The sequence below is a fragment of the Nocardioides sp. QY071 genome, from assembly GCF_029961765.1.
Taxonomy (GTDB): Bacteria; Actinomycetota; Actinomycetes; order Propionibacteriales; family Nocardioidaceae; genus Nocardioides.
On sequence record NZ_CP124681.1, the window covers coordinates 2,663,419 to 2,717,954 of the forward strand.

The following is a 54,536-nucleotide window of genomic DNA, read 5'->3' on the forward strand; positions in this document are numbered from 1 at the left end:
GGCCGATCCGCAGCAGGGTGCGGTCCTCGCCGTCGACGCCGGTGTCGAGGCCGTGCAGCCGGTAGGCGGTGTGGAGCAGGTCGGCCAGCACGGGCATGCCGACGTCCTCGAGCAGCCGGAGGTACGTCGTGCGGAACTCCGGCCCGTGCCCGACGGCCCCGGCCAGGTGGTGGGCGACCTCGTGGAGCACCACGGCGGCACGCAACGACCAAGCCCCGCCGACCTCGCGCGGCGGGATCGCCATCACGCCGCGGGCGGGAAGCTCGTCGTACTCGTAGTGCGCCTTGGCGTGACCCCGGCGTGGGCGGACCACGACCGGCACCCCCGCGCGGTCGTGACCCGTGCCGTCGTCATAGGCGCTCCCGGTCGCGACGAGGTGGGCGAGCACCTTGTCGACGAACGCCTGGACGTGGGCCGGGTCGGTGAACCGCGGCTCGGTCTCGGGCTCGAACGCCTGCAGCGTCTCGCCGACCCTGATCCGCAGCGGCTCGCCCGGGGTGCGCGCGGCCTCGTCGAGCCAGCCGGCGAACAGGTCCTCGGCGGCATAGACCTCGCGGGTGTCGGGCATGCGCCCAGCCTTTCAGGCGGCCCCGACAGTTCCGTCGTCGGCGCTGGCCAGCTCGCCCCGGAGCCGGTCGCGCAGGTCGACGAGCTCGGTGATCGCCTCGACGAAGCGCACCGTGCTGTCGCCGACGCCGTTGTCGTCGAAGTAGTGGTGGCGCATCGCGGCCCGGGCGATCCGGTGCTCGTCGTGCGCGAGCCGGTCGGTGAGCAGCTCGGTCAGGCCGGGCAGGTCCTCGGTGTCGATGACGTCGGCGCACCGGCTCACCGGCACCTCCTGGCGCAGCCGCTCGGCGTCGTGGTGCCGGTCGGTGATCAGGATCGGCTTGTCGGTCTGCAGGTAGAGCCAGTCCAGCCCCACCGAGGAGACGTCGGTGACCATCGCGTCGCAGCCGGGGAACACCGCGAGGATGTCGCCCTGCCAGATCGCGGCGTGCCCGGCCTCGGGCTCGCGCTCGGCGGCCCGCTCGACCAGCTCGAGGATGGCCTGGTGCGCCTCGCGGATCGCCGGTGTGAGGCTGGTGGTGACCTTCGGGTGCGGCTTGTAGACGAGTCGCACGTCCGGCACGGCGAGGATCGAGCGTGCGATGTCGACGCCGAACACGTCGACCGAGGTGTAGTCGTTGTAGCCCGCATCGCCTTCCCAGGTGGGCGCGTAGAGCACGGTACGGCGCTCGCTCGCCGGCAGCAGGGGAGCGGGACGCAGGTCCAGCTGCGGCCGGCCGACCCGGACCAGTCGGTGCTCGTCGAGCTCCATCAGCGCGGCCCGGTGCCGCTGGACGGCCGCCTCGCCGGCGACGAAGACGCGGTCGTAGGCCTTCGCGTTGTTGGAGATCATCGACTGCTTGTCACTCTCGCCGTGGTTGATGTGCACGTGCAGCATCCGGCCGTCGAGCAGCGAGTTGAAGTTGAGCATGGAGTTGTTGCAGTAGACGACGACCTTGGCGTCCAGCTCGTCGTACGTCGCCGCGAGGTCGGCGAAGCCCGGGGCGAGGAGCACGGGAAGCGAGGTGCGCTCCTCGACGATCGCGCGGGTCTGCGGGTCCCGGGTCAGGATGCCCACGGGGTGGGTGTCATCGAGCCGTTCCAGCACCGGGATCCACTGCAGGAGCTGGTAGACCCGGGTCGGGTCGTCGGCGAAGTAGGCGATGACGTGGGGCTTCTGCACCGACGGATGATACGGCCACGAATGATGGCCCGCCCAACCAGCGGAGCCGCGTGAACGTTGCATTTCGGTAACCTTCGCCGGTGCTCGATCTCCGGCGCCCGCTCCGCCGTCTTCTCAACCGCTCCGTCCACGCCGCCTGGCGGTGGGTCGAGCACGTCGGGGACGTCTCCCCGGACAGCTCCCTGGCCGTCACCTTCGGCACCTTCGGCCCCGGCGCCTGCCTGGCGTTCCCCCTGTCCGACGTGGTCAACGCGAGCGCGATCCACATCGGTCGCGACACCCTGATCGGCAAGTACGCGACCCTCTCGGTCGGCTACGGCCCGACCCAGGAGGTGCTGCCCGAGCGCGGCCTGCGCGTCGGCGAGCGCTGCGTCCTCGGTGCCCGGATCACCATCACCGCCCACGAGTCGATCGAGATCGGCGACGACGTCTGGTTCGGCCAGGACGTGTTCGTCTCCGACGCCAGCCACGGCTACACGAACCCCGAGATCCCCGTCGGTCTCCAGTTCGGCACCCACCAGCCGGTCTCGATCGGCTCCGGCACCTGGGTCGGGCACGGCGCGATGATCCTGCCCGGCACGTCGATCGGCCGGAACGTCGTGGTCGCGGCCGGCTCCGTCGTCCGCGGCGACGTGCCGGACCACGCGGTCGTCGGCGGCGTCCCGGCCCGGCTGATCCGGCGCCTCGACCCCGACGGAAGCTGGGCCAGGGTCGTCGCCGACGCGCCTACGCTGACCCCGTGAGGACCTCATGAGCCGCATCGAGGACCTGGCACGGTCGGTCGGGGTCACGGGCGGCTACGACGACCTGTGGGCCTGGTCGGTCCGCGACCTCGACGGGTTCTGGTCGGGCGTGGCCCGGCACCTCGACCTCGACCTGCCCGGCCCGGTGCTCGCCGAGGAGCGGATGCCCGGCGCGGTCTGGTTCCCCGAGGCCCGGGTCAACTACGCCGCGGCGGTCCTCGACGGGTGCCCCGAGGACGAGGTCGCCGTCGTCGGCGTCACCGAGGACCCGGCCGCGACCGTCGAGCTGACCTGGGGCGAGCTGCGGCGTCGTACGGCGAGCCTGGCGGCGACACTGCGCGGCCTGGGCGTGGGGGAGGGCGACCGCGTGGTCGGCTTCCTCCCCAACACGCCTGACGCGGTCGTGGCCTTCCTCGCCACCGCCAGCCTCGGCGCGGTCTGGTCGGTGTGCGGCATGGACTACGCCGCCTCGGCCGCCCGCTCGCGCTTCGAGCAGCTCGAGCCGGTGGTGCTGGTGCACGCGTCGTCCTACGTCCACGCTCAGTCGGTCCACGACCGCAGCGATGTCGTCGCCGAGCTCACCGGCGCGCTGCCCACGCTGCGCGCGGTGCTCGAGGTCGGCACGCCCGCCTGGGACGAGGCGCTGGCCGCCGACGTGCCGTTCGAGCCGGTGGCCGTCGCGTTCGACCACCCGCTGTGGGTGCTGTTCTCCTCGGGCACGACCGGCCGCCCGAAGGGCATCGTCCACGGCCACGGTGGCGCGCTGCTCGAGCAGGCCAAGGTGGCGGCGTACCACTTCGACCTGGGGCCCGGCGAGCGGCTCCTCTGGTTCACCACCCCGTCGTGGATGATGTGGAACTTCGTCGTCGGCGCCCTGCTGACCGGCGCGTCCGTGGTGACGTACGACGGCAGCCCGGCCCACCCCGCGACCGACGGCCTGTGGGCGCTGGCCGCCCGGCTCGGCGTGACCGTGGTGGGGATGAGCCCCGGCTACGTGGCCGCCTGCCAGAAGGCCGGCGTCGGTCCCGCGGGGCACGACCTCTCGCGGCTGCGCCGGGTCGGGATCTCCGGGTCGACCTTCCCCGCGACCAGCCAGGAGGAGCTGCAGGCCGACCTCGGTCCGGACGTGCAGATCTGCTCGATCAGCGGCGGGACCGACGTGGTCAGCGCCTTCGTCGGTCCGGCGCCGACGGTGCCGGTGTGGCCCGGCGAGCTGTCCCGGCCGTGCCTCGGCGTGGCCCTCGACGCGTTCGACGCCGACGGACGCTCCGTGCGCGGCGAGGTCGGCGAGCTGGTCGTCACCCGACCGATGCCGTCCATGCCGCTGTACTTCTGGGGCGACGACGACGGCAGCCGCTACCACGAGGCCTACTTCGACACCTTCCCCGGCGTGTGGCGCCACGGCGACTGGATCACCGTGACCGACCACGGCTCGGTCGTCATCCACGGCCGCTCGGACGCGACGCTCAACCGGAACGGGATCCGGATGGGCAGCGGCGACATCTACGAGCCGGTCGAGGCGCTGCCCGAGGTGCGCGAGGCGCTGGTCATCGGGTTGGAGGAGCCGGACGGCGGCTACTGGATGCCGCTGTTCGTGGTCCTCGCCGAGGGCGTCGAGCTCGACGCGGCGCTCGACGCCCGGATCCGCGACGCCGTACGCACCCACGCCTCGCCGCGGCACGTCCCGGACGTCGTGATCGCCGCTCCGGGCGTCCCGCACACCCGCACCGGGAAGAAGCTCGAGGTGCCCGTGAAGAGGGTGCTCGCGGGCCAGGACCTCGGTCGCTCCTACGACCCCGGTAGTGTGGACGCCCCAGAGCTGATCGACTGGTACCGAACCGTGGGCAGGAGCCGCAGAACCCGATGACCGCCTGGCTACTGCTGGGACTCGCCATCCTCCTGGTGCTCGCGTGCGGCCTGTTCGTCGCGGCCGAGTTCGCCTTCGTCACCGTCGACCGCGGCCAGGTCGACCGGGCCGCCGCCGACGGCGACGCGGCGGCGATCGGGCTGCAGAAGGCGCTGCGCTCCCTGTCGACCCAGCTCTCCGGGGCCCAGGTCGGCATCACCATCACCAACCTGGCCATCGGCTTCCTCGCCGAGCCCGCGATAGCGGAGCTGCTGCGCGACCCGCTGGGGGCGGCCGGCGTGGCGGAGAGCGCGGTGCGCCCGGTCGGCGTCGCCCTCGGCCTGACGCTCAGCACCCTGCTCACCATGCTGATCGGGGAGCTGGTCCCCAAGAACGTCGCCATCGCCCTGCCGATGACGACCGCCCGGCTGACCCAGCGACCGATGCGCTTCTTCACCGCTGCCGCCCGCGGCCCGATCAAGGTGCTCAACGGCAGCGCCAACGCGATCGTGCGGCGCCTCGGTGTCGAGCCGCAGGAGGAGCTGCGCTCGGCGCGCAGCTCCACCGAGCTCGCCTCGCTGATCCAGCACTCGGCCGACGAGGGCACCCTCGACGCCGACACCGCCGAGCTGATGGAGCGCTCCGTCGAGTTCGGCACCCGCACCGCCGGCGAGATCATGACGCCCCGGGTGCGCACCCGCTCGCTCGACGCCAACGACCGCGCCAGTGCGGTGATCGCGCTGGCCCGCGAGTCCGGCAACTCCCGCTTCCCGGTCCTCGACGACACCGACGCCGTCGTCGGCACCGTCCACGTCAAGAACGCCGTCGCGCTCCCGCTCCACGAGCGGGCCACCACCAAGGTCAAGCACCTGATGGCCAAGCCGATCCTGGTGCCCGACTCGCTGCGCCTCGACCCGCTGCTCGCGCTGCTGCGCGCCGACGGCTTCCAGATGGCCATCGTCCTCGACGAGTACGGCGACCACGCCGGCATCGTCACGCTCGAGGACGTGATCGAGGAGATCGTCGGCGACATCGCCGACGAGCACGACCGGCTCGGCAGCCGCGGGCGGCTGCGTCGCGACGGCACCTGGTCGCTGTCCGGCCTGTTGCGCCCCGACGAGGTCGAGGACCTCACCGAGATCGAGCTCCCCGAGAGCGAGGACTACGACACGGTGGCGGGTCTCGTGCTCAAGGTGCTCGGCCGGATCCCGCAGACCGGCGACGTGGCCGTCGTACCCCTCCCGTCGACGGGGGAGGACGACGAGGAGCCCGCCCGCCGGGCGGTGCTGAGCGTCGACCACATGGACGGACTGCGGATCGACCGGATCTCGCTGCGGGTCGAGGAGGTCGAGCAGCATGGGTGACCTCGGCGGCGTGCTGCTCGCGGTGGTCCTGCTGGCCGCCAACGCCTTCTTCGTCGGCGCGGAGTTCGCGCTGATCTCCGCGCGACGCAGCCAGATCGAGCCCCGTGCGCAGTCCGGCTCCCGGATGGCCCGGATCACCCTGGCGGCGATGGAGCGGGTCTCGGAGATGATGGCCGGCGCCCAGCTCGGCATCACCATCTGCTCGCTCGGCCTCGGTGCCGTCGGCGAGCCCGCGCTCGCCCACTTGATCGAGCCGGTGTTCCACGAGCTGCACGTGCCCGAGGAGTGGCTGCACCCGGTGGCCTTCGTGATCGCGATGACCATCGTCGTCTTCCTCCACGTCGTGCTCGGCGAGATGGTCCCCAAGAACATCGCCATCGCCGGGCCGGACCGCGCCGCCCTCATCCTCGGCCCGCCGATGCTCGGCATCGTCACCGTGCTGCGCCCGCTCATCGCCACGATCAACGCGATCGCCAACGCCATCCTGCGGCTGCTGCGGATCGAGCCGAAGGACGAGATCGGCAGCACCTTCACCCGTGAGGAGGTCGCGGCGCTGGTCGAGGAGTCCCACGGTGAGGGCCTGCTCGCCGAGGACGAGTACGACCGGCTCTCCGGCGCGCTCGGCTTCACCGAGAAGACCGTCGCCGAGGTGATGATGCGGCCCGAGTCGCTAGCCACCGTGGTCCGCGGCTCCACCGGCGCCGAGGTCGAGGCGCTGTGCGCCGCCACCGGGTTCAGCCGGTTCCCGGTCGTCGCCGCCGACCAGGAGCCGGTCGACCTGCTCGGCTACCTCCACATCAAGGACGTCCTCGAGCCCGACGAGGAGCGCCGCGAGCGCCCGGTCGCCGACCGGTGGATCCGCCCGTTCGCGACCGTCACCGACGACACGTTGCTGCACGACGCGCTCGAGGTCCTCCAGCGTCGCGGCGCGCACATGGCCCGCGTCGTGGACCCGCGCGGTACGACGCTCGGCGTCGCCGCGCTCGAGGACGTCATCGAGGAGCTCGTCGGAGAGATCCGCGATGCCGCCCACTCCGAGGAATCGTCGGCCCCGTGAGCACGCCGACGCCCACCCCCGCCACTACAGTGTCGTCCGTGGCTGCTCGACGGGTGCTGACGCTGCCCAACCTGATCAGCTTCCTGCGGCTGCTCGGCGTCCCGCTGTTCCTCTACCTGGTGCTCGGCCCCGAGGCCGACGTGCTCGCGCTTGTCGTGCTGATGGCCTCCGGCGTCACCGACTTCCTCGACGGCTGGCTGGCCCGCAAGCTCGACCAGACCTCCGAGCTCGGCCAGCTGCTCGACCCGATCGCCGACCGCCTCTACATCCTCGCCGTCGTCGTCGGCCTCGCGATGCGCGACATCATCCCGTGGTGGGTCGCCCTGTGCCTGCCGTTGCGCGACCTGCTGCTGTGGGGACTGGTGCCGCTGCTGCGCACCCGCGGCTACAGCGCGCTGCCGGTCCACTTCCTCGGCAAGGCCGCGACCTTCAACCTGCTCTACGCCTTCCCACTGCTGCTGCTCGGCGACGGCGACGGACGGGTCGCCGTGCTGGCGCAGGTGTTCGGCTGGGCGTTCGCGCTGTGGGGGATCGGCCTGTACTGGTGGGCCGGCGTGCTCTACGCCTGGCAGGTGCGCAAGCTGCTCGCGACCACCGAGCGACGTACCCATGCCTGAGACCCTCGACCGGTCCCGCACCCCCCTGCTGACGCTGATCACGCAGGAGGCGCTCGATCGCGACTACCAGGTCGCGGCCTCCCGCGCCGCGGCGACGGCCGCGACGGCGACCGGAGTGGAGGGGGAGCGCGGTCCACGCCACGGCTACCGGGTCGGCGTGGTCGTGGTGGTGGGCCTGTTCGCGATGCTGGTCACCGTGGCCGGCGTCCAGACCTCGCAGAACGCCGACGTCGACGACGCGAGCCGGGCCAGCCTGATCGACCGGATCGAGGCCCGCCGCGCCACCGTGCGCCGGCTGCAGAACGAGCTCGCCGCGCTGCGGGCCGCCAACGCCGACGCCGAGGACCGGCTGCGCTCGCTCGGCAACCGGGTCGGCGACCTCCAGGCGCGCCGCTCCCGGCTCGGTGCGCTCACCGGCTTCAGCCCGGTGACCGGCTCCGGGGTCCGGGTCAGGGTCGACAACCCGCCGTACGCCGGGCCGAACGAGCAGCTGCGCGACTCCGACCTCGCCCTCCTCGTCGACGGCCTGTGGGCGGCCGGCGCCGAGGCGATCTCGATCAACGGCCAGCGCGTCAACGCCCACGGCGGCATCACCAACGTGGGCGAGGCGATCGAGGTCAACGGCTTCGGCATCGCGCCCCCGTTCACGGTCCTGGCGATCGGCGACCGCAGGACGCTGGCGTCGAGGTTCGCCGAGACCCAGGCCGGGCTGCGCTTCCTGGCCCTGGCCCGGCAGTACGGCTTCGAGCAGAAGATGGACAATGTGGACGACCTCCACCTGCCTGCCGCGCCCGGCGCGCTGCTGCGGCTACGGTCGGCTGAGCAGGAGAAGACCAAGCCCCAGGGGCAGCAGGGAGGTGACGGGCCGTGATCGCGGTTCTCGGACTCGTCGTGGGCGTCGTCCTCGGCTTCGTGTTCCAGCCCGACGTGCCGCGTTCGGTCGAGCCCTACCTCCCGATCGCCGTCGTCGCCGCGCTCGACGCCGTCTTCGGCGCCCTGCGCGCCTATCTCGACGGGATCTTCGACGACAAGGTCTTCGTCGTCTCCTTCCTCAGCAACGTGGTGATCGCGGCCGGCATCGTCTACCTCGGCGACCGCCTCGGCGTCGGCGGCCAGCTCTCGACCGGCGTCATCGTCGTCCTCGGGATCCGGATCTTCACCAACGTCGCGGCGATCCGGAGACACATCTTCCATGCCTGAGCCGGAGCCCGAGGAGCAGGCGAGCGAGCAGAGCCCCGTCGACCGGCTCAAGGTGGCGCTGCTGCGGCCCTCGCGCAAGCAGCTGGTCGCCGCCGCGCTGCTGGCCCTGCTCGGCTTCGGCGCGGTGACGCAGGTGCGCACCGCCGGCACCGACGACACCTACGCCGGACTGCGCGAGCAGGAGCTGATCGACCTCCTCAACGGTCTCGCCGGCACCCGTCAGCGCACCGAGACCGAGATCGACCGGCTCGAGGAGGTCGCGGGCGGGCTGCGCGACGACTCGTCCAAGCGGCAGACCGCCATCGACCAGGCCGACGCCGAGGTCGACGACCTCAACATCCTCGCGGGGCTGGTGCCGGTCACCGGCCCGGGCCTGCGGGTCACGATCGAGGAGGAGGAGGGCCGGGTCCGGCTCGGCTCCCTGCTCGACACGATCCAGGAGCTGCGGACCGTCGGGGCCGAGGCGATCGAGATCAACGGCAAGGTGCGGGTCGTGGCGCAGACGTCGTTCACCGAGGCCGACGGCGGGTTCCTCGTCGACGGCGAGCGGATCGAGGCGCCGTACGTCATCGTCGCGATCGGCGAGCCCGGAGCGCTCGCGAACGCGATGACCTTCGCCCTCGGGCCCAAGAAGCAGCTCGAGGAGGACGGCGCCACCGTGGGCGTCCAGCAGCTGCGCACCGTCGACATCGAATCCGTGGTGCGACGCGACCGGCCTTCGTATGCCGTTCCGGACCAGGGGCAGTAGCCTTCGGGCCATGACGAACCCCGCGGACCTGAAGTACACCGTCGAGCACGAGTGGCTGCGGCAGCCCGGCGAGACCGCCGGCTCGGTGCGGGTCGGGATCACCGACTACGCCCAGGACGCCCTCGGCGACATCGTCTACGTCTCCCTCCCCGAGGTCGGCGCGAGCGTCACCGCCGGCGACTCGTGCGGCGAGCTGGAGTCGACCAAGTCGGTCAGTGACGTCTACGCCCCGGTCACCGGCGAGGTCGTCGCGGTCAACGAGACGCTCGACGCCACCCCCGAGCTGGTCAACAACGACCCCTACGGCGCCGGCTGGCTCTTCGAGGTCGTGCCCCAGAACGCCGCGGACCTCGACGCACTGCTGGACGCCGCCGCATATGAGGCCCAGCTCGACAACTGATCCGGTAGGTTCGTAAGAGATCCACCGTGAGGAGCAACTGATGCCGTTCTGCACCGCCTGTGGTCGGCAGAACCCCGATGACGCCCGCTTCTGCTCGCAGTGCGGGACCCGCCTCGTCGCGCCCGAGCCGGCGCCCGTGAGCGATGCCACCGCGACCATCCAGTTCGGCGGTGGCGCGACCGGCACCGCCGGCGTCGAGACCTCCGACCGTGCGCTGAGCCCCGTCGACGCCGCGGCCGTCGACGCGCTGCCGGTCGGCCATGCCCTGCTGGTCGTCCAGAAGGGGCCGGGCTCGGGAAGCCGGTTCCTGCTCGACGCCGACGAGGTCAGCGCCGGGCGGCACCCGGAGAGCGGGATCTTCCTCGACGACGTCACCGTCTCGCGTCGCCACGCCGTGTTCCGTCGTGACGGAGACACGTTCACCGTGGAGGACGCCGGCAGCCTCAACGGCACCTACGTCAACCGCGACCGGATCGAGAAGGTCCAGCTCAAGGACAGCGACGAGGTCCAGGTCGGCAAGTACCGCCTGGTCTTCTTCGCGGGCCACGAGAGCGTCTGAGGGCGGTCGCAGGATGACTGCTGCCGTCGCTCGGGGGGAGCGGGAGCCACGGCTCAACATCGGCCAGGTCCTCGACCGGCTGCGCGCCGACTTCGAGGACATCAGCATCCCCAAGATCCGATTCCTCGAGTCCGAGGGGCTGGTGAAGCCGGAGCGCACGCCGGCCGGCTACCGGAAGTTCTCCGAGGCCGACATCGAGCGGCTGCGCTACATCCTGCGGATGCAGCGCGACCACTACCTGCCGCTCAAGGTGATCGGCGAGCACCTCGACGCGCTCGACCGGGGCCTGACGCCACCCGAGCCCGAGCCGGTCGTGCCCACGGTGCCGACCGTCGCTCTCGGCGCCGACGGGCTGCCGGCGCCCGAGTCGTTCCGCCGTACCGACCGGTTGCGGCTCTCGCGCAAGGAGCTGATCAAGGTGGCCGAGATCGACGAGGACCTCCTCGGACAGCTCGAGTCGTTCGCGCTGATCAGCCCCTCGCCGACCGGCCACTACGACACCGACGCGCTGGTGATCGCGCAGACCGCGCACGAGCTCGCCGACTACGGCATCGAGCCGCGCCACCTGCGCGCCTTCCGCACCGCGGCCGACCGGGAGGTCGGCCTCATCCAGCAGGTCGTGACGCCCCGCAAGGGCCGCGACGCCGGTGCGAGCGCGCGCGCGGAGGAGGCGGTCAGCGAGATCGCCGCTCTCTCGGTGCGCCTCCACGCGACCCTGGTCAAGGCCGGACTGCGCCGCATCTGAGCCCTCCCGGACGGCTCGGGCCGACGCAGTAGGCTGGAGGCATGCGCGAGGTCGACGTGATGGGTGTCCGGGTGGAGATGCCCTCCAACCAGCCGATCGTCCTGCTCCGAGAGGTCACCGGCGAGCGCTACCTGCCGATCTGGATCGGTGCCGTCGAGGCCACCGCGATCGCCTTCGCCCAGCAGGGGGTCGTCCCGCCACGGCCGCTGACCCATGACCTGATGCGCGACGTGCTCACCGCGACCGGCAACGAGCTGAGCGAGGTGCGGATCACCGACGTGCGCGAGGGCGTCTTCTACGCGACCTTGGTCTTCGCCTCCGGCGTGGAGGTCAGCGCGCGTCCCTCCGACTCGATCGCGCTCGCGCTGCGCACCGGTACGACGATCTTCTGCTCCGAAGAGGTCCTCGCCGAGGCCGGGCTCGCGGCCCCCGCCGAGGAGGAGGACGAGGTCGAGGCCTTCCGCGAGTTCCTCGACCACGTCTCGCCCGAGGACTTCGGCGCCGAGGGCTGAGGCGGCTGTCAGCCTCAGGCTGAGGTTGAGGGTTTTCGGCGACACGCCCAGCCATGTCTTTGACCGGCCCGACACCGCGGTCGTACCGTGAGGGAGTCGAAATGACAGCAGTGCAATCCCCCTTGCCTGAAGCGCCGCGACCTGGAGGTTCCGTGAACGAGCAGCAGCCCGAGAAGGTCGGTCAGGACGTGACCGCGGCGACTGCTGCCGCGCAGGAACAGGGGCTCCTGTTCACCGACGATGTCTCGCCGCTGCCCAGCGACCTCGGCTACCGCGGCCCGACCGCGTGCAACGCCGCCGGCATCACCTACCGCCAGCTCGACTACTGGGCCCGCACCGGCCTGATCGAGCCCAGCGTGCGCGGCGCCAAGGGCTCCGGCTCGCAGCGTCTCTACAGCTTCCGCGACATCTTGATCCTCAAGATCATCAAGCGACTCCTCGACGCCGGCATCTCGCTGCAGAACATCCGCACCGCGGTCAGCCACCTGCGCGAGCGCGGTACCGACGATCTCACCCAGGTCACCTTGATGAGCGACGGCGCATCGGTCTACGAGTGCACCAGCAACGACGAGGTCATCGACCTGCTGCAGGGTGGCCAGGGCGTCTTCGGCATCGCGATCGGCGGCGTGTGGCGCGAGATCGAGGGCACGCTGGCCGAGCTCCCGAGCGAGCACGCCAACGAGTCGGAGCAGTCGGCTCCGGTCGCCGGCGACGAGCTGGCCGCTCGCCGCGCGGCGCGCAACGTCGGCTGAACAGGTCGCAGACCTGTAGGCTGTACCTGCTGTTGATGCTGCACGGGAGAGTCAGGCCCCGTGCCTGCGCCGAAGGGGCAATCCCTCCCCGGAACCTCTCAGGCGCCAGGACCGTGTGGAGCAGGCAACTCTGAAGGCGCAGTGACGCGCCGACAGAGGGGGAGGGCTCGATTCATCTCATCGACCCGACCCGAGGAGCACGCCTGCTCATGAGCGCACCCTTCGTCAACCGTCACATCGGCCCGGACGAGGCCCAGGTCGAGACCATGCTCGACCGTCTCGGCCACACCTCGCTCGACGCCCTGATGGACGCCGCCGTCCCGAAGTCCATCCGCGCCACCGACCCGCTCGGCCTGCCGGCCGGAGTCGACGAGGAGACGGCCGCCGCCGAGCTCCGCGCCCTCGCCGGGGCCAACGTCCCGGGCGAGTCGATGATCGGCCTCGGCTACCACGCCACGGTCACCCCGGCCGTCATCCGGCGCAACGTGCTCGAGGACCCGAGCTGGTACACCGCCTACACGCCGTACCAGCCGGAGATCTCGCAGGGCCGTCTCGAGGCGCTGATCAACTTCCAGACGATGGTCGCCGACCTGGCCGGCCTCCACACCGCCGGCTCGTCGCTGCTGGACGAGGGCACGGCCGCGGCCGAGGCGGTCGCCCTGGCCCACCGCGCCAACCGCAAGGCGGCCGGTCCGTTCGTCATCGACGCCGACGCGCTGCCGCAGACGATCGACGTCGTCGCCACCCGATGCGAGGGCCTCGGCATCGAGATCCTCGTCGCCGACCTGACCGACGGGCTGCCCGAGGGCCCCGTCTCCGGCGTGCTCGTCCAGTACCCCGGCGCGTCGGGTCGTGTGCCCGACCTCAAGCCCGTCATCGACGCGGTCCACGAGCACGGCGGCCTGGCCGTCGTCGCCGCCGACCTGCTCGCGCTGACCCTGCTCGAGGCGCCGGGCGCGCTCGGTGCCGACGTCGTCGTCGGCTCGGCCCAGCGCTTCGGCGTCCCGCTGTTCTACGGCGGTCCGCACGCCGGCTTCATGGCCGTGCGCGAGGGCCTCGAGCGCCAGCTGCCCGGCCGTCTCGTCGGCGTCTCCGTCGACGCCGAGGGGCACCTGGCGTACCGCCTCGCGCTGCAGACCCGCGAGCAGCACATCCGCCGCGACAAGGCGACCTCCAACATCTGCACCGCCCAGGTGCTGCTCGCCGTCACGGCCGGCATGTACGCCGTCTACCACGGCCCGGACGGGCTGCGGGCGATCGCCGGCGACATCCACGGCCTGGCCCGTCGCGCTGCCGCCTCTCTCCAGGCGGCCGGCATCGAGGTCGTCAACGAGACCTTCTTCGACACCCTCAACGTCCGGGTCCCCGGCCGCGCCGAGGCCGTCGTGTCCGCAGCCCGTGAGGCGTCGGTCCACCTGCGCCTGGTCGACGCCGACACCGTCGGCATCTCGTTCGGCGAGACCGCCCGCGAGGCCACGCTGGTCGCCGTCCTCGACGCCTTCGGCGTCACCGAGGTGTCGGCCGAGGGCGACGCCGGCCTGCCCGAGGAGCTCGAGCGCACCACCGAGTTCCTCAGCCACCCGGTGTTCAACACCCACCACAACGAGACCTCGATGCTGCGCTACCTCGCGCGGCTCTCGAACCGGGACTATGCGCTCGACCGCGGCATGATCCCGCTCGGCTCGTGCACGATGAAGCTCAACGCGACCACCGAGATGGAGCCCATCTCTCTGGCCGGCTTCGCCAACCTGCACCCGTTCGTACCCGCCGCCGACGCCGACGGCTACCGCCGGCTGATCGACCAGCTCGAGGGCTGGCTCGCCGAGGTCACCGGCTACGACCGGGTCTCGATCCAGCCGAACGCGGGTGCCCAGGGCGAGTACGCCGGCATGCTGGCGATCCGCAACTACCACCGGGCCAACGGCCAGGGCCAGCGCGACGTCTGCCTGATCCCGTCCTCCGCCCACGGCACCAACCCGGCCTCGGCGGTGATGGCCGGCATGAAGGTGGTCGTGGTCAAGGCCAACGACGACGGCACCGTCGACCTCGCCGACCTGCGCGCCAAGTGCGAGCAGCACTCCGAGACCCTCGCCGCGATCATGGTGACCTACCCCTCGACGCACGGCGTCTACGAGGAGACCATCACCGAGCTGTGCGACCTGGTGCACGAGCACGGCGGTCAGGTCTACATCGACGGCGCGAACTTCAATGCCCTGCTCGGCTACGCCGCGCCCGGCAAGTTCGGCGGCGACGTCTCGCACCTCAACCTGCACAAGACGTTCTGCATCCCGCACGGCGGCGGTGGCCCGGGCGTCGGCCCGGTCGCGGTGCGCGCCCACCTGGCGCCGTACCTGCCCACCCACCCACTGCACCCCGACGCCGCCCGGCGCGAGGGCACCGGCGCGATCAGCGCGGCGCCGTTCGGCTCGGCCGGCATCCTGCCGATCTCGTGGGCCTACATCCGGATGATGGGCGGCGAGGGTCTGACCCGTGCCACCGCCGTCGCGGTGCTCTCGGCCAACTACGTCGCGGCCCGCCTCGGCGAGCACTTCCCGGTGCTCTACCGCGGCGAGTCCGGCCTGGTCGCCCACGAGTGCATCCTCGACCTGCGCCCGATCACCGCCGAGACCGGCGTGTCCGTCGACGACGTCGCCAAGCGGCTCATCGACTACGGCTTCCACGCGCCGACCATGTCGTTCCCGGTCGCCGGAACCCTCATGGTGGAGCCGACCGAGTCCGAGGACCTCGCCGAGCTGGACCGGTTCTGCGACGCGATGATCGCGATCAAGGGCGAGATCGACAAGGTCGGCTCGGGGGAGTGGTCGGTCGACGACTCGCCGCTGCATCACGCGCCCCACACCGCCCGCACGCTCGTCGGCGACTGGGACCGCGCCTATTCGCGGGAGGTCGCGGTCTTCCCGGCCGGCATCTCGCCCGACAAGTACTGGCCGCCGGTCGCCCGCATCGACCAGGCCTACGGCGACCGCAACCTGGTCTGCGCGTGCCCGCCGCTGGAGGCCTACGCCGAGTCGGACGCGTGAGCGCGCTCCTCGACACCACCGCAGCAGCCGCCCTCCGCCAGGTCGCCACGGCCCAGGCGGAGGGGCGGTTGCCGTCGGTGGCGGCCGGTGTCGTCCGCGACGGCGAGCTGGTCTGGTCCGCGGGGCGGGGGCGGCACGTGCGCCGCGACAGCGACGCCCGCCCGGACAGCGACACCCAGTACAAGATCGGCTCGGTCACCAAGACCATGACCGCCGCGTTGATCCTGCTGGCCCGTCAGCGCGGTCAGCTCGCGCTCGACGACCGGGTCGGGAGGTTCTGGCCCGAGGGCCCCTTCGGCGAGGCCACGCTCCGCTCGCTGCTCACCCACTCCAGCGGGATCACCGCCGAGCCCCACGGCTCCTGGTGGGAGCGGAGCGACGGTGGTGACCTGGTGGCGCTCGCGGCGGCCCACCAGGGGGCGGGCACCACGCTCGAGCCCGGCGCGCAGATGCACTACTCCAACCTCGGCTACGGCCTACTGGGAGCGGTCGTCGACCGGGTCTGGGGCGTGTCGTGGTGGGAGGCCCTCCAAGCCGAGATCCTCGGCCCGCTCGCCATGTCGCGCACGACGTACCAGTGGGTCGAGCCCGCCGCCGAGGGCTTCGCCGTCGACGCCCTCACGGGCGAGGCGATCCCGGACCGGCTTCCCGACACCGGAGCGATGGCGCCGGCCGGCCAGCTGTGGAGCACGGTCGGCGACCTCGCCACCTGGCTGACCGCCCTGGTCGACCCGGACCGCTCGGTGCTCGACGCCGCGACGTTGCGTGCGATGGCGACACCCCAGCACGGCGACCCCGACGACCGGTCCGGCCAGTCGTGGGGACTGGGGATCGAGATCGCCCGCTCGCGCGGTCGCAAGCTGGTGGGTCATGCCGGTTCCATGCCGGGGTTCTGCTGCGGCGCGATGATCGACAGCGCATCGGGCGTGGGCGCGATCGTGCTCACCAACGGCGCCTACGGCCTCGGTGCCGCGACCAGCGAGCTGGTGCACCTCGTGCTCGATCAGGAGCCGCCGCTGCCCGAGGAGTGGACGCCCACCACGGTGCCGGTCCCCACCGCGGTTCGCGAGCTGCTCGGCACCTGGCACTGGGGCCACGCCCCGACCGTGCTGCGCTGGGACGGCACCGAGCTCACCGCCGGTCCGCCGCAGGGTCCGGGCCGCGAGATGGCCTTCGCCCCGGTGGGCGACGGCACCTTCCGGGGGACCAGCGGATACCTCGCCGGGGAGCTCCTGCGCCCGCACCGCCGCGCCGACGGCGCGATCGGGCACATCGAGTGCGCGACGTTCATCTGGACGCGGACGCCGTACGACCCGCAGGCGCCCATCCCGGGGGGTACCGCACCGCAGTCGTGACCGGAGGGGGCATGATGCTCCCGTGAACGAGAACACGTTCCAGTTCGCCTGGTTCCAGCAGTCCACTGCCGGCTTCGACCCGCTGCCGCTCGCGCAGAGCCTGTGGCGCGACGACCAGATGCATGGCGTCGCGGTCAGCGGCCTGCTCGCCCGCGCACTCGAGCGGGCCGCCGCCGAGGCCGGCCGGACCGGTCTGGTGCCCGCGCGCTACCACGTCGACCTGTTCCGCCCCGCCCGGATGATCACGACCACCGCGTCGGCCACCATCGTGCGCGAAGGGCCGCGCCTGGTGCTCCTGGACGCCGTCGTCGAGCAGGAGGGCGAGGTCGTCGCCCGCGCCGGCGCCACCTTCCTCGCCCCGTCGGCCGACGCCGCCGGCGAGGTCTGGGCCGCGGCCGGGGAGCGGCCCGTCCCGCCGCCCGCCGAGAGCCTGCCCACCCCCGGTGAGCATCACGTGCCGTGGTTCGCCAGTGCGTCCGCGTGGTCCGACAACTTCGGCGACCACCAGAACGCCGGTCGCCACCAGACCTGGCAGACCGCAGTCCCGATCGTGTACGGCGAGGATTGCACGCCGTTCCAGGCGGTCGCCTCGATCGCCGACGCGACCAGCATGGTCACCAACTGGGGCAGCCGCGGCGTCGAGCACATCAACACCGACATCGACCTCGCCCTGTGCCGGCTGCCCGACAGCGTCCGCCTCGGGCTGCGAGCCACCGACCACGTCTCCAGCGACGGCATCGCCGTCGGTACGGCGGAGGTCTTCGACGCCACCGGCGTCCTCGGTACCGCGACCGTCACCTCGCTGGCCAACACCCGTCGTACGGTCGACCTGTCGGGCGGGGTCGAGCCGCGCGGCGCGGTCTGATCAACCAGCCTGGGTGTCGTCCACGACCTCGGCATCGACCGCGAGGTCGAAGTCGAACGTGAGCTCCTCGCGGTCGAGGTCGGCCAGCGCGGAGAACTCGCTCGAGGTGAGCGCCTTGGGCGTCTCCTCGATCTCGGTGGGCGCGGGGATGGTGGCCACCGGGTCGGCTGCGTTGAGCTTGCGGGCGGCGGGCAGGACGGAGCGCTCGAGGGAGCCGGTGAAGTTGTTGTAGTCCTTCACGCTGCGCTGGATGGAGCGCCCGAGCTTGTCGACGTGCTCGGAGAGCTTGAGGATGCGGCGGTAGAGGACCTGGCCGAGCTCGAACAGCACCTGGGCGTCCTCGGTGAGCGCCTCCTGCTTCCAGGTGAAGGCGACCGTCTTGAGCATGCCCCACAGGTTGGTGGGGGTGGCGAGCACGATGCCCTGCTTGAAGGCGTGCTCCATCAGCGACGGGTCGACCTCGAGGGCGGTGTTGAGGAGCTGCTCGTTGGGGATGAACGCGACGGTGAACTCGGGGCTGATCGCCAGGCCGGTCCAGTACCCCTTATGGGCGAGGGTGTCGACGTGGCCACGGACCTTGCGGGCGTGGTCCTCGAGCAGCCGCTGGCGCGCCTCGGGCTCGAGGCCCTCGCGCTGGGCGTCCATGAACGCGTTGTAGGGCACCTTGGCGTCGATCGCCATCTGCTTGCCGCCGGGCAGGTTGATGACCATGTCGGGGCGCCGGGCCCCGGAGTCGGCCTCGACGGAGTGCTGCAGCTCGAAGTCGACCCGGTTGAGCAGTCCGGCGGTCTCGACCAGGGTGCGCAGCTGGGTCTCGCCCCAGGCGCCGCGGACGGCGTTGTTCTTCAGGACCGAGGCGAGGGTGTCGGCGGCCTTGCGGGAGTCCTCGACCGAGCGCTGGGTGTGCTGGATCTGGGTGGCGAGCTCGGTGTGCTGGCGCACCCGGGCCTTCTCGAGCTCGTCGACCTTCTGCTGCATGGAGCGCAGGTGCTCGACGACCGGGGTGAGGGTCTTGAGGACCTGGGTCTGGCCGGACTCGCCGCGCTCGCGCTCCTGCTGGGCCTGGCGCTGCTGCTCGACCAGGGTGCGATAGCGGGCGCGGGCGTCGTCGACGGCGTCACGCAGCTCGTCGACGGTCGCCAGGGCGCCGGTGAGCTCGGCCTGCACCGCGGCCCGGGCCGCGGCCTCCTCGGCACGGGCCTCGGCGGCGGCGGACTCACCCTGGAGCCGGACCCGCTCGATCTCGTGGCGCAGCTCGCCCAGGGCGGCCTCGTGACGCGCCGCGACGACCTCCGGCGCCTCACCCGGCGCGACCTCGGGGACGGTCGGCAGGGTGGACTGGCGCACCATCCAGCCGACCCCTGCACCGAGCAGAAGACCGACGAGGAGAGCGAGGAGGATGGCCATGGGAGCAGTCAAACAGCAGGGCCCGACAGAACCCCTCGGGGCACGCCGGGCACGGCCGGATCAGGCGTAGCGGACCGTCCGCTCGCCCTTGGTCCAGCCGTAGACCCCGAGCCCGCCGGCCTCGGCCAGCCGGACCGACAGCCCGGTCGGGGCGCCGACCGCGACGAGTGCGCCGATGCCGCTCGCGACCGCCTTCTGGACCAGCTCGAACCCGGCCCGCCCACTCACGACGAGCACCGCCTCGGCCGACGGCGCGCCGGCCAGGATCCGCGCGCCGACGACCTTGTCGACGGCGTTGTGGCGCCCCACGTCCTCGCGTACGGCGACCAGGGTGCCGTCCGCGGCGAAGAGCCCTGCCGCGTGCGCGCTGCCGGTGCGCTCGAAGAGCTGCTGGTGGGGTCGCATCAGGTCGGGCAGCCTGCGCACGAGCTCGGGGGAGGGGAGCGCGCCCGACCACGGCAGCGACGGCCGCCGGGCGATCACCTCGTCGACCTCGTCGGTGCCGCACACCCCGCACGCGGCCGAGCCCGCGCTGAGCGCGTCGAGCTGGCTCGGCACCCGTGGCGGGGCCTGCCCGAGGGTGACGGTGACGACGTTGAACTCCTGCTCGGGGCGCAGCTCCACGTCCGTGCAGTAGGCGACGCCGGACGGGAGCCCGAGGCCCTCGTGGTGCACCCACCCCGCAGCCAGCTCGAAGTCGTTGCCGGGCGTGCGCAGCGTCGTCCACACCCGTCGCGCCGGGGCGCCCGGCCAGGCCAGCCGGATCTCTAGCGGCTCCTCGGTCAGGACCCGGTCCTCGTGGCGACGTACGTCGTCGCCGCGGTGCTCCTCGACCCGCAGCCGGGTCGTCGGCCCCGGCCGGCGCGCCTTCACCCCGGTCACAGCACGGCCCGGCGCCGGCGCAGCTCGTCGAGCCGGTCGGTCAACCGCCGCCGTACGGCGCCCGGCAGGTCCTGCTCCAGCGCTGCGGTGGCCGCGGCCTCGGTCGCGTCGTCGAGGTGCGTGATCGGGAAGTAGGCCTCGACGACGTCGCCCTGCACCCAGCCCTGGTGGGCGCCGATGATGGTGGCGAGCTGCTCGAAGTACGCGACAGCGAAGGGTGCCGTGATGTCGCGCTGCCCGGCCTGCCACAGGCCGTTGCCGGCCGCCTTGACCTCGTAGTTGGGCACCGAGACCTCGCCGGTGGCGCGGGCCCAGGCGAACTCCTTGCCCTCGACGCTCGGCAGCGAGGAGACCGCCCGCGCGTGGTGCACGGTCGCCGCACCGCTGCGCTCGGCCTCGAGCGCGGCGTCGAGGGCCGCGCGGTCGGTGGCGCCGAGCTCGGCGAGCCGGCGACGGGCCTTCCAGCGCAGGTCGCTGTCGGCCACGATCCCCTCGGGCAGGCCCTCGCCGGCGGCCCACCGCTCGAGCTCGCCGGCGTCGGAACCGGACAGCACCGTCGCCCGGAAGGCCGACAGCTGCAGCTCGGAGCCGGCCTCGGCGCTGTCGGCTGCCCGGCGTACGGCGGCGTGGAACCGCTGTGTCGTACCCGCGGGCGCGATCGGCAGCACCGTCTCCAGCACCCACGGCAGCAGGTTGCGATGGCCGTCGGAGGTGTCCTCGACGGGCGGCGCGGTGGCCAGCAGCTCGGCCACCTGCGTGGGGGTGATCGCGCCCTCGAACATGCCCAGCCGGACGCTGTTCCACATGGTCGCGCGCAGCTGGGGGTCGGTCATCGCAGGCGCCAGGGCCGGCAGCGCCGCCATGGTCAGCGCGTCGGGCGGGCTGACCGCCCACGTCGTCTCGGTGGCGTCGAGCAGGACGGGTGCGTCGCCGACGTCGAGCGGCGTGGCCGGGCCGTCGGCCACGAACGGGCGCTGCGTCCAGCCGTCCGGCCCGTGGGTGGCGACGACGAGGTCGTGGCGGCGGTCGGCGGGATGGGCCGCGGGCGACGTACGGCGGACCACGCCGGCCGCGCGATCGAGGTCGAGCCGGTCCGCGCCGGGGGTGAGGAGCCAGTCCTTGACGAAGCCGTCGAGGCTGGCGCCCCCGGCGGCCCGCTCCCAGCTCGCGAACAGGTCGTGCATGGTCGCGTTGCCGAACCGGTGCAGCTCGAAGTGGTCGCGCACGCCGCCGAGGAAGGCGTCGTCACCGAGCCGGCGCGCGAGCTGGCGCAGGACGTTCGAGCCGCGCGCGTAGGAGATGCCGTCGAAGTTCTGCAGCGCCGACAGCGCGTCGGGCGCGGCGTTGCCGGCGACCGGGTGCGTCGTGGGGCGCTGGTCGGCCGTGATGCCCCACGTGCGACGGGCGTAGGAGTCGTGCAGCGGGCCGTCGGCGTACTCCGTGGCGTCGGTGATGACCCGCAGCCCCATGTACTCGGCGAAGGACTCGTTGAGCCACAGGTCGTCCCACCACTTCGGCGTCACGATGTTGCCGAACCACTGGTGGGCCATCTCGTGGGCGATGATGTTGGCGCGGAAGCTGCGGTCGGCACGCGTGCTCGCACCCTCGAACAGCAGCGGATCACGCAGCGTGATGCAGCCGGGGTTCTCCATGGCGCCGGCGTTGAACTCGGGCACGAACGCCTGGTGGTAGTCGCCGAAGGGGTAGCGGACGCCGAACAGCCGGTGCAGCTCGTCGAACGACTGCCGGGTCAGCGTGAGCAGCTCCTCGGCCTCGCGGTCGAGGGTCGCGGCGAGGCTCTGCCGCGAGCTGAGGCCGAGCGGGATGCCGTCGTGCACGTCGCTGATCAGGTGGTACGGCCCGGCGACCACGGTGACGAAGTACGTCGCCAGCGGCTGCGTGGGCCCGAGCGTCCACTGCTTCGTGGCGCCGTCCCGACCGGTCTCGACGGCCGGGGCGTTGCCGCGCACCAGCCAGTCCGCCGGCGCGGTGACCCGCATCGAGTAGGGCGCCTTGAGGTCGGGCTGGTCGAAGCACGCGAAGATCGAGGGCGCCGCGTCCATGAAGGACATCCCGTAGATGTACGCCCTGCCGTCGACGGGGTCGACCGAGCGGTGCAGGCCCTCGCCGTCGTTGCGGAAGGCCATCGTCGCCTCGACGACCAGCTCGTGCTCGTCGGCAGTGAGGTCGAGGGTGATCCTGCCGTCGGCCAGGTCGTCGACGTCGAGCGGCCGGCCGTCGAGCCGGACGGCGTGCAGCGCCCGCGGCTTCACGTCCACGAACGTCGCCGCGCGCTCGCTGCGGAACCGGATAGTGGTCACCGAGCGGAAGGTCTCCTCGCCCAGCGACAGGTCCAGCTCGACGTCGTACGACGACACGGTGAGCACGCTCGCGCGGTGCTCGGCTTCGGCGCGGGTGAGGCTCATCCGGCCAGCCTAGAACTCGCCCGGATGGGGCGTGGATGCGGTGTGGATGTGGGAGGGTTCGGGCCATGCGCGCGTGGACCCAGGTACCGCCCCAGCACGGCCGGCGGTACGTCATCACCGGTTCGAACGGCGGTCTGGGCCTGGAGACCGCTCGGATCCTGGGCTCCCGCGGCGCCGAGATCGTGATGGCCTGCCGCAGCGTGGAGAAGGGCACGGCAGCAGCCCGGACCGTGCCCGGCCACGACAAGGGGCGCGTCGAGGTGCGCCAGGTCGACGTGAGCTCGCTCGACTCGGTGCGCCTGTTCGCCGCGGGCCTGGCGGAGGAGGGCCGGCCGGTCGACGTACTCGTCAACAACGCGGGCGTGCTCGGCGTACCTCACGCCGTCACTCCCGAGGGCGTCGAGATGCACTTCGCGACCAATTACCTGGGCCACTTCCTGCTCACCCAGCTGCTGTTCCCGCTGCTCTGCGACCGCGTCGTCGTGATCAGCTCCCGCGAGCACCGGTCCGGCCGGATCGACCTCGACGACCTCGGGTGGCAGCGCCGTCCCTACCGCCCCTTCCAGGCGTACGGCGACTCCAAGCTCGCCGACCTGCTCTTCATGCGTGAGCTGGACCGGCGGTTCCGCTCCGAGCGGATGCCCCTGCGCGCCGTCGCCGCCCACCCCGGCGCCTCCGCCACCGCCATCACCAGCGGCTCCGGCCACCCGGTCGTCACCGCGATCGGGCACTACGGACAGAAGCTGGTCGGCATGCCCGCCTGGCGCGGCGCCCTGTGCACCGTCTACGCCGCCACCATGCCCGTCGACGGCGGCACCTACATCGGCCCCCACGGGCGCACCGAGCTGTGGGGCTGGCCCGCGCCGGCCCGCATGTCGAGCAAGGCCGACGACGAGGTGCTTGCTCGGGCGTTGTGGGACCGGTCTGTCGAGCTGACCGGGATCTGATCCACCCGGCGGCTGAGGTGCGAGGAGCGCCAGCGACGAGCCTCGAAACCACTGGGCTGGACGCGCGGACTGTCTGCGGGCTTCGGGTACGTAGGTGGTTGCGTTCCGAAAGGCAGCAACGAGGAAGATCGGGAGGTGGCTGGGTTCCGCGGTCGGACCGCGGTTCGCGCGCGGTCGAAAACCCCCTAGAAACAAGGAGAAAGTCCCCGACAAACCTCGCCATTCGAACATATGTACGATAGAATCGACGCATGATCTCGGACCCCTCCAACGCCACGCCGGAGCAGCTGCTCCACGCGGCCGAGAACGGCGTCCGGGATCGGCGAAAGGCCGAGGTCCGACAGCTCGAGCTGCTGCTCGCCTGGGCCGACCTCCACTCCGGTGACCCGCAGGCCGAGCCCGACGCGGTACCGGTCCGGTTCGGTGGCCCACGGCTCATCTCGTTGGGTGGGGACGGGACCCCGGAGGTCGCCGACCTCGCGCTGGTGGAGATGGCGATCGCCCGGCACGAGCACGTGATGGCGACCCGTGGCGCTTTGGCTGATGCGTTCGACCTGCGCCACCGCCTCCCGCAGGTGTGGGCGGGCGTCCGTGAGGGACGTTGTGAGTTGTGGGTGGTGCGTCGGGTGGCACGGATGTCCCGCACCCTCGACCGCAACCAGATCCGGATCGTCGACACCGCGGTGGCTGCTGCGTTGGACCAGGCGCCGTCGCGGATCCTGACAATCGCGGAGGCCAAGGTGATCGAGGCCGACCCCGTTGCTCACCAGGGGCGGATCGACAAGAACCAGAGCCAGAAGGGCGTGTGGTACCCCAAGCCGCGGCCCGGCTCGCAGGTCGACGACGACAGTCAGGCTGGCGTGGGGACCGTGTTCGCGCGGCTCGAGGAAGCCGACGCCCTCGCCCACCGACAGACGGTCGACGACCTCGCTGCCGCGCTGGCTGAGCACGCCGACGTGCCCGACGGCGCGGAGCCGCTGGACATGGATCACTGGCGGGCCGAGGCGTTCGCCATGCTCGCCGACCCTGCTGCCGTCCTCGCGTTCTGCCGTTCGATCGAGGACCCCGACCAGCACGACTCCGATGCCACTCGCACCACAGGCGATGCCGAGCTCGTGGTCCACCTCGCCCAGGACCCCGACGGAGCACTCGGTCCGCTCACCCGCGTCGAAGGCCTCGGGCCGCGGCTCCTCGACCAGGTCCGCGACCTGCTGGGTCGCCACACGACCATCACGGTGCAGCCGGTCATCGACCTGCACACCGGCCGCTCGGTCAACGGCTACGAGCACCCCACCGACGTCAAGCACCGCACCCAGCTACGCACGATCGGGGACGTGTTCCCCCACGCCACCAGCCTCTTCACGAGACAAGGCCGCCCACCGGACCACGACCACACCGTCGCCTACGACAAGCACGGACCGCCCGGCCAGACCGGTGATCACAACGACACGCCACTCGCCCGGCACCACCATCGAGCCAAGACCCATGTGCCCGGATACACGGTGATGCAGCTCGGACCCGACAGATGGATCTGGGGCTCGCCCCACGGGCTCTACCGACTCGTCACCACGACGGGGACGAGCGTCATCACCCGCGCCGAGTACCAACTGCTCGAACAGGACGCGATCGTCCTCGCCGGCGCCCTCGCCGCCTGACGCTGCTCATCGACGTGGCTACGACTCCATGAAACGTCGCCCAGCATCGTCCTGTCCGTCGTGGCCCGTGGGGTCGTGGGCGAACCAGCCGACGTCGGTCCTCCCTTGCGCCACAGCATCGCGGTACCGCCGCCGGAGCTCAGCGCCCCATCCGACGGGTGGCAGCTCGGCACGAACGGACCAGACGAGGGCGTCCTCGTAGAACACCAAGTAGGCGTCCTCCGGGTCCTGTTGGTTGAAGTCCTGCGGGTCGTCGGCCTCCGGGTCCAGCGGTTCGCCGATCAGGGCCCACTGCTCGGGGGTAACCAGGACCGTGAAGGACGCACCGTCCCCGCCTGTCACCACCAGCCGCCCATGCACCTCTTGCCGAACCTCTCCGTTGAGCGCGAGCCGGTCCAGCAGCCATTGCCACCGTTCGGCAACCTGGTCAGGAGTCGGGACGGTGGCGGGCGGTCGGGGTGAGGTCATCCGGTACGCCGCGCGCTCGACCTCGTTCGCGAGCAGCTGCGCATAGTCGGAGGGCTCCTCATTGCCGCTGGCGTGTCGCCACTCCCGGTCCAGCGGGGCAAAGGCAGATCCCTGCGTCGGCCCTTGCCAGCCCGGAGGCGGACTGGCAAGGCGGAAGACGACCTCGGCTCGGAGCCAGGGCCTTCCCTCGGCAGGTCGCACGTCGATCACGACAACGTCGTCGCCGAGCAGCCCTGGGAGCAGGTCGTGGACCTGGGAGAGCAGGATGGCGTCATCCATGTTCCGAGAGTCCCACACCGCCACTCGTCGATGTGTGACCCGAGGGCGTCAGCCGACCTCGATGCTCTCGAACGTCACCGGCGTGTTCGGCCGCCCACCACCGCTCTGTGCCCAGTACCCGTCGTTCCCGCTCGCGGTCGCCTTCTTCACCAGCTCCAACGACGCCGCGTCGAGGTGACCCCAGACGGTGTAGTCGGGCGGGAACTCGGAGTCGCCGAAGACGATGAAGAACTGGCCGCCGCCCGAATGGGGCCGGCCGGTGTTGGCCATGGCGAGGGTGCCGGCGGGGTAGGTCTCCGAGCCGTCGACCTCGTCGGGGATGGTGTAGCCCGGGTTGCCGGTGCCGGTCTTGGGGTCGGCGTCGGCGGCGGTCGGGTCGAAGTACGGGTCGCCGCACTGGAGGAACTCGAAGCCGGGGTCGTTGCCCTGGCGGTGGCACGAGGTGTTGTCGTAGTAGCCCTGCTCGGCGAGCGAGGAGAAGGACGCGACGGTGCAGGGAGCCTGGTCGGCATCGAGGGTCACCTTGAGCTCGCCGATCGAGGTCGTGAGCACGGCGGGTACGTCGCCGCTGAGGCCGGTCGTCTTCGCGGGGAGGTCGACGTCGCGGGCGGCGTCGCCGGTCTGCGTCCAGTCGCACGACGTCGCCTCCGGCTTCTCGTCGTCGCCGCACGCTGCGAGCAGGGGAGACAGGGACGTGACGACCAGCAGGGCCGGGATGCCGGCGACGAGGCGAGAGCGCATGCCGCGCATCGTACGCAGCGAGCGGCCGGAGCCGACGCGTGCGGGCGTAGGTTGGCGCCATGGACCTGGGCATCCACTACGCGAGCTTCAGCCACCCCGACTGGGACCGGCGCCTGGTCGAGCGGCTGGCGGCCACCGCACGGATCGCGGACGACGGCGGGATCGCGCTGTTCACCGTGATGGACCACTACTTCCAGATGGAGATGTCCGGCGGGCCGGCCGAGCCGATGCTCGAGGGCTACACCACGCTCGGCTTCGTCGCAGGACGCACCGAGCGGATCGCCCTCGGGCTGTTCGTCACCGGTGTGACCTACCGGCACCCGGGCCTGCTCGCGAAGATCGTGACCACACTCGACGTGCTCTCCGGCGGCCGGGCCTGGCTCGGGATCGGCGCGGCCTGGTACGAGCGCGAGCACGACGGTCTCGGTGTGCCGTACCCGCCCGTCGCCGAGCGGTTCGAGCGGCTCGAGGAGACACTGCGGATATGTCGCCAGATGTGGAGCGACGACGACGGGCCCTTCCACGGCCGCCACTACCGGCTGGCCGAGACGATCTGCGTGCCCGCACCCGTCAACGCGACGGTGCCCATCGTGATCGGGGGCTCGGGGGAGCGCAAGACGCTGCGCCTCGTCGCGCAGTACGGCGACGCGTGCAACCTCTTCACGGGCGAGGGCCCGGCCGGAGTGGCCGCCAAGCTCGACGTGCTGCGCCGCCACTGCGACGACGTCGGCCGCGACTACGACCGGATCCGCAAGACGATCCTGTGGTTCGGCGACCCGGTCGCCGAGCCGGAGCGGTTCGCCCGTGAGATGGAGGCGTACGCCGCCCTCGGCGTCTCGCTCACCTCGCTGATGCCGCCCACCGAGGATCCCGAGCGGTGGGCGGCAGCGCTGGTCGAGCAGGCGGTGCCGCGGGCGGCGGCCCTGGGCTGATCAGCCGACGAGCGTGACGAAGTCGGCGGGGAGCTCGTCGTCCTCGAGCACCCGCATCTCGATCGGCCCGCCGCTGTAGGAGTCCTCGGCGATGATCATCAGGTCCTCGTCGAAGGACCAGAAGATCACGTTGCGCATCTTGATCAGGTAGGTCTTGTCGGCCTCGGCGAAGCCGGCGGCCATCGGGTGCTGGACCATCAGCGCGCCCGGCTGGATCAGGGTCAGGACGCCCTCGATGACGATGCAGTCGTCGTCGACGACCATCCGCTCGCAGAAGAACTCCAGCACGTGGCCGTTGTTCTCGACCAGGTTGCGGTAGTACTCCGCGACGCCCTCCCGCGTCTTCGGGCCGACGTCGCCCGACAGCTCCCAGAAGTGGTAGTTCGTGGCTTCGCCGAGGGTGCCGACCAAGGTCTCCAGGTCGCCGTCGCGCTCGGCGGCGGCGTGCACCTTCATCCGCTCCAGCATGGTTCGCTGGCGGGGCGACTCGGTGGTCGCGAGCCGCTCGGTGATGAAGTCGACGAGGTGGCTGCGGTTCAGCTCGATCATGGGTGCTTCCTCTCGGTGGGGTGGAGTGCGATCCGGCCGTGCGCGGCGAAGGCGGCCTCCCGCTCGGCGCGGTCGGCCGCGGTGAAGGCGCGGTAGCCGGTGGGGGTGGCGAGGTACGTCGGGTCGTCGGCCAGCCAGGCCTGGCTGCGCAGCGCCTGCTTGTCGAGCTTGCCGGTGCCGGTCAGCGGCAGGTCCTCGACGAGGCGGACCAGGCGGGGACGCCACTTGGTGCCCAGGTCGGCCTGCTCGTCGAGGAAGGTGCCGAGGTCGGCGGGGTCGAGCCGCTCGCCGGGCAGGAGCAGGAGGGTGGCCATCACCTCGTCGCCGGTGCGGGGGTCCGGTACGCCGTACACGACCGCGGTGGCGACCGCGGGATGCCGCGCGAGGATCCGCTCGATCGGTGCGGCGGCGAAGTTCTCGCTGTCCACGCGGATCCAGTCGGAGCTGCGGCCGGCGAACCAGAAGTGGCCGTCGGCATCGGCGTACGCGAGGTCACCGGTCCAGAAGTCGCCGTCGTGGACCTTCGCCGCCATGGCGCCCGGGTTCTTGTAGTAGCCCTCGAAGCGGGCGGCACCGCCGCGGACCACGATCTCGCCCGTCGCCTCGGCCGCGTTGAGCAGCCGGCCGTCCTCGCCGAACTCGGCGGGCGGAGCCTCCCGGCCCTCGGAGTCGAGGATGACCAGACCCATGCTCGGGTCGGGACGACCGAGGGCACCGGGCGGGGTGTCCTCGTTTCGCAGGATGGTGCAGACGCCCTCGGAGGAGCCGTACGACTCGACGATGCGGCACCCGAAGCGACGCTGGAACTCCTCGCGGTCCCGCGTCGAGGCCTCGGTGCCGAAGCCGAGGCGGAGCCTGTTGTCGCGCTCGGTGGGGCTCTCGGGCTGGGCCAGGACGTACGACAGCGCGCGGCCGACGTAGTTGAAGAACGTGGCGCCGAACCTCTGCACGTCGGGCAGGAAGCCGGACGCCGAGAACTTCGGGCGCATCGCGTAGGTCCCGCCGACGACCAGGACCGGCGCCCAAGCGGCCATCAGTGCGTTGCCGTGGAACAGCGGCATCGCGTTGTAGGCGACGTCGTCGCGGGTCAGGCCGTGCACATTGAGCTGCCCGATCACGGCGAGCCGGAAGGACGAGCACACGACCGCTTTGGGGGCGCCCGTGGATCCGGAGGTGAACAGCAGCAGCAGGGTGTGCTCGGTGCCCGGGGGAGCGGTCGTGCGCACCGGGTTCTGGGCGCCGTCGGCCAGCAGGTCGCGGTAGCGGTCGCCGTCCTCGTCGAGGACCTCGACCCCGTCGAGGTCGAGGTCCTCGATCAGGGTGCGGTAGGTCCTGCCGACGATCAGGGTCTGTACGTCGGTCCTGCGGATGTCCGCGGCGAGCTCGGCGCCGCGCCGGGTCGGGTTGACGCCCACGATCGTCGCGCCGGACAGTGCGGCGGCGGCGATGAGCAGGAGGTACTCCGGATCGTTGTCCATGAGCACCCCGATGTGCCACGGGCCCGGCCGGCGCAGTCCGGTCAGCACGGCGGCGCGGCGCCGGGCACCTGCCACGACGTCGCGCCAGCTGAAGGCGTCGTCGCCGAACAGCAGCGCAGGATGGTCGTCCTCGGCGCGGGCGAGGAGCAGCTCGGCGACCGAGCCGTGGGCGAAGGTGGGTGTCACTGGTGCTCCCGGGCAATACGGATTACATTGCGTTGTGACACGCAACATAAATACCGGGCGCAGCCTCGTCAAGGGGTTCGCGACAATGACTCCGTGAACCATCTGGACCGGCGCCGAGAGGAGGTGGCAGTGAGCGAGACCGTTGCTGTCGGCCGCCCCCGGGACGGCCGGATCGACGAGGCCGTGCTGGCCGCGACCCGTGAGCTGGTGGCGGAGGTGGGGTACGCCGACCTGACCTTCCGGGCCATCGCCGAGCGTGCCGGTACGTCGGTGCCCGCCATCCGGCGGCGCTGGGCCTCGAAGGCCCACCTGGTGCACGAGGCCGTGTTCCCGTCCGACTCTGTCACCTCGACGAGCCCGGGCGCCGACCTGCGCGCCGACGTGCGCGCGGTCGTCGAGAGCTGCCTGGAGGTCGTCGGCTCGCCCGCCGGCTGCCGGGCGATCCCCGCACTGATGGGGGAGATGATGGCCGACCACGCCCTCGAGGAGGAGCTCAGCGCCCGGTTGATGTCCTCGGGCTGGGAGAGCCTGGCCGCCCGCCTCGCCCAGGCGGTCGAGCGCGGCGAGGCCCGCCCCGACGTCGACCTCGGGCTGTTCATCGAGACGGTCTTCGGGACCACCCTGGTCGCGATCGTGCTGCGCGGTCGCGACGCCGTCGACGACGCCTGGGTCGAGGGTCTCGTCACCAGCATCGTCGACGGCGTCCGGGCCCACTGAGACCCACTGACAGACTGGGGCCATGATCCTCGAGCACGCCGTCCTGCCCGTTCTTCCCGGTCAGGAGACCGAGTTCGAGGCGGCCTTCGGCCGGGCCCGCACGATCATCTCCTCGATGCCCGGCTTCCGCAGCCTGGCGCTGCGCCGCTCGCTCGAGTCGCCGAACCTCTACCTGCTGCTCGTGGAGTGGGACACCGTCGAGGACCACACCCAGGGCTTCCGCGGTTCGCCGCAGTACGACGAGTGGCGGGCCCTGCTGCACCGGTTCTACGACCCGTTCCCGGTCGTCGAGCACTTCGTCGAGGTGACCTTCTGAGCGCTCCCGGCCGGTCGTCGCCGGGTCAGAGCATCACGAAGGCGACGACCACGCCCGCGAGGACGACCGCACCGCGGAACACGCCGGACGGCAGCCTCCGGCCGATCCGGGCACCGAGGTAGCCACCGCCGATCGAGCCCGCCGCGAGCAGCCCGACCGCCGCCCAGTCGAGGTCGGCGACCGCGACGAAGATGGCTCCGGCCACCAGGTTGCCGGCCAACAGCGACAGCGTCTTGAGCGCGTTGACCACGCGCAGCTCGACGTCGGTGCCGAGTCCGAGGACGGCGACCATCATCACGCCGGCACCGGCACCGAAGTAGCCGCCGTACACGCCGGTCAGGCCGGCGAAGACCGTCGTCAGCGGGGAGAGGTGGTGACGCGGACCGGCGTCCTGGTCGCGGTAGCGGGCCAGCCGGCGCGCGATCCAGGGCTGCGCCCCGACCAGACCGCAGGCGAGCAGGATCAGCCACGGCACCGCCGCCTCGAATGCAGCGGCCGGGAGCGCGAGCAGGAGGACGGCGCCGGCGACCGCCCCCAGGGCGCAGCACAGCAGGACCACCCGGGTGATGCCGGGATGCTCGCGCAGCTCGGCGCGGTAGCCGAACGAGCCGCTCAGTCCGGCCGGGATCAGCCCGACGGTGTTGGACGCGTTGGCGACGACGGGTGGCAGGCCCAGGGCGACCAGGACGGGGAAGCTGAGCAGCGAGGCGACGCCGACCGTCGAGCTGAGGACGCCGGCGCCGAAGCCGGCACCGAGGACGGCGAGCTGCTCGGGCCCGCTCACGCGTCCTCGCGGATCAGCGCCACGTCGCTGACCATCGCGATGTGGTCGTGCATCGCCTGCGAGGCCGCGACCGGGTCACCGGCCGTGATCGCCTCGGCGATCCGGCGGTGGCCGGCCAGCGAGGACTGGGGACGCTCGGGCTGGGCGAGCGACTCGAGCCGCGACTCGCGCACCAGTGGGGCGATCTCGAGCATCAACCGCGCCAGCAGGGCCGAGTGGCTCGCGGACGTCACCGCAGCATGGAAGTGCTCGTCGCCGTCGACTCCCCGGCCGCCGGCGGCGATGTCGGCCTCCATCTCGGCGAGGGCCGCGTCGATGGCCGCCAGGTCCTCGTCCGTACGACGCTCCGCGGCCAGTGCGGCGAGCTTGGTCTCCAGCGCGTCGCGGGTCTCCAGGATCTCGGGCAGCCGGCTGGCGTGGTCCCGGATGGCCTGACCGATGGTCTCGGTGGTGGGGCGGACCAGGACGGTGCCGTCGCCATGGCGTACGGCGACCACGCCGACGACCTCGAGCGCCACCAGGGCCTGGCTCAGGGTCGCCCGGCTGACGCCGAGCTGGACCGCGAGCTCGCGCTCCGGGGGCAGTCGGTCGCCGACCGTCAGACCGGTCGCGGCGGCCCAGGCGGTGATCTGCTCGGCGACCTGCTCGTAGAGGCGGGTGCGCGTCACCTTGGGGGGGAGCGGGCGTCCGGTCGGGTCAGCCATGACCTCATCCTATTGACATTTCGGCCCAGTGTCCTATTGGCTAGGCCACTGATCCACGGCAGATGTGGCGTGGGTCACCCAACCGGCCACCACACCCGGCCGCACCGGCCGCTCTCGGAGAAGGTGAAGTCCATGGGACCTGAATGGGTCGCCATCCTCGCGCTCGTCGCGCTGTTCGTGATCGGGACGCTGCTCCCGATCAACATGGGTGCACTGGCGTACGTCGCCGCGTGGCTCGTGGGCATGTACGCGCTCGACCTGGACGAGAAGGAGATCCTCGCCGGCGTCAGCGGGGACCTGATCCTCACGTTGATCGGCGTGACGTACCTGTTCGCGATCGCCCGCAACAACGGGACCGTCGACCTCATCGTCAGATCGGCCGTGCGTGCCGTCGGCGGCCGGGTCGCCTTCATCCCGTGGGTGATGTTCGCCGTCACCGCGCTGCTCACCGCCATCGGCGCGGTCAGCCCCGCCGCCTGCGCGATCATCGGGCCGGTCGCCCTCGGCTTCGCCGGCCGCTACCGGATCAGCCCGCTGATGATGGGCATGATGGTCGTGCACGGCGCCCAGGCCGGCGGGTTCTCGCCGATCAGCATCTACGGCTCGATCACCAACTCGGTGATGAAGGAGTCGGGCCTGCCCGACAGCGAGCTGACCATCTTCCTGGCCAGCCTCGTGGTCAACACGATCATGGCCGCGATCCTCTTCTTCCTCCTCGGCGGCACGAAGCTGCTCTCGGTGCGCATCGACCCGACCACCGAGGACGACGAGGTCACCGGGGTCACCGAGGAGCTGCACCGCGGCGGCACGCCCGTCCCGGCCCGGGGGATGGGCACCGCCACCCCGGTCGGCACCCGCGCCCAGGGCGCCCGGCTCGACCAGGTCATCACGCTCGTCGCCTTCGTCGGCGTCGCCACCATCGCGCTGGTCTTCGACAAGAACATCGGCTTCACCTCGATCACCGCCGCGGTGATCCTCGCGATGCTCTCGGCGGAGGAGCACAAGGACGCCGTCAAGCAGATCGCCTGGCCGACCGTCCTGCTCGTCGCGGGCGTCAGCACCTACGCCACGGTCCTCACCACCGCCGGCTCGCCAGAGTTCGTCGGCAAGTGGGCCGCCGGGCTCGGCGTCGCCGCGGTCGGCGCCCTGGTGCTCTGCTACGTCGGCGGCGTGGTCTCGGCGTTCGCGTCCTCCACCGCACTGCTGCCGGTGATCATCCCGATCGCGCTGCCGCTCATCGCCGAGCACGGCATCTCCGCCGCGATGTTCGTCGCCGCGCTGGCCGTCGCCTCGACCATCGTGGACGTCAGCCCGTTCTCGACCAACGGCGCCCTGATGCTCGCCAACAAGCCCGACACGATCGAGGAGCAGGTGTACTACAAGCAGATCCTGACCTACAGCGTGATCGTGGTCCTCGCCGGACCGCTGTTCGTCTGGGCGGCCCTCGTGCTGCCGGGCTGGTGAGGACGATGAGCATGCAGGGACCGCTCTCGGACATCCTCGTCGTCGACCTGTCGCGAGCCCTCGCGGGACCTCACGCCACCATGATGCTCGGCGACCTCGGTGCCCGGGTGGTGAAGGTCGAGGCGCCCGGACACGGCGACGACACCCGTGGCTGGGGACCGCCGTTCGTGACGCCCCCGGAGTCGAGCGGGGGAGGGGAGCGGGAGTCGACGTACTTCCTCTCGGCCAACCGCAACAAGGAGTCGATCGCACTCGACCTCAAGGACGACGCCGACCGAGAGGTGCTGCTCGGTCTGGTCGACCGGGCCGACGTGCTGGTCGAGAACTTCCGCACCGGCGTGCTCGACCGCCTCGGGCTCGGTCTCGCCGCGCTCATGGAGCGCAACCCGCGCCTGGTCGCCCTGTCGATCACCGGGTTCGGCCACGACGGGCCCGAGGGCGGCCGGGCCGGGTACGACCAGATCGCGCAGGGCGAGGCCGGCCTGATGTCGCTGACCGGGTCCGGCCCCGAGGACCCGCAGCGGGTCGGCGTACCGATCGGCGACCTGCTGGCCGGGATGTACGGCGCGTACGGCGTGCTCGCTGCCCTACACGAGCGTGCCGGCACCGGCCGCGGCCAGGTCGTGCGGACCTCGCTCCTCTCGGCCGTCGTCGGGGTGCACGCCTTCCAGGGCACCCGATGGACCGTCGCGGGAGAGGTCGGCCGGGCGCAGGGCAACCACCACCCGTCGATCGCTCCCTACGGACTGTTCCGGTGCGCCGACGGCGCCGTGCAGATCTCGGTCGGCTCCGAGGCCCTGTGGGCGCGGTTCTGCACCGCCTTCGACCTCGACCCGACGCAGCCCGGGCTGGCAACCAACCCGGAGCGGGTCGCCCACCGCGAGCAGACGATCGCCCTCGTCGAGGCGGCGTTCGCCTCCTGGGAGGCCGAGGCGCTGCTGGCCCGGCTGGCCGAGGTCGGCATCCCGGCGGGCAAGGTGCGCACCCTCGACGAGGTCTACGCATGGGACCAGACCGCGAGCCAGGGGCTCCTGGTCGACGTCGAGCACGCCACCCTCGGCCCGCTCACCCTGCCCGGGCCGCCGCTGCGGTTCTTCGGCGGCGACGGTGCCGAGCGGACTCCGCGTGGGCACCGGGCACCGCCGACCCTGGACCAGCACGGCGCCGACCTGCGCGCGTGGGTGGGGGAGTCGTGAGCGCACGACTCGGGGCGCGCGACCTGCTCGACCTCGTCCTCGACGCCGGCACGTTCACCTCGTGGGACCGGCCAGTCGACCTGAGCGGCATCGAGCCGTCGTACCGTGCCGAGCTGGAGGCAGCCGCCCTCAAGGCCGGCACCGACGAGTCGGTGCTGACCGGCCGCGGCCTGGTCCGCGGGCGCCCGGTGGCCGTCGTCGTCAACGAGTTCCGCTTCCTCGCGGGCTCCATCGGGCAGGCGGCCGCGGCACGGATCGTGGCAGCCGTACGCCGCGCGACCGCCGAGGGCCTGCCGCTGCTCGCCGCCACCGCGTCCGGTGGCACCCGGATGCAGGAGGGCACGCCGGCCTTCCTGCAGATGGCCGAGATCTCGCGGGCGCTGATGGAGCACCGAGCGGCCGGCCTGCCCTACCTCGCCTACCTGAGGCACCCCACGACCGGCGGGGTCTTCGCCTCATGGGGCTCGCTCGCGCACGTCACCGTCGCCGAGCCCGGCGCCCTGGTGGGCTTCCTCGGCCCGAAGGTCTACGAGGCGCTCACCGGTACGCCCTTCCCGCCCGGCGTGCAGACGTCGGAGAACCTCGCCGCGCACGGGGTCATCGACGCGGTCGTACCTGTCCCGCAGCTCCCGGAGCTCGTCGACCGTGCACTCGGCGTCCTCGTCGACCCGCCGGGCCTGCCTGCACTGCCGGGCCGTACCGGGGAGGTGACCGAGCGCGACGCCTGGGACTGCATCACCGCGACGCGCGGGAGTGGCCGGGTCGGCGTACGCGACCTGTTGCGGCACGGGGCCTCCGGGACGGTGCGGCTGTACGGCACCGACGAGGGGGAGCGCGACGCGACGGTCGTCGTGGCGCTGACCCGGCTGGACGGGCAGCCGTGCGTGGTCGTCGGCCAGGACCGGTCGCGGCAGTCCGAGCAGTCGCCGATGGGGCCCTCGGCGCTGCGGGAGGCGCGACGCGGGATGCGGCTGGCCGAGGAGCTGCGGCTGCCGCTGGTCACCGTGATCGACACGCCGGGCGCCGAGCTGTCGCCGGCGGCCGAGGAGGGCGCGATGGCCGGCGAGATCGCCCGCTGCATCGCCACCCTGACCACGCTCACCGTCCCGACCGTCTCCGTGCTGCTCGGCCAGGGCTGCGGGGGAGGAGCCCTCGCGCTGCTCCCCGCCCGGACCGTCGTCGCCACCGAGCGCGCGTGGCTCTCGCCGCTCCCGCCCGAGGGCGCCAGCGTGATCGTGCACGGCGACGTCGACCACGCGGCCGAGATGGCGCGGGCGCAGGGCGTCCGGGCCGTCGACATGCACGCTGCGGGCGCGGTGGACGTGCTCGTTCCCGAGCTCGACGAGGACGCCCCGGCCGACCTCGCCATCGCCGTGGCGGCCGCGTGCGGCGGCGTGCTCGCGGCCTCGACGGCGCCGGTGTAGGTGGCAGGGTGGGGGCATGGACGACGACGCACTCCTCATCGACCGCCAGCCGCTACCGGCCGGCGTACCCGATCGTCTGGCGGGTCAGCTCCGGTTCCTCGCCGAGGCCGACAAGCTCAAGACCGTCCTGCGGGCCTCGCTACTGGCGGCCGACGACCGTCGTGAGAACGACGCCGAGCACTCCTGGCACCTCGCGCTGATGGTGATCCTGCTGGCCGAGTACGCCGACGAGCCGATCGACGTGGGGCACGCGGTCAAGCTCGTCGTCGTCCACGACCTCGTCGAGATCTACGCGGGGGACAGCCCCGTGTTCGTCCCCGGCGCGGCCGACGACCAGCAGGAGCGCGAGATCGCCGCGGCGGAGCGGCTGTTCGGGCTGCTGCCCGCCGACCAGGCGACGTGGATGCGGACGCTGTGGGACGAGTTCGAGTCCGCCGCGACCCCCGAGGCCCGGTTCGCCAAGGCGATGGACCGCCTCGAGCCGATGCTGCTGAACTGGCTCAACGGCGGCGGGACCTGGGCGATGCCCGGCGCGACCGAGGCACTCGTCCGCGTCCGTGAGGCCGGCGTGGTGGCCGGTTCGACCTCGCTCGGCTTGCTCACCGGGCTGCTCGTCGACGAGGGCGTGCGCCGCGGCTGGATCCGCCCGTGACCACCCCCGAGCGCTGGACCCGGGCCACCGTCCACCCCGACATGTGGCTCGACGCCGCCGACGACCCGCGGGAGTCCGACGGTCCCGGCGCCGAGGGGGAGCGGGCCACGCTCGAGGACTACCTGCGCAGCTACCGGCTCACCCTGCGCCTCAAGTGCGACGGCCTCGACCCCGCCCAGCTCGCCACCCGCTCGGTGCCGCCCTCGACCATGTCGCTGCTCGGCCTGGTCCGCCACCTCGCCGAGGTCGAGCGCGACTGGCGCAACTGGATCACCACCGGCGAGCCCGAGCCCGGCCTGTACGGCGAGCCCGACGGCGACTTCCTCGGTGCCGCGGGCGAATCCTCGCTCGTCGAGTCCGCTTGGGCCGACCTCGGTCGTGAGCAGGCTGCGACCGACGCGGTCCTCGCGCCGGTCGAGGACCTGTCGACGACGCTGGGGCGCTCCCGGGTCGTCGTACGGGACCTGATGGTGCACCGGATCGAGGAGTATGCGCGCCACTGCGGCCACGCGGACCTGCTGCGGGAGTGTGTCGACGGGCGGGTGGGTCAGTAGCGAGGACGAGCAGCGTTATGTCAGGTCCTGGGCTGGAACAGCTCCACGAGGTTGCCCGAGGGATCCGCCAGCAGGACCTGGCTGCCACCCGGTCCGCTCACGAGGCCGCTGACGAAATCGACACCGCCGGCACCGAGCCGGGCGATCTCGTCCTCGATGTCAGCGACGACGAGATGGATCCGGTTGCGACCCGGGGCCGCTGCGATGTCGTCCGGCGTCGCACGAGCGCCCGAGCTGGCGGCGCCGGACAGCAGCAACCTCAGCGGCCCGCGGCTCACGTCGGCGAACGCCGGCGCGGCGCTCATGTTGAGCGTGAAGCCCAGGTGCGTCGTGTAGAACGCGATCGCCGCGTCCACGTCGTCGACGAGGTAGCGGACGCCGACGGTCGCGGCAGGGGAGCCAGGAGTCGTCATGGGAGACCTCCTTCCTGACGCCTCCACCGTAACCCCGATCTTCGCTATCTGACATAATGTCACTTATCGGCTAGAAAACAACGGGAGTGACGGAGGGCCTGAGGCAGCGCCAGAACGTCCGCACATGCCGATGTGCGCGCCATGGCCCATGCTTCCTCCATGAAGTTCGACCGACTCTGGGAGCGCCTCTTCGAGTACGTGAACGAATGGGCGAGCGCACGGGAGGTGCCCGGTGGCATCGAGGTCACCTTCAGGACCGCACAGGGCGTGACCCGCACCGTCGAGGTCGAGCGCCAGGCGCTCGTCAACGAAGCTCTACAGGACCAGGCCGAGATCCACGAGATCCGCGCCCGCCTAGAACGCCTCACCAACCGTGAACTGGACACCCTCGTTGCGCTGATGACGGGTGCCCAAGTCCGCGACATCGCACGAGACCGCGTCGTGTCCGAGGCCACCGTGCGCACCCAGGTCAAGAACATTCTCTCGAAACTCCGCACGACCTCCCAGCTCGCCGCGGTCGGCGCCGCCTACCGCGCGAACTGGCACCCGCTCACCGACCGACTGACTCGCTTCGGCTCACAACAGAACCACTCTCAGGCCGGTTGAAGAACCGTTCCTAGCCACCACGCACAACGCCTGATGTGGATCCGGGCATTAGCGCCCCCGCTACTCCCGGCTCATCAACTCCCGTGCTGCCAGTTGTACATCTGTGCGCATCTGTACTTCTCGGCGTACTCGGCGTATCGTAGGTGCATGAGCGAGATGACCGTGACCGAGGCCCGTGCCCGGCTGGCCGACGTCGTCGACGAGGCCCGCATCCAGCACGACCCCGTCTTTCTGACTCGCCGTGGTCGTCGGATCGCCGCCGTGGTCGACGCCGACCAGCTCGACCAGCTGCTCGAGGCCGCTGAGGACCTGGCCGACATTCGAGCCGCCGCGGCTGCTCGCGCCGAGCTCGACGAGCCCGGCGCCGCTGCCATCCCGTGGGAGCAGGTCAAGGCCGACCTCGGTCTCGCGTGAGCACCGATAATGCCGACCGCACGGAGCGCTACCGGATCGAGCTGACACCGGCTGCTGCTCGCCAGCTTCGCAAGCTCGACCCGCCGGCCCAGAGGCAGGTTCAAGCTGCGATCGAGATTCTGGCCGACGCGCCGCGACCGCCTGGCGCGAAGAAGCTCGTCGGCGGCGGCGGCGAGTGGCGAGTGCGCACCGGCGTCTACCGGGTCGTCTACTCGATCCAGGACGACGTCCTCCTGGTCCTGGTCCTCGCTCTCGGCCACCGCCGTGACATCTACAAGTGACGACTTGAGCCAAGGGCGGTCGAGGAAACGCTTCGGCCGCGTCCGCGGCCAGGAGCTCATGCTCGTCCGGTCGATTCGAGCTGGACCGGCACGCCCCGCGGGATAGGCACCCTCAAGACACGCGCAGCGCCGTCATCGCACTACTGAGAGCGGTACCGGGTCCCCCAGCGCTTCAGGCGCTACTTGCCGAGCGGGCCGACCTGGCCGTGGTAGCCCAACTGGGCCGCCTTTGCCACGATCTCGTCCCAGCCCTTCCGGGCCGCGGCGATCTCGTCGGCGTGGCTCTCGCTGAAGTCCGTGATGGTCGCCATGACCTTGCCGATGTTCGCGTCGTACACGTCGCTCCGGCAGGCCGTGTCGGCCGCCAGGACCTGATCCTCTGTTGCGAGGAAACCCTTCCAGGCATCGGAGTAGGTCGACGGGTCCTGGTCCGCGGCCGGTGGTGGACCAGCCTTGTCGGCCTCGCCGGCCATGACCGCAGCCAGGTCGTCGTAGCTCGCGCCGTTCGCCTTCAGGGCGGTCAGATCAGCTGCAGCCATGCAGTCGAAGTACGCATCGAAGCTGCCGCCGAGCTTCTCGCCGGCCTCGGTCAGCGCCGTACGCCATGACTCGATCAGCTTCGCTGACCCGGCGGGGCGCGACGCGTTCTCGACCTCGGTGTCGCTGGCGGGCTTGATGCTGTCCTCACACTCCAGGACCGTCTTCGAGAACCCGGTCGGCCAACGGTCGTCAGCGTTCATCACCTTCTCCGCCTCGGCGAACGGACGGGTGGCGATCTCGTTCTCGGAGTAGATCCGGTCACCCGGCTCGGCGAACCATACCGATGGACGCAGGGCGTCGTAGGGCGAGGCGTACGGTCGCGACAACGACCAGTCCCACTCCGGATAACCCCGCTGCGCGAGGCACTCGTCCAGCGGCCCGTTACGCGTGTAGGTCTGCACCACATAGGCCGCGTCCCGCTGATCCTGGGTTCCAGCGAAGCTCTCGTAGACGCGCTGCGCCTCGGCGCGCACGTCAGCAGCTGAGTAGTTGCTGCTCGCCTCCGCATTGGTGCCGTCGGCGACCTGGGTCCCGCATCCCGCGAGTACCGTCGTCGTGAGCATGGCAGCAGCCCACGCCGCTACCCACCGGTACTTGGTCGTGTCCATGGCCATCACCCGTTCGCGTCTCGTGGATCGGAGTCGCATGATTCGGTGTGCCCGTCTTGGTACTTGGTCCTGACCCGTGCGAACTTGTCGATGCAGGTCCGGGGCCGGGCGTCGTACTCAACGCCGAGCGTGCCGGCGAAGGCCTCCTTGGCATACCACGCGAAGTTGCCGCCCGAATATGTGTCGGAGATCCGCATGCCCCATCCCTTCTGCATGTCGGTCACGGTCGCCCCGCCCCAGCCGCTCGGCTCAGTCCATACGCCGTTTCCTCCCGGGTCGGTCGACTCTTGACCGCCTGCTGGCAGGAGCGAATGACCCGGGCGTCGTAGTGCCCCGAGGTCACCTGCCAGTCGAGCATCGCGTCCATGCACCGGGTCGTGCTCATGCTGGACGTTGGTGAGCTGATCAGTTGGATGTTCCTGAACGACGCATCCCAGTACGCGTACTGGCTTCCCGGCGACACGAAGGCGTGGTCGCTTCCGCTCAACGCAGCATGTGCCGGCCCTGGCACGGCCACCTGCGCGACCAACGCCGCGACACATGCCGGAAACCCCACCGCCCAGATCAGCTTCGTCCGCATCTGTTGACGGTGCGCCTGAGGAGGAATTTCGTCAACGGCTCGTCAGAACTAGGACCGTCCCAAATGATGATTCGCGACGAGCAACGGCCAGAGAACCTGACGACACCCACACACGCTGGAGCGACCGCCTGAAGAACCGTTCCTGGCCACCACGCACAACGCCTGACGTGGATCCGGGCATCAGCGCCCCCGCTACTCCCGGCTCATCAACTCCCGTGCCTACCAGATAAACAACGGGAGTGACGGAGGGCCTGAGGCAGCGCCAGAACGTCCGCACATGCCGATGTGCGCGCCATGGCCCATGCTTCCTCCATGAAGTTCGACCGACTCTGGGAGCGCCTCTTCGAGTACGTGAACGAATGGGCGAGCGCACGGGAGGTGCCCGGTGGCATCGAGGTCACCTTCAGGACCCCACAGGGCGTGACCCGCACCGTCGAGGTCGTGGTGACCTCAGCCGAGTGGGACGACTACATCAGCACCATCTACGGGACCGGCGACCCTCGCGCCACGCCATTCAGGGAAAAGGTCCTCGCCACGCCTGACACGGCTCGCTACTTGGTCTACGACGGCACCTACGACTGGCAACCCTCCGAGGCACGCGAGTTGCCCGGAGACGACTTCAACCCTGGGCCGGGCGAGTGGGTCGTGGAGGATGCCGAGGGCAATGTCATCGACCGCTTCGGGGACTTCAACGGGGACTGACGATCTTCGGGACGCCCTCATCTGCCGCGATCCGGGCATCCGCGCCCCCGCTACTTCCGGCTCATCAACTCCCGTGCCTGCCAGTTTACGCTTGGCAGTTGTTTAGCAGTTCAGAGCGGGGTTCGAGCAAGATCAGCGAATCGCTCCCAAGGTGCAGAAACTCGGGAATGCCGGGAACCGGGCTCAGAGCGCAATCGGGAAGGGCGACAGGGCTCGGTCCGATCCCTCGGGCCGCCTCCTCCCCCGACCCGTCCGCTCATGCCCAGTGCGAGCAACCGACCTGTCCGTCGGCGGTTACTGTCCTGGGCGTGGCCTACCTCCTTCACCTCAACGGCCCGCCGGGAATCGGCAAGTCCACGATCGCCAGGCGATACACCGACGAACATCCCGGCGTGCTGAACTGCGACATCGACGTCCTGCGAACGTTCATCGGCGGGTGGTCGGCCGACTTCCTGGAGGCGGGCCGCCTCATCCGCCCGGCGGCTCTGGGAATGATCCAGGCCTACCTGTCCAGCGGCCACGATGTGGTGCTCCCCCAACTCTTGATCGACCCCGCTGAGATCGCGCTCTTCGAGGCGTGCGCCGTTCAGGCCGGCGCGCTGTTCGTCGAGCGCCTCCTGATGGATGATCGGGAGCGATCAGTGGCTCGATTCAGGCGCCGAGGGGAATCAGAGCCTGGCGAGCCGTGGCACTCCCAGGTTCGGGCCATCGTGGCTGCCCAGGGTGGCGACGAAGCGCTTCGCACACGGCATTCGGCACTCGAGGCGTTGACCAAGCAACGTCCCGACGCGATCGTGATCGAGAGTGCTGAGGGTGACCCCGGGGTCACCTATCAGCGCTTGATCGCCTCACTCGACTGAGTGCCGGCCGAAGAAGACGGCCTCAGTCGAAGCGCCCCCGAACGGAAACACCTGCCTGCGCCGATCGATGCTCGTTGCAACGACCGCGCAGCCCGCGACCTCCCGTAGGACGTCCATCTCAGGAGTGGGCACCTCGGTCACAAACCCATCTTCGCTGCAGCGTGCAAAACCATTGGTGAGCCTGGCGATCGCGCTGGTCTACTGAGTCCCCCAGATCGGGCTGCGGGCGGAGGTGGTGTTGATGACGGGCTATGACGCGCTCGGCGAGGTGTACGAATGGCTCATCTCGGACGCACGCCTGAGCCCGGCCGAGTTCGTGGCGTCATTCGATGACGTCATCGATCCCCTGCCGCCGAACGCTCACGCCCTCGACTGTTCCTGCGGGACCGGACAGCTGGCCGTGGGCCTCGCCGGTCGCGGCCTGCAGGTCGTCGCGACGGACGCCAGCGAGACGATGGTCCGTCGGACGGCGGAGCTGGCCGAGAAGTTCGGGGCGTCGGTACGCACACTGCGGGCGCACTGGCACGAGCTGCCCGACCATCTCGACGACGGCACCTTCGACGTGGTGTTCTGCGTCGGCAACTCGCTGGCCCACGCGGCAGGCGCCGGCGGCAGGGTCGCTGCGCTGGAGTCGATGGCACGGCTCCTGCGCCCCGGTGGGCGCCTCGTGCTCACCTCCCGAACCTGGGAGCTGGTCCGGGCCAGGGGCTCCCGGCTCGACATCGGTGACCGCCTCGTGCACCGCGACGGTCGCGATGCGCTCGTGGTCTATCGCTGGGACATCGCGCCGCGGTGGGAGGACGAGCACCACATCGAGATCGCGATCGCGCAGGTCGACGCGGCCGGGCCGGTCCTCGTCAGCTCGGAGCTGCTCTCGTGCTGGCCCTTCCGGTACGACGAGCTCGAGGCCGAGCTGCACCGCGTTGGCCTCCGCATCGACATGAGCACGTTCGACGGCAACGCCGAGAACTACAGGGTGGTCGCGAGCAGGGCCTAGGCGAACAAGCTGCCGGCAGGGAGATGGAGGACGATCTCCGGGGCGTCCTCCTCCCCCCACGTCTCGTCCTCCCAGGGCCAGAGCACGCGGGCTCTCGACGCCGCGTCGATGATCGCATCCGCGCTCATGGTGGACCTGGTCTCGGGGATCGCGGCGTCGGGCCACAGGAAGTGGAAGTGCACCTCACCGGGCGGAGGAAGGGGCGAGAGGAAGTAGCTCGACGAGTAGCTGTTGCCGCCACCGCCCGAGCCGCCCGACTGGAGGAGCGATACCGCGTCCGGATCGGACTCGGGGACGGGAGAGAAGGTGTGGCGTCGGGCAGAGCGTCGCCCGTCGGCGTACTCGACGCCGAACAGGTAGGGCTTGCCTCCGCGACTCCTGTGGAAGAGCAGGTCCGCCAGTGCCTCGCCGTCGATGCGGTGGCCCGGCCGGGCCCGCACGTCGAGGGTCAGCTCGACGCCGGTGCTGAAGACCAACATGCCCGAGACGAACGCCACTACGTCCGCGTTCGAGCCCAGCACGAGATCGACGGCGACCGATGCCGGGACCTCGTTGTCGGGACGCGTGAGACTCCTCCACAGGTCGTTGTGGCCGGCGATGCTCTCGTCGTCGGTGGGTGGTCGATCTGTCATGCCGGCAAGTCTCCCCTACTGCGGCCCGCACGATCATGTAGATGGTTCTGTCTACACGCCGTAGTATGGACCTCATGGGCGACACGACGACGATCCGGATCAGCAGGCAGACGCATGCGCGGGTGACCCGGTTGGCCACCGAGCGTCACGAGACCATCGACGAGACAGTGAGCCGGGCGATTCGCGCCCTCCGCCAGGACGCCATGGCCCGAGACCTCTCCACCGACCTCACCGACGACGAGACAGCCTGGCTTGATGCTGACGCCGGGTGACGTCGTCGACCTCGACCTCGGTATCCCCAGCGGCAGCGAGGCCGGGCTCCGTCGGCCTGCTGTCGTGGTGACGGCTGCGCGCGTCCTGCGAGGCGGGCCGAGCGTGGTCCAGGTCGTGCCCTTGACGCGCACGGTGCGCCAGAGCGGAGCCGAGGTGATCATCGACCCGGACGACGTGAATCGCCTGGACGCGACGTCGGCGGCGCAGTGCCAGCACGTGCGCTCCGTGGCCACGACCCGGATCCACGGCCGTACGGGAAACATCGGTCCGGTGCTTCTCAGCGAGGTCCGCGAGACGCTCGGGCTGCTGTTGGACCTGTGACGATGACCGAGATCGTGTGGCAGACGCCCGCCATGGCGAGGCACGACCGGCGCATGGCACCCGTGGTGCTGGCGCTGGGACTCGTGCTGCTGTCGATCCCCGTCGGACTGATCGCCACCGGCCAGGCGGTGCCGGGGTGGTTCCTGCTGGCCGTGTTGTCGTTGCCGACCGTCGGCTGCCTGGTCGCAGGCGTGCGGCTCCCCCGTGCTGCGCGCCGCAAGCTCGCCGCGACCCAGGAGCTCGCCCGGACCGGGTCGCTGGTTCCGGCCCGGGCGATCGGATGGACGCGGATCCCGCGAGAGACCGCAAGCACCGAGGGAGAGCTACAGGTGCGGGTCACGCTGTCGGACGGGAGCCACGCCATCCTCAGCCACGTGTGCGACTGGTCGGATTGCGAGGCAGCCGGCCGGGGCACCGCGGACCGATCCGTCTCGGTGATGCTCGATCCCGCGACCGGCACGTGGGCGATCGTGCACACCGGCGAGCCGCGGACCTGGAGCGCAGTGCTCTAGTGTCCTGGACCTGGACCCGCCTGCACGCGGCCGTCACCTCGTTGGAGCTGCCCGCGGACGAGTACGTCGTCGGCCTGGCCGGCGCGATGCTCGCCAACGAGTCGGTCGACAACACCGCCGAGGTGGTGCTGCTCGCCACCGACGACCTGTACGGCGCGCTGCTCCGGGAAGGCTGGCCGCGTCGTACGGCGGACGACGGCCTGGCCTGCCCGGGCGAGCCCGGACTCGTCGTCCGGGCCGGCGAGGTGAGCGATGTCTACCTGGCGCCGATCGTCGACCTGATCACGGATGCGTGGGTCCAGGACGACGTGCGAGTCGTCTCGATGCTGCAGCTCGACCGCCACGCGGTCGCGGCGTTCCTCGCGGCGTCGAGCACCGCGGACCCGCCCCAGCCCGGGCGGTCGACCTGGACGTGGCGCCGGCTGAGCGACGCGCTGAGAGCACTGGAGCTCCCCCACGACGGCTATGTCGTCGGGCTGAACGGTGCGCTGCTCGCCAACGAGTCGCTGGCGGAGGTGGACCAGGTCGAGGTCCTGGTCACCGATGCACTGCACGACGAGCTCGTGCGTCGGGGCTGGCCGACCAGCACCGACGTCCTGCTGTGCCCGACACAGGACGACCTCAGCGCCCGCTCCGGCGACGTCAGCGACACCTACCTGCTCGACGTCACCGGACTCGTCGCTGACGCGTGGACCCAGGACGGCATCGCGCTCGTCTCGATGGTCCGGGTGCGCCCGGAGGCGGTCCAGGGAGTGCTCAGACCGGGTCTCTGAGCTCCTTGCGTACGACGACGCTGGTGCCGGTCACCACGCACATCGGCGGTACGTCGGCCGCCACGACCGTGCCCGCACCGACCACCGATCCGCGCCCGACCGTCACCCCGGGGGTGATCGTCGCACCGGCGCCGATCCACACGTCGTCCTCGATCACGATCGACGCGTGGGTGAGGAAGTCGAAGCGCTCGGCGGGCTCGACCGGGTGGCCGGCGGTGCTGAGCGTGACCCGTGGACCGATCAGGACACGGTCTCCGATGGTGATGCCACCGAGGTCGAGGAAGTAGCAGCCCTGGTTGATGAACACGCGTTCGCCGAAGCTCGCGCCGAGGCCGTAGTCGCAGTGGAACGGCGGCAGGATCGAGAGCGACTCGGGCACGTCGCCGCCGAAGATCCGCGTGATCAGCGACCGGCGCTGCTCGAGGTCCTCGTACGGCAGCGCGTTGAGCTGCGCGGTCAGGCTCATGACGACGTTCACGCGCTCGGCGAACGCGCGGGACTCAGGGGTTCGGGTCGGGATCCGCTGCTCGTTGCGCACAGCCTGGATGCTGGCACGTCACGGCAACAGAACCGGGGCCGCGGTGTCCTCGGAGAACCCGAGGCGGCACCACAGCACCCGCGGCACGAGCGCGAGCCCGTCGGGATCGAGCACCGCGACGCTCCCCCGGGCCGCGATCCGCTTGACGCACTCGGTGAGCAGGTACCGACCGATGCCCTGGTCGAATCTCATGTCCTTGACGAAGAACCGCCCGATCACCAGCAGCCGGTCCGCCTCGACGCCCGCCGCCGAGGCGACCGCATCCACCCACGGCGCACCGACAGGAGGAACGAACACCTGCACGTGCCCGACGACGTTGCGGGTGGGCGCCACACTGACCGGCGCCTGGTCGAACACCCAGGACACGTCGGCGTCGACCTCGGTCAGCCAGTCGTAGGCAGACCGGCCGGCCAGCACGCCCGGCCCGGCGTCGAGCGAATCGAGGACGGCGACCAACCGGTCGAGGTCCTGCTCGATGCGCTCCCGGATCATCGCGACCACACTAGTGACCCCAGCGGTAACACCTGCAGCGAGCCGGACACTACAAGGACATGAGCAACTCCGAAGACGCCCCCGAGGCAGCGTTCAGCGAGGCGTGGCGCCGTGACGGCCCCCGGGTCGCGGCCTACGCGCGCCGCCACGTGGCGCCGGACGACGTGCAGGACGTCGTGGCCGAGACCTTCGTCCAGGCCTGGCGCCGCTGGGACGACGTACCCGAGCCGCCGATCGGCTGGCTGATCGCCACCGCACGCAAGGTGATCGGCAACAGCCGTCGCTCGGCGCGCCGACGCACCGCCCTCCACGACCGGCTCACGCTGCTCGACCGGGCCGCGCGCCCGGAGGCCGATGCGGCGATGCTCGCCACCGACCGGATGGCCGCACTCGAGGCACTGGCCGCACTGCCCGACACCCAGCGCGAGGCGCTTCTGCTCGTCGCCTGGGACGGCCTCTCCCCCGACGCCGCAGCCGAGGTCCTCGGCCTGCGACCGGGCACCTTCCGGGTCCGCGCGCACCGCGCCCGCACCGCACTCGACGCACACCTCGACCACGACCTACCAGCGGACAAGCGTGCCGCATCCCCCAGCCGACCTCTCACCGAAGGTGGACTCCGATGACCACGGACCACGCCCCTGCCGCCCCTGCCGTTCTCACCGCCCTCGCCCCCGCTCCCCCGCCGCTCGACCCGGCCTGGTCGGAGGTCACCCTGGCCCGGATCCTGCGGGAGGACCGGGCCACCCACCACGCCGCAGCCGCACGACGCCGGCGCGCTCGCCGGCGTACCGCCATCGGTGTCGGCCTTGCCTTCTCCGTCATCGGTACGACGACCGCCGTCGCCCTCGGCGGCCCGACCGAGGTCGTGTCCAGTGTCATCGAGGACTTCGCCCGGCAGCCGAACACCACGGGCAACGGGCTCGGCAAGCTGCACGAGCCCGCACTGGTCGCGCAGTTCGACACCGACCACGGCGTCTTCGCGTTCTGGGTCGCGACCTCCTCGACCGGCAAGGTCTGCTACGCGATGAGCGACGGCGTCTGGGACGGCACGGGCATGCCGACGAAGAAGGAGCTCGAGTACGGCTGCGGCGGCATGATCTGGGTCGGCGACGACGTCCCGCCCCAGGAGCTCACCTCACCGGAGCAGATCGGCGGCTACTTCACCGACAGCGAGCCCCTGATCTACGGGATCTCGCCCTGGCCGACCGCCACCCAGGTGCGGATCCAGGCGCCAGGCGTGGACCGAACCCTCCCGGTCCGAGCCGACTCCCACGGCTACGGCGCCGCGCTGCCCGAGGCGGTCGGCGTACCGCAGGTGACGCTGACCTTCCTCGACGCCGAGGGCCGGGTCCTCGGCACCAAGGTCAGCGTCGCTCCGGTCGGCTGACCTCACTGCGGGAGCAGGTACTCCAGCTCGACGCGGTGGGTGCCGTCCTCGTCGATCGCCAGCGAGCCCTGGCCGGTGATCCCGGCCAGGGCGCCGGTGCCGCTGTCGGGCACCACGGTGAAGTACTCGTCGTACCTGTCGCTGCCGTGCGTCGAGGCTGCGTGCACGAACCCGAACGTCCCGGGCCGTCCGCCGAGCGTCCCCTCGAACGACTCGACCGCGACATAGGTCCCGGCCCCGCTGGTGGTGTTCAGCCCGCCGACGAACCAGGTGACCGAGCGGCCGGCGAAGTCGCCGGCGAAGGTCTTCACCATGGCGGCGACGCCGGCGGGCGCCGCCGTCTCGGGTATGCCGACCCCGCCGACGGCCCGGGGCAGGTCGAGGGGCGTCCAGTCGGACACGGTGAAGGTCGCGGCGGCTCTCATGGCGCCGAGGCTACGCAGCGGCCGTGCGGACCGCTTGAACGAATCCGACAGGTCACCGCCCGCCCGACACGTCGAGAACCGCACCGGTCGTGTACGACGACGCGTCGTCCAGCAGCCAGCAGATGGCGGCCGCGGCCTCGGTGGTCGTGCCGGGCCGACCCATCGGGATCGTCGGCGCGACCCGCTCCAAGCGTCCCGGCTCCCCGTTGCGGGCGTGGATGGCGGTGTCCATCAGCCCGAGCCGCACGCTGTTGACGCGGATCCCCTGGCCGGCGGTCTCCAGCGCCAGGCCACGGGTGACGGCGTCGACGGCCGCCTTCGAGGCGGCGTAGTCGACGTACTCGCCCGGTGAGCCGAGCTCGGCGGCGCGGGAGGACACGTTGACGATCGCACCCCCGGCACCGGACGGCGGTGCCATCAGCCGCACCGCCTCCCGCGCGCACAGCAGTACGCCCAGCACGTTGACCTCGAGCACCCGGCGCACCCGCTCGGCCGAGAGGTCCACGACCCGCGAGGTGGGCGCGACGATCCCGGCGTTGTTGACGAGCGCCCGCAACGTCCCCGCCTCGGCCGGCAGGGACCGGAACACCTCCTCGACGGCCGACTCCTCAGCCACGTCGAGCTCGACCGCCCCGGCCCACCCCCCAAGGTCCGAGCACCGGGCAGCCACCGACTCCGCGGCGGCCCGGTCCGACCGGTAGGTCAGCAGCACGTTCCACCCGGAGCCCGCCAGCATCCGGGCGGTGGCCGCACCGATCCCCCTGCTGCCGCCGGTCACCACCGCGAGTCGTCGCTCCATGCCGTGACGCTACCGATCCGTCAGTCCAGGCAGAACTCGTTCCCCTCGGGGTCGGCCATCACGATGTGCCCACCACCCATCGGCGGCTCCGGCTCGAACCGCCCGATCCGCCGGGCGCCGAGGCCGACCAGGCGGGTGCACTCCGCCTCGAGAGTCGCCATCCGCTCGTCGCCCGCCAGCCCGGGCGCGGCGCGCACGTCGAGGTGCACCCGGTTCTTGACCACCTTGTCCTCGGGCACCCGCTGGAAGAACACCCGTGGTCGGGTCCCGTCGGGGTCTTCGATCGCCGAGCGTGAGTTCCGCTCGGACTCCGGAACCCCGATCCGCTCGAGGAAGGCGTCCCACGCCGCCAGCGGATCCTCCCCCTCGGCGAGCGGCACCCCCGGCGGGCCCGGGATGGCGTAGCCCAGCACCGCGCTCCAGAACCTCGAGAGAGCGCGCGGGTCGTGGCAGTCGAACGTGATCTGGAGGTCTCGGCTCATGCTCCGGTTCTACCGGGCCCCACCGACACAGCTCCCTCCGTACTCAACGTATAGCGCACAGGGGGTCTTGCCGCAAGGCCCCCTGGAGCAGGCAGAATCCCGGTCTCCGCCGAGCGGCGGAGCCGCGAAACCCCCATGGGAGCTGATGATTTGACCCACGCGACGACCCGCGCGTTCGACCTGCACGACCACCCGGCCAAGGCCGACCCCGCCCTCATCGCCACCGACGAACAGCACTTCGCCGCCATCGAGGCCAGCCTCGAGGACACCGTCGCCGACCTCGAGGACCGCCTGGCCGACGTACGACGACAGCCCGGCGGCAGCGGCCAGGAGGCCATGGACCGCGACCTCGAGGTGCACCGGCTCGGCACTCGCCTCCGGGCCCTGCGCCGCTACCGGCTCGACCTGTGCCTGGGCCGCATGGTCACCACCGCCGGCGAGACGGTCCACATCGGCCGCTTCGGGCTGACCGACGCCGAGGGCCGGCGCCTCCTCGTCGACTGGCGCTCCCCGGCGGCCGAGCCGTTCTTCGGCGCCACCCACGGCAGTCCGATGGGCCTGGCCAGCCGGCGCCGGTACCGCTGGACGAACGGCCGGGTCACCGACTACTGGGACGAGGTCTTCACCGCCGACGCGCTCGCCGCCGCCGGCGCCGCCCTCGACGACCAGTCCGCCTTCGTCGCGAGCCTCGGCACGAGTCGCTCGGAGCGGATGCGCGACGTGCTCGCCACCATCCAGGCCGACCAGGACGCGATCATCCGCGCCGGCTCGCGCGGCACCCTCGTCGTCGACGGCGGCCCCGGCACGGGCAAGACCGTGGTCGCGCTGCACCGCGCCGCCTACCTGCTGTACGCCGACCCGCGGCTCGGCGAGGGCCGCGGCGGCGTCCTCTTCGTCGGCCCGCACGAGCCCTACCTCTCCTACGTCGCCGACGTGCTGCCCGGTCTCGGCGAGGAGGGCGTGCGCACCTGCACGCTGCGCAACCTCGTCGCCGAGGGCGCAGCGGCAGCCGAGGAGACCGACCCCGAGGTCGCCCGGCTCAAGGCGGACGCCCGGATGGTCGGCGCCGTCGAGCCGGCGGTGCGGCTCTACGAGGAGCCGCCGACCGAGGGCATGGTGGTGGCGACCGACTGGTCCGACGTATGGCTCAGCGCCAGTGACTGGGCCGAGGCGTTCGGAGCACCGGACCCCGGCACGCCTCACAACGAGGGCCGGGACCAGGTCTGGGAGGCGCTGCTCGACATCCTCGTCGACAAGCACGACGACACCGACGCGACCGAGGAGCAGCTGCGCCGCTCCCTGCGCTGCAACGGCGAGCTGGTCGACGCGGTGGCGAAGGCGTGGCCGATGCTCGAGGCGAGCGACGTCGTCGGTGACCTGTGGGAGGTCCCGGCGTACCTGCGCCACTGCGCCCCCTGGCTCTCCCCTGACGAGGTCGCCACCCTCCGCAGGAGGCCACCGCAGGCCTGGACCACCGCGGACCTCCCCCTCCTCGACGCCGCACGGGCCCGGCTCGGCGACCCCGAGGCGGCTCGCGCCCGGCGCCGCCAGGAGGCCACCGCCGCCCGGGAGCGGGAGGAGATGGACAGGGTCGTCGACCACCTGATCGCGACCGACGACTCCGACATGATGATCATGTCGATGCTCCGCGGCACCGACCTGCGCGGCGCCCTCGCCGCCGGCGACCAGCAGTCCGGGCAGGCCGCCGACCCGGACCGGTACGCCGGCCCGTTCGCCCATGTCGTCGTCGACGAGGCCCAGGAGCTCACCGACGCCGAGTGGCAGATGCTGCTGCGCCGCTGTCCGTCGCGCAGCTTCACCGTGGTCGGCGACCGGGCCCAGGCGCGGCACGGGTTCACCGAGACCTGGACGGAGCGGCTCGAGCGGGCCGGCCTCCACGACGTCGACCTCGCCTCGCTCACCGTGAACTACCGCACCCCGGCCGAGGTCATGGAGGCGGCGGCGCCGGTGATCCGTGCCGTGCTCCCCGACGCGAACGTCCCGACCTCGGTCCGCAGCACGGGAGTTCCGGTCGAGTACGCCGTTCGCACCGACCTTCCGGCGATCCTCGACGAGTGGGAGCGGACCCATCCCGAGGGCATCGCCTGCGTCATCGGCGATCCCGGGCTCACGCCGACGGCCAGGGTCCGCTCGCTCAGCCCCGAGCATGCCAAGGGGCTCGAGTTCGACCTCGTCGTCCTCGTCGAGCCGGAGCGGTTCGGGACGGGCATCGAGGGTGCCGTCGACAGGTACGTCGCGATGACCCGCGCCACCCAGCGCCTGGTGGTGATCGAGGGGTCCCGATGAGCGGGACCCCTGCTCGGGCGCCGAGCGCCGCTCCCTAGTTTCCGCTGGGTGACGCAAGAGACCCAGATCACGACCAGTGCCGGCACCGCCCTGCTCGTGGAGGCGATCCAGGAGGCGGAGCGGGTGCTCCTCGCCGCGCCGCACGTCCGCACCGAGCGCGACGTCGCGGAGGGCCTGGACTACCTCGCCGGCCTGGTCCGGGTCGGCCTGGCGAGTGCGTGGGCGAGCGACCCGGCCGACCCGCACTTCGCCCGGCCCTCCACGCAGTGGACGAAGATGGGCCTCGACAACCCGGACACGCTCTACTTCGCCGCACAGATCTCCGGCGACGCGGAGTACGTCGTCACCGGCAACCGCGGCTCCAGCGCCGACCTCGTCTTCCAGGTGCTCGCCGGCTCCCACGCCGGCAACACCGCGCCCGCGAGTCACCTGGCCTTCGACGACCGTGACTTCCCGGTCGCCGACGACGGCAGCTTCGAGATCCGGTTCGGGCCGCGCGAGGACGGCGGCCCCGGCTACTTCACCTTGTCCCCCGACGCCCAGCGGCTGCTGGTGCGCCAGACCTTCAGCGACTGGACGTCCGAGCGGGCCGGCACCCTGCGCGTCCAGCGCGCCGACCGGATCGGCGTGCCCGGCGTGCCGGTCACCCTGGCGGCCATCGAGGCCCGCTACGCCCGCGCCGCGCGCACCCTCCTCGGCTACGCCCGCACGTTCCTCGAGTTCGTCGAGCGGTTCTACCTCGACCAGCCGGTCAACACGATGTACGCACCGAAGATCACGCCCGGCGGCCTGGCCAGCCAGTACAGCTCCGCCGGCCATTTCGACCTCGCCGACGACCAGGCGCTGGTCATCACGGTCCCGGCGTCCGGCATGCCGTACCAGGGCATGCAGCTCGGCACGAAGTGGTACGTCTCCCTCGACTACGTCGACCACCAGACCAGCCTCACCGCCGACCAGGCGCAGGTGGACCCCGACGGCCGGATCCGGTTCGTCGTGAGCCGCCAGGACCCCGGCCTGGCCAACTGGCTGGAGACCACCGGCCTCACCGAGGGCTACCTCCAGATCCGCTGGCAGCGCGTAGACCGCCCGCTCACCGCCGAGGACGGACCTACCACCGAGGTCGTCCCGTACGCCGAGCTCGCGCGGCGACTGCCCTTCCACGACCAGCAGCGGGTCACCTCCGCGCAGTGGGCACAGCGGATCGCCGCGCGCCAGGCCGCCGTGGGCGACCGGATGATGGCATGACGGACCCGGTGACCGGCGTCCTCGCCGGCAAGGCCGTCCTAGTGGCGGGCGTGGGCCCCGGCCTGGGCCAGGCCCTCGCGGTCCGCAGCGCGATCGCCGGCGCGGACGTGGTGCTCGCCTCTCGCAACGCCGAGCGTCTCGGCGCCGTCGCGCAGGAGGTGCGTGCCACCGGGCGCCGCGCGGTCGTCGTACCGACCGACCTGGCGGATCCCGTCGCGGTCGGCCACCTCGTCGACACGACGCTGGCCGAGCTCGGCCGGCTCGACGCGGTGCTGCACAACGCCTACCTCCCGCCCAGCCGGGAGAACCTCCTCGACAGCGGTCTCGACCGGGTCCGTGACGAGCTCGCCTCGCCGCTGATGGCGCTGGAGATGGTGCGCCGTGCCGCGCCCGCACTCGTGGCGAGCAGGGGCTCGGTCGTCGTGGTGAACTCGATGATCGTGCGCAACCGGCTCCCCCGGTTCGGCGCGTACCGGATGACCAAGGCCAGTCTGCTCGCGCTGGCCCGCGGCCTGTCCATCGAGCTCGGCCCGCAGGGCGTGCGGGTCAACTCGATCGCCCCGGGCTACATCATGGGCGACGCCGTCGAGGCCAGCTTCGCGAAGGCGGCGCGGGCCCGCGGGGTGACACCCGAGGTGATCCACGACGAGATCGCCGCCGACACCGACCTGCGGCGCCTGCCCCGCCCCGAGGAGATCGCCGACGCGGCGGTGTTCCTCGCCTCCGACCTCGCCCGGGCGATCACCGGGCAGTGCCTCGACGTCACGTCCGGCGCGACCCACCACTGATGGAGCACACGATGAACCTGGCCGACGAGCTGCACGAGCGCGCCACGACCCGGACCGGACTGACCGACTTCGGCGACCGGGAGTACGTCGCCGGGCTGCACGCCCTCCTCGACGGCTACGAGCACGAGGCGGGGCTGACCGGCAAAGGCCGCGCCAAGGTCGAGGGCGCCCTGGCCAACGCGCTCGCCGGCCGGCTGCGCACCGAGGCAGCCTGGCGCGAGCACCCCGCGCACGCGGAGACGCCGGTGACCCGGCCGATCTTCGTGA

Annotated in this window: 63 protein-coding genes and 1 riboswitch (2 of these 64 only partly in view); of the genes, 43 read left to right on the plus strand and 20 right to left on the minus strand. The window is 71.6% G+C overall.

Annotated features, from left to right (window positions below; translation table 11 throughout):
* Positions 1–568, minus strand: the 5' end (the start) of a protein-coding gene (locus QI633_RS12770) for a DUF2786 domain-containing protein (protein WP_282429215.1). It extends 773 nt beyond the left edge of the window; only the first 568 of its 1,341 coding nucleotides appear in the window; its start codon is at positions 566–568; its stop codon lies off the left edge, out of view.
* A 12-nt stretch (positions 569–580) separates the two neighbouring features.
* A complete protein-coding gene (locus QI633_RS12775; protein ID WP_282429216.1) occupies positions 581–1,729 on the minus strand; it encodes a CDP-glycerol glycerophosphotransferase family protein in 1,149 nt (382 codons plus the stop codon).
* Between the two features lie 80 nt (positions 1,730–1,809).
* Here QI633_RS12775 and QI633_RS12780 point away from each other — a divergent pair, with 80 nt between their 5' ends.
* From QI633_RS12780 to QI633_RS12855, 16 genes are all read left to right on the plus strand, one after another.
* Positions 1,810–2,472 carry an acyltransferase gene (locus QI633_RS12780; protein ID WP_282429217.1) on the plus strand — a complete coding sequence of 221 codons (663 nt, stop codon included), beginning with the start codon at positions 1,810–1,812 and terminating at the stop codon, positions 2,470–2,472.
* A 7-nt stretch (positions 2,473–2,479) separates the two neighbouring features.
* Positions 2,480–4,339 (plus strand): acetoacetate--CoA ligase, encoded by a 1,860-nt coding sequence (locus QI633_RS12785; protein WP_282429218.1) that lies wholly within the window; start codon positions 2,480–2,482, stop codon positions 4,337–4,339.
* On the plus strand, positions 4,336–5,682 hold the full coding sequence (locus tag QI633_RS12790) for a hemolysin family protein (RefSeq protein WP_141798854.1): 1,347 nt from the start codon (positions 4,336–4,338) through the stop codon (positions 5,680–5,682). Before QI633_RS12785 ends, QI633_RS12790 begins: the two co-directional genes overlap by 4 nt.
* The gene (locus QI633_RS12795; protein WP_141798853.1) at positions 5,675–6,739 is read left to right on the plus strand and encodes a hemolysin family protein; all 1,065 of its coding nucleotides are present in this window, start codon (positions 5,675–5,677) and stop codon (positions 6,737–6,739) included. Before QI633_RS12790 ends, QI633_RS12795 begins: the two co-directional genes overlap by 8 nt.
* Before the next feature lie 38 nt (positions 6,740–6,777).
* Positions 6,778–7,356, plus strand: coding sequence for a CDP-alcohol phosphatidyltransferase family protein (locus tag QI633_RS12800; RefSeq protein ID WP_260805977.1), 579 nt, complete (start codon positions 6,778–6,780; stop codon positions 7,354–7,356).
* Positions 7,349–8,227, plus strand: coding sequence for a DUF881 domain-containing protein (locus QI633_RS12805; RefSeq protein ID WP_141798852.1), 879 nt, complete (start codon positions 7,349–7,351; stop codon positions 8,225–8,227). The genes QI633_RS12800 and QI633_RS12805 overlap by 8 nt, the downstream gene beginning before the upstream one ends.
* On the plus strand, positions 8,224–8,556 hold the full coding sequence (locus tag QI633_RS12810; protein ID WP_141798851.1) for a small basic family protein: 333 nt from the start codon (positions 8,224–8,226) through the stop codon (positions 8,554–8,556). Before QI633_RS12805 ends, QI633_RS12810 begins: the two co-directional genes overlap by 4 nt.
* Positions 8,549–9,304: a DUF881 domain-containing protein gene (locus QI633_RS12815; RefSeq protein ID WP_141798850.1), complete on the plus strand. Its 756-nt coding sequence runs from the start codon at positions 8,549–8,551 to the stop codon at positions 9,302–9,304. The genes QI633_RS12810 and QI633_RS12815 overlap by 8 nt, the downstream gene beginning before the upstream one ends.
* Before the next feature lie 10 nt (positions 9,305–9,314).
* On the plus strand, positions 9,315–9,704 hold the full coding sequence (gcvH, locus tag QI633_RS12820) for a glycine cleavage system protein GcvH (RefSeq protein WP_141798849.1): 390 nt from the start codon (positions 9,315–9,317) through the stop codon (positions 9,702–9,704).
* A 40-nt stretch (positions 9,705–9,744) separates the two neighbouring features.
* On the plus strand, positions 9,745–10,263 hold the full coding sequence (locus QI633_RS12825; RefSeq protein ID WP_141798848.1) for an FHA domain-containing protein: 519 nt from the start codon (positions 9,745–9,747) through the stop codon (positions 10,261–10,263).
* A gap of 13 nt (positions 10,264–10,276) precedes the next feature.
* Complete coding sequence (locus QI633_RS12830) at positions 10,277–11,008, plus strand: MerR family transcriptional regulator (RefSeq protein ID WP_141798847.1); 732 nt, start codon at positions 10,277–10,279, stop codon at positions 11,006–11,008.
* 41 nt (positions 11,009–11,049) lie between these two features.
* The gene (locus QI633_RS12835) at positions 11,050–11,520 is read left to right on the plus strand and encodes a bifunctional nuclease family protein (protein WP_141798846.1); all 471 of its coding nucleotides are present in this window, start codon (positions 11,050–11,052) and stop codon (positions 11,518–11,520) included.
* A gap of 188 nt (positions 11,521–11,708) precedes the next feature.
* Positions 11,709–12,272: a MerR family transcriptional regulator gene (locus QI633_RS12840; RefSeq protein WP_282429302.1), complete on the plus strand. Its 564-nt coding sequence runs from the start codon at positions 11,709–11,711 to the stop codon at positions 12,270–12,272.
* A gap of 33 nt (positions 12,273–12,305) precedes the next feature.
* A riboswitch (glycine riboswitch) is annotated at positions 12,306–12,396 on the plus strand.
* Between the two features lie 85 nt (positions 12,397–12,481).
* Positions 12,482–15,313, plus strand: coding sequence for an aminomethyl-transferring glycine dehydrogenase (gene gcvP, locus QI633_RS12845; protein ID WP_282429219.1), 2,832 nt, complete (start codon positions 12,482–12,484; stop codon positions 15,311–15,313).
* Positions 15,310–16,668, plus strand: coding sequence for a serine hydrolase domain-containing protein (locus QI633_RS12850; protein ID WP_282429220.1), 1,359 nt, complete (start codon positions 15,310–15,312; stop codon positions 16,666–16,668). Before gcvP ends, QI633_RS12850 begins: the two co-directional genes overlap by 4 nt.
* A 22-nt stretch (positions 16,669–16,690) precedes the next feature.
* Complete coding sequence (locus QI633_RS12855) at positions 16,691–17,533, plus strand: thioesterase family protein (RefSeq protein ID WP_260805976.1); 843 nt, start codon at positions 16,691–16,693, stop codon at positions 17,531–17,533.
* Here QI633_RS12855 and QI633_RS12860 read toward each other — a convergent pair whose 3' ends face one another.
* Genes QI633_RS12860 through pepN form a run of 3 tightly spaced genes read right to left on the minus strand, consistent with a single transcriptional unit; the run spans position 17,534 to position 22,248 of the window.
* Entirely contained in the window at positions 17,534–18,940 is a 1,407-nt protein-coding gene (locus tag QI633_RS12860) for a DNA recombination protein RmuC (RefSeq protein ID WP_222117830.1), read from the minus strand. It abuts the gene before it with no gap.
* A gap of 60 nt (positions 18,941–19,000) precedes the next feature.
* Positions 19,001–19,822, minus strand: a complete 822-nt coding sequence (locus QI633_RS12865; RefSeq protein WP_260805975.1) for a formate dehydrogenase accessory sulfurtransferase FdhD — start codon at positions 19,820–19,822, stop codon at positions 19,001–19,003.
* The gene (gene pepN / locus QI633_RS12870; RefSeq protein WP_141798841.1) at positions 19,819–22,248 is read right to left on the minus strand and encodes an aminopeptidase N; all 2,430 of its coding nucleotides are present in this window, start codon (positions 22,246–22,248) and stop codon (positions 19,819–19,821) included. The genes QI633_RS12865 and pepN overlap by 4 nt, the downstream gene beginning before the upstream one ends.
* 65 nt (positions 22,249–22,313) lie before the next feature.
* On the opposite strand from pepN, the gene QI633_RS12875 reads away from it, so the two are divergent.
* Together QI633_RS12875 and QI633_RS12880 are read left to right on the plus strand one after the other, a co-directional pair.
* Complete coding sequence (locus QI633_RS12875; RefSeq protein ID WP_282429221.1) at positions 22,314–23,195, plus strand: oxidoreductase; 882 nt, start codon at positions 22,314–22,316, stop codon at positions 23,193–23,195.
* Positions 23,196–23,446: 251 nt separating this feature from the next.
* Entirely contained in the window at positions 23,447–24,850 is a 1,404-nt protein-coding gene (locus QI633_RS12880; RefSeq protein ID WP_282429222.1) for a hypothetical protein, read from the plus strand.
* A gap of 18 nt (positions 24,851–24,868) precedes the next feature.
* Here QI633_RS12880 and QI633_RS12885 read toward each other — a convergent pair whose 3' ends face one another.
* Positions 24,869–25,597 (minus strand): hypothetical protein, encoded by a 729-nt coding sequence (locus tag QI633_RS12885; RefSeq protein ID WP_282429223.1) that lies wholly within the window; start codon positions 25,595–25,597, stop codon positions 24,869–24,871.
* A gap of 48 nt (positions 25,598–25,645) precedes the next feature.
* A complete protein-coding gene (locus tag QI633_RS12890; protein WP_282429224.1) occupies positions 25,646–26,338 on the minus strand; it encodes a peptidylprolyl isomerase in 693 nt (230 codons plus the stop codon).
* A gap of 59 nt (positions 26,339–26,397) precedes the next feature.
* Here QI633_RS12890 and QI633_RS12895 point away from each other — a divergent pair, with 59 nt between their 5' ends.
* Positions 26,398–27,270, plus strand: a complete 873-nt coding sequence (locus tag QI633_RS12895; RefSeq protein ID WP_141798835.1) for an LLM class F420-dependent oxidoreductase — start codon at positions 26,398–26,400, stop codon at positions 27,268–27,270.
* Here QI633_RS12895 and QI633_RS12900 read toward each other — a convergent pair whose 3' ends face one another.
* Both QI633_RS12900 and QI633_RS12905 read right to left on the minus strand, forming a co-directional pair.
* Positions 27,271–27,819, minus strand: coding sequence for a hypothetical protein (locus QI633_RS12900; protein WP_141798834.1), 549 nt, complete (start codon positions 27,817–27,819; stop codon positions 27,271–27,273).
* Complete coding sequence (locus tag QI633_RS12905) at positions 27,816–29,483, minus strand: AMP-binding protein (protein ID WP_282429225.1); 1,668 nt, start codon at positions 29,481–29,483, stop codon at positions 27,816–27,818. The genes QI633_RS12900 and QI633_RS12905 overlap by 4 nt, the downstream gene beginning before the upstream one ends.
* Before the next feature lie 129 nt (positions 29,484–29,612).
* Between QI633_RS12905 and QI633_RS12910 the strand changes: the two genes are divergently transcribed.
* Positions 29,613–30,200, plus strand: coding sequence for a TetR/AcrR family transcriptional regulator (locus QI633_RS12910; RefSeq protein WP_282429226.1), 588 nt, complete (start codon positions 29,613–29,615; stop codon positions 30,198–30,200).
* Positions 30,201–30,222: 22 nt separating this feature from the next.
* Complete coding sequence (locus QI633_RS12915) at positions 30,223–30,516, plus strand: antibiotic biosynthesis monooxygenase (protein WP_141798832.1); 294 nt, start codon at positions 30,223–30,225, stop codon at positions 30,514–30,516.
* A gap of 25 nt (positions 30,517–30,541) precedes the next feature.
* Here QI633_RS12915 and QI633_RS12920 read toward each other — a convergent pair whose 3' ends face one another.
* The gene (locus QI633_RS12920; RefSeq protein ID WP_141798831.1) at positions 30,542–31,300 is read right to left on the minus strand and encodes a sulfite exporter TauE/SafE family protein; all 759 of its coding nucleotides are present in this window, start codon (positions 31,298–31,300) and stop codon (positions 30,542–30,544) included.
* Positions 31,297–32,004: an FCD domain-containing protein gene (locus QI633_RS12925; RefSeq protein ID WP_141798830.1), complete on the minus strand. Its 708-nt coding sequence runs from the start codon at positions 32,002–32,004 to the stop codon at positions 31,297–31,299. Before QI633_RS12925 ends, QI633_RS12920 begins: the two co-directional genes overlap by 4 nt.
* Positions 32,005–32,136: 132 nt before the next feature.
* On the opposite strand from QI633_RS12925, the gene QI633_RS12930 reads away from it, so the two are divergent.
* The 5 genes from QI633_RS12930 to QI633_RS12950 are packed head-to-tail and all read left to right on the plus strand — an operon-like array spanning position 32,137 to position 37,294.
* Positions 32,137–33,468, plus strand: coding sequence for an SLC13 family permease (locus QI633_RS12930; protein WP_141798829.1), 1,332 nt, complete (start codon positions 32,137–32,139; stop codon positions 33,466–33,468).
* Positions 33,469–33,479: 11 nt separating this feature from the next.
* Positions 33,480–34,664: a CoA transferase gene (locus QI633_RS12935; protein WP_282429227.1), complete on the plus strand. Its 1,185-nt coding sequence runs from the start codon at positions 33,480–33,482 to the stop codon at positions 34,662–34,664.
* Entirely contained in the window at positions 34,661–36,088 is a 1,428-nt protein-coding gene (locus tag QI633_RS12940) for a carboxyl transferase domain-containing protein (protein WP_282429228.1), read from the plus strand. The genes QI633_RS12935 and QI633_RS12940 overlap by 4 nt, the downstream gene beginning before the upstream one ends.
* 16 nt (positions 36,089–36,104) lie before the next feature.
* Positions 36,105–36,740 carry an HD domain-containing protein gene (locus tag QI633_RS12945; RefSeq protein WP_141798826.1) on the plus strand — a complete coding sequence of 212 codons (636 nt, stop codon included), beginning with the start codon at positions 36,105–36,107 and terminating at the stop codon, positions 36,738–36,740.
* The gene (locus tag QI633_RS12950) at positions 36,737–37,294 is read left to right on the plus strand and encodes a DinB family protein (protein WP_260805974.1); all 558 of its coding nucleotides are present in this window, start codon (positions 36,737–36,739) and stop codon (positions 37,292–37,294) included. Before QI633_RS12945 ends, QI633_RS12950 begins: the two co-directional genes overlap by 4 nt.
* Positions 37,295–37,314: 20 nt before the next feature.
* Here the strand turns inward: QI633_RS12950 and QI633_RS12955 are convergent, their stop codons facing one another.
* The gene (locus tag QI633_RS12955; RefSeq protein WP_141798825.1) at positions 37,315–37,707 is read right to left on the minus strand and encodes a VOC family protein; all 393 of its coding nucleotides are present in this window, start codon (positions 37,705–37,707) and stop codon (positions 37,315–37,317) included.
* A gap of 159 nt (positions 37,708–37,866) precedes the next feature.
* On the opposite strand from QI633_RS12955, the gene QI633_RS12960 reads away from it, so the two are divergent.
* The 3 genes from QI633_RS12960 to QI633_RS12970 all read left to right on the plus strand — a co-directional run bounded on the left by QI633_RS12960 (position 37,867) and on the right by QI633_RS12970 (position 39,008).
* A complete protein-coding gene (locus QI633_RS12960; protein ID WP_282429229.1) occupies positions 37,867–38,313 on the plus strand; it encodes a LuxR C-terminal-related transcriptional regulator in 447 nt (148 codons plus the stop codon).
* A 147-nt stretch (positions 38,314–38,460) separates the two neighbouring features.
* Positions 38,461–38,727 carry a type II toxin-antitoxin system Phd/YefM family antitoxin gene (locus tag QI633_RS12965; protein WP_141798822.1) on the plus strand — a complete coding sequence of 89 codons (267 nt, stop codon included), beginning with the start codon at positions 38,461–38,463 and terminating at the stop codon, positions 38,725–38,727.
* Positions 38,724–39,008 carry a type II toxin-antitoxin system RelE/ParE family toxin gene (locus tag QI633_RS12970; RefSeq protein ID WP_141798821.1) on the plus strand — a complete coding sequence of 95 codons (285 nt, stop codon included), beginning with the start codon at positions 38,724–38,726 and terminating at the stop codon, positions 39,006–39,008. Before QI633_RS12965 ends, QI633_RS12970 begins: the two co-directional genes overlap by 4 nt.
* Positions 39,009–39,187: 179 nt before the next feature.
* On the opposite strand, the gene QI633_RS12975 is transcribed toward QI633_RS12970, so the two are convergent.
* Positions 39,188–40,156 carry a hypothetical protein gene (locus QI633_RS12975; protein WP_141798820.1) on the minus strand — a complete coding sequence of 323 codons (969 nt, stop codon included), beginning with the start codon at positions 40,154–40,156 and terminating at the stop codon, positions 39,188–39,190.
* Positions 40,157–40,161: 5 nt separating this feature from the next.
* Positions 40,162–40,380, minus strand: a complete 219-nt coding sequence (locus QI633_RS12980) for a hypothetical protein (protein ID WP_141798819.1) — start codon at positions 40,378–40,380, stop codon at positions 40,162–40,164.
* 141 nt (positions 40,381–40,521) lie between these two features.
* On the opposite strand from QI633_RS12980, the gene QI633_RS12985 reads away from it, so the two are divergent.
* From QI633_RS12985 to QI633_RS13000, 4 genes are all read left to right on the plus strand, one after another.
* Positions 40,522–40,743, plus strand: coding sequence for a hypothetical protein (locus QI633_RS12985; protein ID WP_141798818.1), 222 nt, complete (start codon positions 40,522–40,524; stop codon positions 40,741–40,743).
* Positions 40,744–41,048: 305 nt separating this feature from the next.
* On the plus strand, positions 41,049–41,438 hold the full coding sequence (locus tag QI633_RS12990) for a hypothetical protein (protein WP_282429230.1): 390 nt from the start codon (positions 41,049–41,051) through the stop codon (positions 41,436–41,438).
* A 308-nt stretch (positions 41,439–41,746) separates the two neighbouring features.
* A complete protein-coding gene (locus tag QI633_RS12995; RefSeq protein ID WP_160158244.1) occupies positions 41,747–42,298 on the plus strand; it encodes an AAA family ATPase in 552 nt (183 codons plus the stop codon).
* 241 nt (positions 42,299–42,539) lie between these two features.
* Complete coding sequence (locus QI633_RS13000; protein WP_282429231.1) at positions 42,540–43,295, plus strand: class I SAM-dependent methyltransferase; 756 nt, start codon at positions 42,540–42,542, stop codon at positions 43,293–43,295.
* Here the strand turns inward: QI633_RS13000 and QI633_RS13005 are convergent.
* Positions 43,292–43,927, minus strand: a complete 636-nt coding sequence (locus QI633_RS13005; protein ID WP_282429232.1) for a hypothetical protein — start codon at positions 43,925–43,927, stop codon at positions 43,292–43,294. The two genes, QI633_RS13000 and QI633_RS13005, sit on opposite strands and share 4 nt — an antisense overlap.
* Positions 43,928–44,001: 74 nt before the next feature.
* On the opposite strand from QI633_RS13005, the gene QI633_RS13010 reads away from it, so the two are divergent.
* From QI633_RS13010 to QI633_RS13025, 4 genes are read left to right on the plus strand one after another with little or no spacing between them, the layout of a single operon-like run.
* The gene (locus QI633_RS13010; RefSeq protein ID WP_282429233.1) at positions 44,002–44,199 is read left to right on the plus strand and encodes a hypothetical protein; all 198 of its coding nucleotides are present in this window, start codon (positions 44,002–44,004) and stop codon (positions 44,197–44,199) included.
* A complete protein-coding gene (locus tag QI633_RS13015; RefSeq protein ID WP_282429234.1) occupies positions 44,183–44,521 on the plus strand; it encodes a type II toxin-antitoxin system PemK/MazF family toxin in 339 nt (112 codons plus the stop codon). Before QI633_RS13010 ends, QI633_RS13015 begins: the two co-directional genes overlap by 17 nt.
* A gap of 2 nt (positions 44,522–44,523) precedes the next feature.
* Positions 44,524–45,033, plus strand: coding sequence for a hypothetical protein (locus QI633_RS13020; RefSeq protein WP_282429235.1), 510 nt, complete (start codon positions 44,524–44,526; stop codon positions 45,031–45,033).
* Positions 45,033–45,806, plus strand: a complete 774-nt coding sequence (locus QI633_RS13025; protein WP_282429236.1) for a hypothetical protein — start codon at positions 45,033–45,035, stop codon at positions 45,804–45,806. Before QI633_RS13020 ends, QI633_RS13025 begins: the two co-directional genes overlap by 1 nt.
* Here QI633_RS13025 and QI633_RS13030 read toward each other — a convergent pair.
* Positions 45,790–46,344 carry a sugar O-acetyltransferase gene (locus tag QI633_RS13030; protein WP_282429237.1) on the minus strand — a complete coding sequence of 185 codons (555 nt, stop codon included), beginning with the start codon at positions 46,342–46,344 and terminating at the stop codon, positions 45,790–45,792. The genes QI633_RS13025 and QI633_RS13030 overlap by 17 nt on opposite strands.
* Before the next feature lie 18 nt (positions 46,345–46,362).
* Positions 46,363–46,836, minus strand: coding sequence for a hypothetical protein (locus QI633_RS13035; RefSeq protein ID WP_282429238.1), 474 nt, complete (start codon positions 46,834–46,836; stop codon positions 46,363–46,365).
* Between the two features lie 59 nt (positions 46,837–46,895).
* Here QI633_RS13035 and QI633_RS13040 point away from each other — a divergent pair, with 59 nt between their 5' ends.
* Positions 46,896–47,459, plus strand: a complete 564-nt coding sequence (locus QI633_RS13040) for a sigma-70 family RNA polymerase sigma factor (protein WP_282429239.1) — start codon at positions 46,896–46,898, stop codon at positions 47,457–47,459.
* On the plus strand, positions 47,456–48,223 hold the full coding sequence (locus tag QI633_RS13045) for a hypothetical protein (RefSeq protein WP_282429240.1): 768 nt from the start codon (positions 47,456–47,458) through the stop codon (positions 48,221–48,223). The genes QI633_RS13040 and QI633_RS13045 overlap by 4 nt, the downstream gene beginning before the upstream one ends.
* Before the next feature lie 2 nt (positions 48,224–48,225).
* On the opposite strand, the gene QI633_RS13050 is transcribed toward QI633_RS13045, so the two are convergent.
* The 3 genes from QI633_RS13050 to QI633_RS13060 are packed head-to-tail and all read right to left on the minus strand — an operon-like array spanning position 48,226 to position 49,929.
* The gene (locus QI633_RS13050; RefSeq protein WP_282429241.1) at positions 48,226–48,648 is read right to left on the minus strand and encodes a DUF3224 domain-containing protein; all 423 of its coding nucleotides are present in this window, start codon (positions 48,646–48,648) and stop codon (positions 48,226–48,228) included.
* 52 nt (positions 48,649–48,700) lie between these two features.
* Positions 48,701–49,447 carry an SDR family oxidoreductase gene (locus tag QI633_RS13055; RefSeq protein ID WP_282429242.1) on the minus strand — a complete coding sequence of 249 codons (747 nt, stop codon included), beginning with the start codon at positions 49,445–49,447 and terminating at the stop codon, positions 48,701–48,703.
* Positions 49,448–49,467: 20 nt separating this feature from the next.
* The gene (locus QI633_RS13060; RefSeq protein ID WP_141798804.1) at positions 49,468–49,929 is read right to left on the minus strand and encodes a VOC family protein; all 462 of its coding nucleotides are present in this window, start codon (positions 49,927–49,929) and stop codon (positions 49,468–49,470) included.
* 150 nt (positions 49,930–50,079) lie between these two features.
* Here QI633_RS13060 and helR point away from each other — a divergent pair, with 150 nt between their 5' ends.
* The 4 genes in view from helR to QI633_RS13080 are tightly spaced (at most 48 nt apart) and all read left to right on the plus strand, a layout consistent with a single transcriptional unit that may run on beyond the window.
* Positions 50,080–52,236, plus strand: a complete 2,157-nt coding sequence (gene helR, locus QI633_RS13065) for an RNA polymerase recycling motor ATPase HelR (protein ID WP_282429243.1) — start codon at positions 50,080–50,082, stop codon at positions 52,234–52,236.
* A 48-nt stretch (positions 52,237–52,284) separates the two neighbouring features.
* Complete coding sequence (locus QI633_RS13070; protein ID WP_282429244.1) at positions 52,285–53,481, plus strand: hypothetical protein; 1,197 nt, start codon at positions 52,285–52,287, stop codon at positions 53,479–53,481.
* Entirely contained in the window at positions 53,478–54,269 is a 792-nt protein-coding gene (locus tag QI633_RS13075; RefSeq protein ID WP_141798802.1) for an SDR family oxidoreductase, read from the plus strand. The genes QI633_RS13070 and QI633_RS13075 overlap by 4 nt, the downstream gene beginning before the upstream one ends.
* Positions 54,269–54,536: the beginning of a sulfotransferase gene (locus QI633_RS13080; protein WP_282429245.1), read on the plus strand. It continues 896 nt past the right edge of the window; only the first 268 of its 1,164 coding nucleotides appear in the window; the start codon lies at positions 54,269–54,271; the stop codon falls past the right edge of the window. Before QI633_RS13075 ends, QI633_RS13080 begins: the two co-directional genes overlap by 1 nt.

Coding starts and splice junctions, on each gene's coding strand:
- QI633_RS12785 (WP_282429218.1), top strand. CDS start 2,480: ATGAGCCGCATCGAGGACCTGGCACGGTCGGTCGGGGTCACGGGCGGC.
- QI633_RS12790 (WP_141798854.1), top strand. CDS start 4,336: ATGACCGCCTGGCTACTGCTGGGACTCGCCATCCTCCTGGTGCTCGCG.
- QI633_RS12795 (WP_141798853.1), top strand. CDS start 5,675: ATGGGTGACCTCGGCGGCGTGCTGCTCGCGGTGGTCCTGCTGGCCGCC.
- QI633_RS12805 (WP_141798852.1), top strand. CDS start 7,349: ATGCCTGAGACCCTCGACCGGTCCCGCACCCCCCTGCTGACGCTGATC.
- QI633_RS12815 (WP_141798850.1), top strand. CDS start 8,549: ATGCCTGAGCCGGAGCCCGAGGAGCAGGCGAGCGAGCAGAGCCCCGTC.
- gcvH (WP_141798849.1), top strand. CDS start 9,315: ATGACGAACCCCGCGGACCTGAAGTACACCGTCGAGCACGAGTGGCTG.
- QI633_RS12825 (WP_141798848.1), top strand. CDS start 9,745: ATGCCGTTCTGCACCGCCTGTGGTCGGCAGAACCCCGATGACGCCCGC.
- QI633_RS12830 (WP_141798847.1), top strand. CDS start 10,277: ATGACTGCTGCCGTCGCTCGGGGGGAGCGGGAGCCACGGCTCAACATC.
- QI633_RS12835 (WP_141798846.1), top strand. CDS start 11,050: ATGCGCGAGGTCGACGTGATGGGTGTCCGGGTGGAGATGCCCTCCAAC.
- gcvP (WP_282429219.1), top strand. CDS start 12,482: ATGAGCGCACCCTTCGTCAACCGTCACATCGGCCCGGACGAGGCCCAG.
- QI633_RS12860 (WP_222117830.1), bottom strand. CDS start 18,940: ATGGCCATCCTCCTCGCTCTCCTCGTCGGTCTTCTGCTCGGTGCAGGG.
- pepN (WP_141798841.1), bottom strand. CDS start 22,248: ATGAGCCTCACCCGCGCCGAAGCCGAGCACCGCGCGAGCGTGCTCACC.
- QI633_RS12875 (WP_282429221.1), top strand. CDS start 22,314: ATGCGCGCGTGGACCCAGGTACCGCCCCAGCACGGCCGGCGGTACGTC.
- QI633_RS12880 (WP_282429222.1), top strand. CDS start 23,447: ATGATCTCGGACCCCTCCAACGCCACGCCGGAGCAGCTGCTCCACGCG.
- QI633_RS12885 (WP_282429223.1), bottom strand. CDS start 25,597: ATGGATGACGCCATCCTGCTCTCCCAGGTCCACGACCTGCTCCCAGGG.
- QI633_RS12890 (WP_282429224.1), bottom strand. CDS start 26,338: ATGCGCTCTCGCCTCGTCGCCGGCATCCCGGCCCTGCTGGTCGTCACG.
- QI633_RS12895 (WP_141798835.1), top strand. CDS start 26,398: ATGGACCTGGGCATCCACTACGCGAGCTTCAGCCACCCCGACTGGGAC.
- QI633_RS12900 (WP_141798834.1), bottom strand. CDS start 27,819: ATGATCGAGCTGAACCGCAGCCACCTCGTCGACTTCATCACCGAGCGG.
- QI633_RS12915 (WP_141798832.1), top strand. CDS start 30,223: ATGATCCTCGAGCACGCCGTCCTGCCCGTTCTTCCCGGTCAGGAGACC.
- QI633_RS12925 (WP_141798830.1), bottom strand. CDS start 32,004: ATGGCTGACCCGACCGGACGCCCGCTCCCCCCCAAGGTGACGCGCACC.
- QI633_RS12930 (WP_141798829.1), top strand. CDS start 32,137: ATGGGACCTGAATGGGTCGCCATCCTCGCGCTCGTCGCGCTGTTCGTG.
- QI633_RS12935 (WP_282429227.1), top strand. CDS start 33,480: ATGCAGGGACCGCTCTCGGACATCCTCGTCGTCGACCTGTCGCGAGCC.
- QI633_RS12945 (WP_141798826.1), top strand. CDS start 36,105: ATGGACGACGACGCACTCCTCATCGACCGCCAGCCGCTACCGGCCGGC.
- QI633_RS12955 (WP_141798825.1), bottom strand. CDS start 37,707: ATGACGACTCCTGGCTCCCCTGCCGCGACCGTCGGCGTCCGCTACCTC.
- QI633_RS12960 (WP_282429229.1), top strand. CDS start 37,867: ATGAAGTTCGACCGACTCTGGGAGCGCCTCTTCGAGTACGTGAACGAA.
- QI633_RS12965 (WP_141798822.1), top strand. CDS start 38,461: ATGAGCGAGATGACCGTGACCGAGGCCCGTGCCCGGCTGGCCGACGTC.
- QI633_RS12975 (WP_141798820.1), bottom strand. CDS start 40,156: ATGGACACGACCAAGTACCGGTGGGTAGCGGCGTGGGCTGCTGCCATG.
- QI633_RS12985 (WP_141798818.1), top strand. CDS start 40,522: ATGCACCGGGTCGTGCTCATGCTGGACGTTGGTGAGCTGATCAGTTGG.
- QI633_RS12990 (WP_282429230.1), top strand. CDS start 41,049: ATGAAGTTCGACCGACTCTGGGAGCGCCTCTTCGAGTACGTGAACGAA.
- QI633_RS13000 (WP_282429231.1), top strand. CDS start 42,540: ATGACGGGCTATGACGCGCTCGGCGAGGTGTACGAATGGCTCATCTCG.
- QI633_RS13005 (WP_282429232.1), bottom strand. CDS start 43,927: ATGACAGATCGACCACCCACCGACGACGAGAGCATCGCCGGCCACAAC.
- QI633_RS13010 (WP_282429233.1), top strand. CDS start 44,002: ATGGGCGACACGACGACGATCCGGATCAGCAGGCAGACGCATGCGCGG.
- QI633_RS13015 (WP_282429234.1), top strand. CDS start 44,183: ATGCTGACGCCGGGTGACGTCGTCGACCTCGACCTCGGTATCCCCAGC.
- QI633_RS13020 (WP_282429235.1), top strand. CDS start 44,524: ATGACCGAGATCGTGTGGCAGACGCCCGCCATGGCGAGGCACGACCGG.
- QI633_RS13035 (WP_282429238.1), bottom strand. CDS start 46,836: ATGATCCGGGAGCGCATCGAGCAGGACCTCGACCGGTTGGTCGCCGTC.
- QI633_RS13040 (WP_282429239.1), top strand. CDS start 46,896: ATGAGCAACTCCGAAGACGCCCCCGAGGCAGCGTTCAGCGAGGCGTGG.
- QI633_RS13045 (WP_282429240.1), top strand. CDS start 47,456: ATGACCACGGACCACGCCCCTGCCGCCCCTGCCGTTCTCACCGCCCTC.
- QI633_RS13050 (WP_282429241.1), bottom strand. CDS start 48,648: ATGAGAGCCGCCGCGACCTTCACCGTGTCCGACTGGACGCCCCTCGAC.
- QI633_RS13055 (WP_282429242.1), bottom strand. CDS start 49,447: ATGGAGCGACGACTCGCGGTGGTGACCGGCGGCAGCAGGGGGATCGGT.
- QI633_RS13060 (WP_141798804.1), bottom strand. CDS start 49,929: ATGAGCCGAGACCTCCAGATCACGTTCGACTGCCACGACCCGCGCGCT.
- QI633_RS13075 (WP_141798802.1), top strand. CDS start 53,478: ATGACGGACCCGGTGACCGGCGTCCTCGCCGGCAAGGCCGTCCTAGTG.